This is a genomic window from Cellulosimicrobium sp. NPDC030954 (genome assembly GCF_055571305.1).
The window spans coordinates 71903-127545 of record NZ_JBVIFN010000009.1 but is presented as its reverse complement, the minus strand read 5'-3'; the positions used below and the strand labels follow the sequence as shown (position 1 = coordinate 127545).

Sequence of the window (55643 nt, the reverse complement as noted above, 5' to 3'; positions counted from 1 at the left end):
ACGCGCTCGGCGCAGACTGGACGGGACAGGACGACGCGCACGAGGAGGCGACCCGACGGTGAGCACCGAGCCGACGACGTCCCGCACCTCCCCCGGGGCCGTCCCCGAGGGGGTGGACGCGATCGTCGTCGGCGCGGGGGTCGCGGGCCTCACCGCGGCCCGGACCCTGCGCGAGCGGGGGTTGCGCGTCGCCGTGCTCGAGGCCGCGGACGTCCCCGGCGGGCCGGTCCGCGGCGGCGACCTGCCCGGCCTCGACGGTGTCCGCGTCGACCTCGGCGCCGAGTCCTTCGCGGCCCGCGGCACGGCCGTCGGCGACCTGGTCGCCGCGCTCGGTCTCGACGTCGTCGAGCCGTCGGGGGACGGCGCCTGGGGCTACGCCGCGGGCCGCGCCTACCCGCTGCCCCGCGCGGGCGTGCTCGGGATCCCCGCCCACCCGTGGTCCCGCGACGTCCGCCGCGCGGTCGGCGTCGGCGGGGCGCTGCGCGCGAGCCTCGACCGCGTCCTGCCCCGCCGCCTCACCGACCTGCGCACGCTCGAGACGTTCGCGCGCTCGCGCATGGGGACGCGCGTCACGGAGCGGCTCGTCGCGCCCGTCGCGGCCGGGGTGCACTCGGCCCCGCTCGACCGGCTGGACGTCGCCGCCGTCGCGCCGGGGCTGCGCGAGGCGTTCGAGCGCGAGGGCTCGCTCGCGCGCGCCGTCGCGTCGCTGCGCGCGCTCGCCCCGGCCGGCTCGGCCGTGCGCGGGATCGACGGCGGCATGCACCGGCTGGTCGAGGAGCTCGCCGTCGGGACCGACGTCCGCGTGCGCCACGAGGTCACGGACGTCGTCCGCCGGGACGCGAGCCGTCCCGACGCGGGTCCGACCCCCCGCCCCGGCACCTGGGTCGTGCGGGCGCAGTCGCCGGACGGGCCGGTCGAGCTCGCGGCGCCGCGCCTCGTCGTGACGACCCCGGCGCTCGTGGACGCGCTCGGCCCGCTCGTGGGCACCGCCGCCGACCTGCTGCCGGACCCGGAGCCCGGCGCGGACGTCCGGCTCGTGACGCTCCTGCTGCGCGCGCCCGAGCTCGACGACGCGCCGCGCGGCACCGGCCTGCTCGTCGCGCCACCGCACCGCGACGCCGGGCGGGCCGCACCGCCGTCGGACGTCGAGGCGAAGGCCCTGACGCACTCGACGGCGAAGTGGCCGTGGCTGCGCGAGCGCGTGCGCGCCGCCGTCGGACCGGGCCACCACGTGGTGCGGCTCAGCTACGGACGCATCGGCGCGACGACGGAGCCCGACCTCGACCGCGTCGTCGCCGACGCCTCGCGGCTGTTCGGCGTGGACCTGCACGGCCGTGTGCTCGGGCACGTCGTGACGCGCTGGAACGGCGCGCTGCCCCCGCCCACCCCCGCGTTCCGGCGCGAGGTGGCGGCGTTCGTCGCCCGGGTCGACGCCGTCCCCGGGCTCGGCGTGACGGGTGGCTGGATCGCCGGCACGGGCCTCGCGGCGATCGTCGGGCACGCCCAGGAATGCGCCCGGGGCCTCGCCGTCCTCGACTGAGGCAATCCTTACCGGAATCCCGAGAAATGCGGCGTCAAATGCGCTCGCGAATTGTCCTGACATCGTGTCCGGAAGTTCCTGACCCCGCGTCAGGACCACGTCACTCCCGCGCGCATTCCCAGCACCGTGACGTGCGCATTTCCGTGGAATGCCGAAGTGGGGAGAGACTGGGACCGTGAGCCCTGCAGGTACCCCTCCCCTCCGCGTGGGCACGCGCGGCAGCGCCCTCGCCACCACCCAGTCCGGCCACGTCGCCCGCCGCCTCGAGGAGCTGACCGGCCGCGACGTCGAGCTCGTCCGCGTCCGCACCGACGGCGACGTCCTCACCGGCTCGCTCGCCCAGATGGGCGGCACCGGCGTGTTCGTCACCGCGCTGCGCGAGGCGCTGCTCGACGGGCGCTGCGACGTCGCCGTCCACTCCCTCAAGGACCTCCCGACCGAGCCCGCCCCCCGGCTGACCGTGGTCACGCCGGAGCGCGAGAACCCGCGCGACGTCCTGTGCGCCCGCGACGGCCTCACCATCACGACGCTCCCGCGCGGCGCGCGCGTCGGCACCGGGTCGCCACGCCGCGCCGCGCAGCTCCGCTCCGTGCGGCCGGACCTCGACGTCGTCGACATCCGCGGCAACGTCGACACGCGCCTCGCCCGGGCGCTCGGCCCCGACGCCGACCTCGACGCCGTCGTGCTCGCCTACGCGGGGCTCGCGCGGCTCGGCCGGCTCGACGCGGTGTCCGAGGTCGTCGACACCGCGATCATGGCGCCCGCCGCCGGGCAGGGCGCGCTCGCGGTGGAGGTGCGCACGGCGTCGCTCGACGACCCCGTGCTCGCCCGCGCGCTGCACGACCTCGACCACGAGCCGACGCGCCTCGCCGTGCTCGCCGAGCGCTCGCTGCTCGCGCGCCTCGAGGCCGGCTGCGCGGCCCCGGTCGGTGCGCACGCCGTGGTGGAGGACGGCGAGGTCGTGCTGACCGCCGTCGTCGCCCGGGTCGACGGCGCCGAGCAGCTCACGCACTCGGGCCGCACCACCGTGCCGGTCGGCGCGTCGTCCCCGGACGCGCGGGACGACGCCGCCCGCGCGCTGGGCGTCCGCGTCGCCGACGCGCTCCTCGCCGACGGCGCCGCCCGCCTCGCCCCGCTCCGCGAGACCGGCTCCGGGCCCGGAGCCAGGGCTGGGTCCGACTCCGGGACCGTGACCGGGACGGCCCAGGCGACGACGCGACAGGCCACGGACGCCGACGCCGTCCCGTCGCCCGACCGCGCCGTCGAGACCGCGCGCGAGCAGCTCCGCGACGGCGGCTACCGCGGCGAGGCGGAATGAGCCCGGGCCCCCTGCGCGACCCGTCGCGCGGCCCCGCGCCCGTCGTCCCGCCCCCGCCGGAGCGGACCCCGCAGCCGACCCCGCCGGAGCGGCCGACCCCGCGCGGCGGCACCGAGACCGCCGGACCGGCGACGGTCCCGCACGCCACGGGCGCACCGCTCGCCGGACGGACGGTCCTCGTCCCGCGCGCGCCCGAGCGCGCCGCCGGGCTCGCGGGGACGCTCCGCGACGCCGGTGCGCGCGTCCTCGTCAGCCCCGCGATCGAGCGCGCCCGGGTCGAGGACACCGCCCCCGTGGACGGCGCCGTCGCTCGCCTCGCGCACGGCGACTTCGCCTGGGTCGTCGTGACGAGCGTCAACGCGATCGACGAGCTCCGGGCGTCCGTCGCCCGCCAGGGCCTCGACCTGGCCGACGCCGCCCGCCGGTCCCGGTGGGCCGCCGTCGGCCCCGCGACCCGCCGCGCCCTCGAAGCCGTCGGCGTCCAGGTCGACCTCGAGCCGTCGGAGAACTCGGCCCGCGGCCTCGTCGCCTCCTTCGCGTCCCTCGCCTCGACCGACCACGCCTCTACCCCGGCAGACCAAACCTCTACCTCGGCCGACCAGGGCTCTACCTCGCCTGCCCAGGGCTCTACCTCGCGAGGTAGAGGCCTGGTGCTGCTCCCGCAGGGAGACCTCGCGGCGCCGACGATGCACGACGGCCTGCACGACCTCGGGTACGTCCCGCACGTCGTCACCGTCTACCGCACCGTGACGCACGTGCTCGCGCCGGAGGTCGTGGCGGCGTGGCGCGGGGGCGAGGTGGACGCCGTCGTGCTGACGTCGGGGAGCGTCGTACGCGAGGTCGCGCGGCAGCTCGGCCCGCGCGAGGACGTGGCGGGCGTCGCGATCGGCGACCCGACCGCCCGGGCGGCGCGCGCCGTCGGGCTGCGGCTCGACGTCGTGGCGGAGCGCCCGACCGACGCCGCGCTCGCCGCCGCCGTCGACGCGGCCCTGACCACCGTCCCGTCGGACGGCCCGGCCGCTCCCCCGGCCCCCGACGACCCCGACGCGACCGACGCGACCGGCGCGACCGACCAAGGAGACCCCTCGTGACACACCTGCCTGCCGGGCACCACCGGCCGCGCCGCCTGCGCACGAGCCCGCGCGTGCGGCGGCTCGTCACCGAGACGCGCGTGCACGCGTCGGACCTCGTGCTGCCGCTGTTCGTCAAGGAGGGCCTCGACGCGCCGCGCCCGATCTCGTCGATGCCGGGCGTCGTGCAGCACACGGAGGCGACGCTCGCGGACGCCGTGCGCGACGCGGCCCGTGCCGGCGTCGGCGGCGTCATGCTGTTCGGCATCCCCGCCGAGCGCGACGCGACCGGGACGCAGGCGGACGCCGAGGACGGGATCCTGCAGTGCGGCATCCGGGTCGCGGTCGAGGCGGCGCGCGAGCACGCCGGCGGCGGGCCGGTCGTCATGGCCGACACGTGCCTGGACGAGTTCACCGACCACGGGCACTGCGGCGTGCTCACCACCGGCCGCGACGGGTCCGTGGTCGTGGACAACGACGCGACGCTCGACCGCTACGCCTCCATGGCCGTCGCGCAGGCGCGGGCGGGCGCGGACGTCGTCGCGCCGTCGGGCATGATGGACGGCCAGGTCGGCGTGATCCGGGAGGCGCTGGACGCCGCGGGGTTCGACGACGTCGGCATCCTCGCGTACTCCGCGAAGTACGCGAGCGCGTTCTACGGGCCGTTCCGCGAGGCCGTGGACTCGGCGCTCCAGGGCGACCGCCGCACGTACCAGATGGACGCGGGCAACGCCCGGGAGGGCCTCCGCGAGGCCGACCTCGACCTCGCCGAGGGCGCGGACATGGTCATGGTGAAGCCCGCCGGGTCCTACCTCGACGTGCTCGCGGCGGTCGCCGAGATGTCGGCGGTGCCCGTCGCGGCGTACCAGGTGTCGGGCGAGTACGCGATGATCGAGGCCGCTGCCGCGAACGGGTGGATCGACCGGCGCGGCGCGATCACGGAGTCGGTGCTCGGCATCAAGCGCGCCGGCGCAGACGTGATCCTCACCTACTGGGCGACGGAGCTCGCGGGCTGGCTCGACGAGAACGACGGAAGGACGCGGGCATGACGGACACCGGAGGCTTCGGGACGGCGGAGGCCGTGCAGGCGGAGAACGCGGCGCTGTTCGGCGCCCCGGGCGCAGGCGGGGCGGACAACCACGCCGCGTTCGTGCGCGCGCAGGGCGTGCTCCCGGGCGGCGTGAGCTCGCCGGTCCGCGCCTACGGGTCGGTGGGCGGCGACCCGCGGTTCCTCGCCTCGGCCCGGGGGCCGTACGTCACCGACGTCGCGGGGCGCGAGTACGTCGACCTCGTGTGCTCGTGGGGCCCCGCGCTGCTGGGGCACGCGCAGCCCGACGTCGTCGCGGCGGTCCAGGAGGCGGCGGCCCGCGGGCTGTCGTTCGGCGCGCCGACGCTCGGCGAGGTCGAGCTCGCGGAGGAGATCCGCCGTCGGGTGCCCGCCGCGGAGCGCGTGCGCCTCGTGTCGACCGGCACCGAGGCGACGATGACCGCGATCCGGCTCGCGCGCGGCGTGACCGGGCGCGACGTCGTCGTGAAGTTCGCCGGCTGCTACCACGGGCACGTGGACGCGCTGCTCGCGGAGGCGGGCTCCGGCGTCGCGACGCTCGCCCTGCCCGGCTCGGCCGGGGTCACCGAGGCGACCGCGGCCGAGACGCTCGTCCTGCCGTACAACGACCTCGCCGCGGTCGAGGCGGCGTTCGCGGAGCGCGGGTCGGAGATCGCTGCGGTCATCACGGAGGCGTCGCCCGCGAACATGGGCGTCGTCCCACCCGCGGAGGGCTTCAACGAGGGCCTGCGCCGCATCACCGCCGCGCACGGTGCGCTGCTGGTCCTCGACGAGGTGCTCACGGGCTTCCGCGTCGGGCCGAGCGGGTGGTGGGGGCTCGAGAACGCCGTCCTGCGCGGCCAGGGCGCCGACGGGTACACGCCCGACCTGTTCACGTTCGGCAAGGTCGTGGGCGGCGGGATGCCCGTCGCCGCGGTCGGCGGTCCGGCGACGGTCATGGACCGGCTCGCGCCGCTCGGGCCCGTCTACCAGGCGGGCACGCTGTCCGGGAACCCGGTCGCCGTCGCGGCGGGTCTCGCGACGCTGCGTCTCGCCGACGACGCGGTGTACGCGCGCGTGGACGAGGTCGCGGGCGTGCTGTCGTCGGCCGTGGGCGCGGCGCTCGACGCCGCGGGGGTCCCGCACCGCGTGCAGCGCGCGGGGTCCCTGTTCTCCGTGTTCTTCGGCGAGCTCGCCGCGAGCGCCGGGGTGCGCGACTACGCGCAGGCCCAGGCGCAGGAGACCTTCCGGTACCGCGCGTTCTTCCACGCGATGCTCGACGCCGGCGTGAGCCTCCCGCCGTCGGTGTTCGAGGCGTGGTTCGTCTCCGCCGCCCACGACGACGCCGCCGTCTCCCGCATCCTCGACGCCTTCCCCGCCGCGGCCCGAGCCGCCGCGGAGTCAACCCCAGCCTGACCCCCTGACCCTCTCGCCCCCGGGCGCCGCCCGGGCAGGCGTCGAACACGACGTTGGTGTCGTTATCCGGCGGATAACGACACCGACGTCGTGTTCGACGGCGCGGGATCGCGTGCTCGGCAGCGCGGGGCCGCGCGGGGGCGCGCGGGACAGGGCGCGTCAGTATGTCGCGGCCTGGCCGGCTCGTCGGCCGAGCGAGCGGACCTGGATGCCGAAGGCGATGAGCATGACGCCCCAGAGGATCGCGAAGATCGCGAGGATCCAGACGATCGACACCAGCCCGGCGTCGACGTTGAACAGCACGAGCAGACCGAAGACGAGGCCCAGGAGACCGGCGAAGACGCCCCAGCCCCACCCGCTGCCGGGGACCTTGCGCAGGTCGAGGCTCGCGACGGTCTGGAACAGGCCGTAGACGACGGCCCAGAAGCCGACGATCCACGTGAGGACGATCGCGGTCTTGCCCGGCCAGACGAGCAGCACGATGCCGACGGCCAGGCTGAGAACGCCCATGGTCACGAGGAACGCGGTGCCGCTGCCGGTGCCGCGGCGCCGGATGCCCTCGATGATCTCGACGATCCCGTCGACGACCGCGAAGATGCCGATCACCCAGATGATCACGGCCGCGGTCTTGTCCGGCCACGCCAGGGCGACGATGCCGAAGAGGATGGCGAGCACCCCGCGGAGCACTGGCCAGTACCAGACCTGCTTCGCGGTGCTGGAGAATGCGGTGAGGATCGGGTCCTGCGTCGTCATGGTCACTCCCCGTGCTAGGTGACGGGCCGGCTCACCGGCGGACTGGGGCCTGTGTCGCCTCCCGCTTCGCCTCCATGGAACACCCAGAAATCCCGCGTGTCGCGGCGAAGCGCGCGTTTCGCCCGCTCGGGCCGGACGGTCAGGCCCGCGCGGGCCGCGGTGCGAGGGCCGGCGCGGGTGCGCGCCGGCGTCGGCCCGACCAGACCACGAGGGCGGCCAGCGTCAGCACCGCCGTGAACGCGAGGACGGGGCCCGCGAAGAACGGGCCGATCCGCTTGTCGGCCACGACGGCGTACGTCGTCGCGTACGCGACGTCGGCCCCGGCCGGCTCGAAGGTGAAGTCCGAGACGATCTCGGTCCCCGGGTCGCGGAAGACCTGCTCGTGCGACGTGACGAAGCTGCCGGCGGCGAGGAGCGCGGCGAGCTCGTCGGAGCCCACCGTCGCCGGGTCGACCCGGCCCGCGAACCGCAGCGTGGGCTCGAGCGCGGCGGCGGTCGCGTCGGTGCGGTCGACCCGGTGGTCGGCCAGGACGTAGGTGCGCGTGCTCTGGGTGTCGTCGGCGACGACGGACATGCGCATGGGATAGACGAGCGAGCCGCTCGCGAACGTGACGCGCAGGGGCTGCAGGGTCCCGTCGAACGCGGCCGCCTCCTCCGGCGCGAGCCGGGCCGCGACGAACGACCAGCCTTCGCTCACGTAGGGCGCGAGAGCGGTCTGGACCGACTCGGGGAGCTGGAACCCCCGTTCGGTGAGCCACGACCCGAGCGCGCCGGGGTCGGTCGCGCCGAGCGTCGTGACGTCGAGCGGGCCGAGCCGCACCTCGTCGAGCACCGCGACCCCTGCCGGCGCGCCGGCGCCGTCGCTGCCGACGGCTCCGAACCCGAGCTCGGGCCACCACCGGTAGTCGGAGACGACGGCGCGCGGCCGGGTGAGGTCGTCGAGCTCGCGGAAGACCTGCGGGTCGGCGAGCGCGACCTCCGCCGGCGCCGGGGTCGGCAGCAGCAGCCCGACCTCCGGGGCGTTCGACAGCGCGTCGAGCTCCAGCAGCATCGTCTCGGTCGTCCCGTCCCACTGGAGCACGGCCGTCTCCTGCGAGACCGACGTGTCGTACGCGGGCCCGTCGACGAGGCCGCCGCACGCGCACGCGCTCGCCGGGGGCGCCGCGACGACGCTCGCCCCCGCGAGCGCGAGCGCGATCGACACCGCGCGGACCGCCCGTCCCGCTCCTGCTCCCCTGCCCATGCTTGGGAGGGTATGTGGTGCGTCAGGGGCCTCGCGCGACGAGCGCCGCAATCGTGATGAGGCCGTGACAGCAGCGTGACCCGCGGCCCGTGACCGGCCGGCGGGCCGCCGTCGGGCGGGAGCCGGGATCCGCGTCAGGCGACCGCCGCGCTGACGCCGAGGTGCACGAGCGTGCCCAGCACGACCGCCCATGCCGTGACCGCGACGACCCCCCAGGCGAAGACGCGGGCCCGCGGCGCCCCGAATCCCACCATGGCGGCCGCGGTCACGTGGCTCGGCAGCAGCAGGGGCCCGAGGAGGCTGACCCCGGGCACGCCGTAGCGGTCGAACACCTGCCGCATCCGCTGCCGCTGGGGCGACCGCTCGGCGGTGCGCCCCCGCGTGACGCCCGACCGTGCGGCGCCGATGAGCCAGACGACGAGGGCGAGCGCGATCGCGTTGCCCACCACGGCGGCGACGATCGCGACGACGGGGTTCACCCCGGCGACGACCCCGAGGATCGCCGCCCCCTCGGCCTCGACGTAGGGGATCGCGCCGGCGAGCAGGACCCCGACCCAGCGCAGCAGGGGCGGAAGACCCTGGGTGAGCTCCTGGAGCCCGGTGATGATGTCGGTCATGGTGCGCCTCTCGTCGGGGTGTGCCTCCAGCCTCCCGGCGGCACCGGCGCGTCGACAGTGCGCCCTCTCACCGCAGGAGGTGGACCCGTCACCGCCCGGGCATGACACGTGTCAGGCCGTCGTCGTCGGACGGCCCGGGGCGCGCGTACCCTTAGGGGGTATGGATCGGTTACCCTGGTGGGGTATAGGACGACGATCGACCCGCCGCGGTCGCGGCACCGCGCCCTGGACGAGGAGGAGAGCATGACCGACACCACCGAGGCCCCGGCCGTCGAGCACGAGCACGCGGCCCACACCGGTCCGCACGGCTACGCGTCCGACAAGGAGGCGTACCTCAAGCGCATGCGCCGCATCGAGGGCCAGGTGCGCGGCATCGCGCGCATGATCGACGAGGACGTCTACTGCATCGACATCCTCACGCAGGTCTCCGCCGTCACGAAGGCGCTGCAGGCCGTGAGCATCGGCCTCGTCGAGGACCACCTCGGCCACTGCGTCGTCGACGCAGCGCGCCAGTCCGAGGAGGAGGGCGCGGCCAAGGTCAAGGAGGCCGCCGACGCCATCGCCCGCCTCGTCCGCAGCTGACCCACCCCACCACCGAGGAGCACCATGAGCACCGTCACCACCCTGGCCGTCACCGGCATGACCTGCGGCAACTGCGTCGCGCACGTCACCAAGGACCTCGAGGCCGTCGCCGGCGTCGAGAACGTGAGCGTCGAGCTGCGCGTCGGCGGCGCGTCCGAGGTCACGGTCTTCTCCGACGCCCCGCTCGACGAGGCCGCGCTCCGCGAGGCCGTGGACGAGGCCGGCTACGAGGTCGCGTCGCTCGAGGTCCAGGAGGACGCGCTGGCCGCCCAGTACGCCGAGCAGGCGGCGGAGAAGCAGGAGGCGCACGCGTGCGCGTGCGGCTGCGGCACCGCCCCGAGCACGTCCACGGACGCCGCGGCCCCGGTGACGAAGACCTACGACCTCCAGGTCCCGCCCCGCTCCTAACCCGCGCGCGACCTGTCAGCACCCGGTCGCGGCACGACGCGACCTCCTGCTGACAGCGCCATCCCCGGGTGACCTGTCGGCAGGTCGTCGCCGTATCGCGCGAGCGGTCGCTGACAGGTCGCACCGCCACGGTGCCCGACGCCGGAGCGTGCCTCGCGCGCACGAGGCCGCCTCCGCCGTCGGGCACCACCCCACGGGCCGACCGTCGCCACCGCGACGCGCACCCACGCCGCCCGTCCGCACCGGCACGGGCCGCACGCCGCGACGTCCGCCACCCGGACCGCCGTCGGTGACCTCCACCCGAGCACCCGTCGAGGAGTCACCCGCATGACCGCCCAGCCCACGCCCACCCCGACGACCGCCACCCCGCCGGGCGGCGCCGCCGACGGTCGACCGTCCGCCGAGGTCGACCTCGCGATCGGGGGCATGACGTGCGCGTCCTGCGTCGCGCGCGTCGAGAAGCGGCTCAACCGCGTCGACGGCGTCACCGCCACCGTCAACCTCCCGCTCGAGAGCGCGCACGTCGTCCTCGCCGCCGACGTCACCGACGCCGACCTCGTCGCCGCCGTCGAGAAGGCCGGCTACACCGCCCGCGTCACCACCCGGCGTGATCTCACCCCCGTGGACGAGGGTGCTGTCTCACGGCACCACGGTTCACCTCCGGCGGACCAGGGCTCTACCTCGGCGGACCGCGGGGAGGCCGGCGCAGAGGCGACCGAGCGGCGGGACGACGCGAACGGCGTGGCGGGTCTGACCGAGCGAGACTCCGGGGCGAGCGTGGGAACGCAGGGGGATCGCGACCGAGAGCCGGGAGGTGCCCGAGGAACGAGGGCTCCGGACGGTGGCCCGAGCACCTCCAGCCGCGTCGCCACCGGACCCGACCGGGGCGCCGTGCTGCTGCAGCGTCTGCGCGTCGCGGCGGTGCTCACCGTGCCGGTCGTCGCGCTGTCGATGGTCCCGGCGCTGCAGTTCACGGGCTGGCAGTGGGTCGTCGCGGCGCTCGCGCTGCCGGTCGTCACGTGGGGCGCGTGGCCGTTCCACACGGCGGCGTTCCGGGCGGCACGGCACGGCGCGTCGACGATGGACACGCTGGTCTCGCTCGGCGTGGTCGCGGCGACGCTGTGGTCGCTGTGGGCGCTCCTGCTCGGCGGCGCGGGCGAGCAGGGGATGCGGATGCAGCCGACGCTGATCCCGTCCCGGGACGCGATGGGCACGCCCGAGCTGTACTTCGAGGTCGCGGCCGTCGTCACGACGTTCCTGCTCGCCGGCCGGTACGCGGAGCACCGGTCCAAGCGCCGTGCGGGGGACGCGCTGCGGTCGCTGCTGGAGCTGGGCGCGAAGGACGCCGAGCGGGTGCTCCTCGGGTCGGACGGTTCCCCTCGCACGGGTGCCGACGGCGCACGGGTCACCGAGCGCGTCCCGGTCGCGGACCTCGCGGTGGATGACGTGTTCGTCGTGCGGCCGGGCGAGAAGGTCGCGACGGACGGCGTGGTGCTGGAGGGGTCGAGCGCGGTCGACACCTCGCTGCTCACGGGTGAGCCGGTGCCCGTGGACGTGGGCCCGGGCGACGACGTCACGGGCGCGACGGTCAACGCGGCGGGTGCGCTGCTGGTCCGGGCGACGCGCGTGGGCGAGGAGACGACGCTCGCGCAGATCGGACGGCTCGTGACGCAGGCGCAGACGGGCAAGGCGCCGGTGCAGCGGCTCGCGGACCGGATCTCCGCGGTGTTCGTGCCGGTCGTGCTGGTGCTCGCGGTCGCGACGCTGGTGGGCTGGCTGATCGCCGGTGCGGGCACGCAGTTCGCGTTCACCGCCGCCGTCGCGGTGCTCATCATCGCGTGCCCGTGCGCGCTGGGTCTGGCGACGCCGACGGCCCTGCTCGTCGGCACCGGACGCGGCGCGCAGCTCGGCGTGCTCATCAAGGGGCCGGAGATCCTCGAGTCGACGCGGCGCGTGGACACCGTCGTGCTCGACAAGACGGGGACCGTCACCCAGGGCGCGATGGCGCTCGAGGCGGTCGTGACGCCGTCGGGCAGCGTGCCGCTGGAAACGTTGTCCGCGCACGGTCGCGCTCCGGCGCGACGAGACGCTGACAGGTCGCGCCGGGAGGTCGACGACGCGCGCGACGCCCTGCGGCACGCAGGTGCGGTCGAGGCGCTGAGCGAGCACCCGATCGCCCGGGCGGTCACCGAGGCCGCGCGCCGCGTGGCCGCACCGGCATCGCGCGGCGGGGACGCACCGGTGGGGGCCGACGGCGTCGTGATCGGCTCGCTGCAGGCGTTCGACTTCCGCAGCGCCCCGGGCGGCGGGGTCGAGGCCGTCGTCCGCACCGCGCACTCCGGGCTCTCCCTGGGCGACGGCGGCGGGCTCACCGCGCGGCGCGTGCTCGTCGGGCAGCCGTCGTGGCTCGCGCGCGAGGGCGTGTCGCCCGACCCGGCGCTCGACGACGCGTTCGCGGCCGCCGAGGCGACAGGGGCGAGCGCCGTCGTCGTCGCGTGGGACGGCCGGGCGCGCGCGGTGCTCGTGCTGCGCGACCCGGTGAAGCCGACGTCGGCCGAGGCGGTGCGCGAGCTGCGCGACCTCGGCCTGCGGCCCTACCTGCTGACGGGCGACGGCGAGGGCGCGGCCCGCGAGGCGGCGCGCGCCGTCGGGATCGCGGAGTCCGACGTGGTCGCGCGCGTGCTCCCCGACCAGAAGGTCGACGTCGTCGCGCGGCTCCGAGGCGAGGGGCGCGTCGTCGCGATGGTCGGGGACGGCGTGAACGACGCCGCCGCGCTCGCGACGGCGGACCTCGGGCTCGCGATGGGCACGGGGACGGACGTCGCGATCGAGGCGAGTGACCTGACGCTCGTGCGTGGCGACCTCCGCAGCGCGGCCACCGCTATCCGGCTCTCGCGCCGGACCCTGCGGATCATCCAGCAGAACCTGTTCTGGGCGTTCGCCTACAACGTCGCGGCGATCCCCCTCGCGGCGGCGGGCCTGCTCAACCCCATGATCGCGGGGGCGGCGATGGCCGCGAGCTCGGTGCTCGTCGTCGGGAACTCGCTGCGCCTGCGCCGCGCCGCCTGACCCCAGGGCCCACCCCACGCGACCCGGCCTTGCCGGGCGCCGAGCCCGACACCACCCGCTGCCGAACACGACCTGAGGGTCGTTATCCCGGGGATAACGACCCTCATGTCGTGTTCGGCGCCGGGGGGAGTCAGCGGAAGCGGCGGCCCTCGTCGCGGCGGTAGGCGCCGACCGCGAGGGCGGCGAAGACCACCGTCCAGCCGAGAAGCACGGGCCACGCGAGACCGTACGCCGGCTCGCCCGTGAGCGCCTGGACGAGCAGGTCGCGACCCGCGCGCGTCGGCGTGGCCATGGAGATGGCGTCCAGCCACGGGGGGAAGAGGAACGGCGGGAGGAACAGGCCGCCGGCGAACGCGAGCGGGAAGAGGATCACCTGGACCACCGGCAGCGCCGCCTTCGCGGACAGCGAGTAGCCGATCGCCATGCCGAGCAGCACGAACGGCACGGACACGAGCAGCACCGTCCCGACGCCCGCGAGGAGCTGGCTCCACGTGACGCTCGCGTCGGTGAAGAGCCAGCCGATGAGGATGAGCGGCACGAGCCCGAACAGCGAGAAGATGCCGCCGTTGAGCACGCGCGCCGCCATGCGCGGCGTCGGGCCGGCGGGCAGCGAGCGCACGAACGGGTCGAACGGGAGCTGCCGGTCCTCCGCGACGCCGAGCCCGTAGGTGAACAGGCTCGCCGAGCAGATCGCGAACAGGCCGAGCGACGCGACGGCCGTGGTCGCGGCCACCGGGTTCTGCGCGACCTCCTTCTGCGGCACGACGAAGAAGAACATCGCGAGCGCGGGGAACAGCAGGTTGCCCAGCACGGCGACCGGCACGCGCACGGTCTCGAGGAACTGGTACTTGAGGTGCAGCCAGGTGAGGCGCAGCGGCCCGGGGAGGGTCGCGGCGGTGGCGCCGCCGGGGATGGTCGTGGTGGTCATCGTGCCCGTGCCTCCGTGGTCGGGGCCGCGTCGCGCGCGACCATCTGCTCGAACGCCTCCTCGAGGCTCGCGCCCCGGATCTCGAGGTCGTGGAAGTCGACGCCCGAGGTGACGAGCCCGCGCACGAGGGCGTCGGCGTCGGGCGTGTAGAGCTCCTGGCGGCCGTCGCCGAGGCGGTCGGACCGCACGACGCCGGGCCGGTCGGCGAGGTCCGAGGGCGACCCGACCACGACCCGCCGCAGCGACACGCGGCGCAGGATCGCGTCGAGCGAGTCGTCGGCCTTGACCACGCCCTGGTCGATGACGACGACGCGCTGCGCGAGCGCCTGCACCTCCTCCAGGTAGTGGCTGGTCAGGAGGACCGTCCCCCCGTCGGCGTGGTACGCGCGGATCGCGTCCCACAGCGCCTGGCGGGCGCTCACGTCGAGGCCCGTCGTCGGCTCGTCGAGCAGGACGACGCGCGGGCGGCCGACGAGCGAGAGCGCCACGGCGAGGCGGCGCTTCTGCCCGCCGGACATCGCGCCCGTCTGGCGGCCCGCGAGCTCGGTGAGGCCGAACTGGTCGAGCAGCTCCACGGTCGGGACGGGGTCCGGGTAGTGACCGGCGACGAAGTCGACGACCTCGCGCACCTTGAGCGTCGCGGGCAGGCCCGTCTCCTGCGGGGTGAGGCCCAGGCCGACGCGGCTCCGCGCGTCGCGCGGGTCGCCGCCGAGCAGGCGGACCGTCCCGGCGTCGGGCCGGCGCTGCCCGCTGACCAGGGACAGCAGCGTCGACTTGCCGGCGCCGTTGGGGCCGAGCAGGCCGACGAGCTCGCCCGCCCCGACGCTCAGGGACACGTCGTCGAGCGCGACGACCGTGCCGAAGCGGCGCGTGACGTGGTCGACGGCGACGACCGGTCGAGCGGGGTCGGTGGCCGACGCCGCGGGGTCGGTCCGGGCGGCCCGGGAGGCCCCGCTGCGCGGGGCGTGGTCGGTGCTCATCCTGCGGCTCCCTTCAGGAGGGTGTTCAGGGCGGTCGTGTAGTCCTCGAAGGCGACACGGCCGCGGGCGGTGAGAGCGAGGTAGGTGGCCGGGGTGCGGCCCTCGTGGGTCTTGGTGACGGACACGTAACCGGCGTCCTCGAGCTTGCGCAGGTGGGTGGAGAGGTTCCCGGCGGTCATGTCGAGGAGCTTCTGCAGCTTGGGGAAGGACAGCTCGTCCCCGGTCGGGAGGGTGGCGAGCGTCGCGACGACGCGCAGCCGCGCCGGGGCGTGGATGACGGGGTCGAGCTCGGCGTCAGGCATCGGCCGCGCCCTCCGCCGACGCCCCGGCGGGCGCTGCTCGGGTGGCGAGGCGCCGCCGTCGGACGCGCAGGACGTGCTCGATCGCGGCCATGACGAGGAACCCGCCACCGCCCGCGAGCGCCATGACGAGGTAGGTGAGCGGAAGCCCCGCGAACGTCGCGACGGCGGCCGTGAGCAGGATCCACACCCCGAGCACGAACAGACCGCGGTCGCCGAACGCCGCGGCACCGCCGAGGTACAGCAGGCCAACGACGACGCACGCGAACGCGTTGCTCGCGAGCGACATGACCTCCTCCGACGCTCCCGCGCGGGCGAGCCCGCCGAGCACGAACCCGTAGCAGACGAAGCCGAGCATCCACGACCACCCGTACATGGCCCCGGTGCGGGCGCTGACGCCACGCGTCCCCGCGGTGCGCGTGACGCTGTGGACGATCGTGAACGCGACGGCGGCCGCGATGAGGCTGAAGAAGACCCAGAACGCCCACGGCTCGGGCTGCGCGCCCACGACCTGACCCATGCGGGTCGTGATGCGGACGGTCGCGGTCCCGTCGACGACGCGGACCGCGCTCGCCCACAGGCACAGGTACCCGACGAGCCAGGCGACGCCCCACGCGAGGAACAGCAGCCGCGAGTCGGGCTCGGTCGCCCGGCGCGCGCGGTCCTGCTGCTCGCGGATGAGGCGCAGCGTCTCGGCGACGTCGAGCGCCGGCTCGCCCGGCTCGGCGGTCCCGTCGCGGCGGTCGTCGCCCTGGTCCGTGGTCATGGTGCCCTCTCGGGAGGTGGGAAAACTACTTTGCGCTGCAAACCTGTTTGTAGCCTGGCACGCCCGACACCGATCGCGCAACCCCCTCCCACCCCTCCCCGCACCCGCACCCGCACCCGCACCCGCACCCGCACCCGCCGAACACGACATGAGGGTTGTTATCCGCCCGATAACGGCCCTCATGTCGTGCTCGACAGGGGGCGGGGGCGGGGGCGGGGGTCGCTCGATGGACCGCCGCCGAGGTCGCGGCGCGCGTCGTCGTGGCGGGCGTCGAGGTCATCGAGGCCCGCATCTCCAACCTCGCCTACGCCCCGGAGATCGCCCAGGCGATGCTCCAGCGCCAGCAGGCCGGCGCGATCATCGCGGCGCGGTCGCGCATCGTCGAGGGCGCGGTGTCCATGGTCGAGGACGCCCTGTCGCGCCTCGAGGCCGAGGACGTCGTGACGCTCGACGACGAGCGCCGCGCGACCATGGTCTCCAACCTCCTCGTCGTGCTGTGCGGCGACAGCCGCGTGACGCCCGTCGTCAACACGGGGTCCCTGTACCAGTGACGCCCGTCGGGCCCACGCCGCCCGAGAAGCGCGACGCGCCCGACGACGGCGACCAGCCGTCGTCGGGCCGCGGCGTCCCCGCAGGCGGGGAGCCGGCCACGCCGGAGGGCGACGCGCCCCCGCAGGCCGAGCAGCCGGCGTCGGGCACGGGCGAGGGCCCCGCGCAGCGGCCGCAGCGCAAGTCGGTGCTCCTGCGCCTGGACCCCGCCGTGCACGACGCGCTCGCGCGCTGGGCCGGCGACGACCTGCGCAGCGTCAACGCGCAGATCGAGATGCTGCTGCGCCGCGCGCTCGACGACGCCGGCCGCCTCCCCCGCGACGTCCGCCCGCCCCGCGGCCCGGGCCGCCCGCGCAACCCCTGACCCGCCGAGCGATCAACCCGGACCCGCCGAGCACGAGGTTGCTGTCGTTCTGGGGCCGAGAACGACAAGAACCTCGTGGTCGACGCGGAGCAGGCTCGTGCTCGGCGGACAGCGCACGCTCAGGCGGCGTCGAGCCCGCGCCCGGGGACCGGTGCTATAACCGGACGGTGCCCGACCTGACCGCGTCCACCCCCGCGACCGCGCCCGAGCCGCCGCCCGCGCCCGGCCCGACGGCGGCACCCCGCGCGGCCGACGCCGTCACCGCCGACGCGCACGACCGCCCGGACCGCGCGACGCGACGACGCATCGGCGCGGAGATCTGGATCGTCCTCGGGCTGAGCCTCGGCAAGTCGGCGGTCTACGCGATCATCAACATCGTCGCGCGCCTCACCGCCGGGACCCCGCTGCGCGACCAGTCGGCGAGCCTCAACGTCAGCCAGTCCGCGCGCCCCTACCTCGACCTCACCTACCAGCTCGTCGGAATCTTCTTCGCGGTGCTGCCCGTCGCGCTCGCGCTGTACCTGCTCAGCGCGCGCGGCCGCTCGGCCGTCCGGGCGATCGGGCTCGACGGCGCCCGGCCGCTGCGCGACGTCGGGTGGGGGTTCGCGCTGGCCGCGGCCATCGGCATCCCTGGGCTGGGCTTCTACGCGCTCGGCCGCCTCCTCGGCATCACGGTCGAGGTGCAGGCGTCGGCGCTCAACGCCGCGTGGTGGACCGTGCCCGTGCTGATCCTCTCGGCGCTGCAGAACGGCCTGCTCGAGGAGGTCATCGCCGTCGGCTACCTGTTCGAGCGCACGCGCGACCTCGGCTGGGGCCGCGTGAAGTTCGTCGTGTGGAGCTCGCTCCTGCGCGGGTCGTACCACCTGTACCAGGGGTTCGGCCCGTTCGTCGGGAACGTCGTCATGGGCGTCGTCTTCTCGTGGTTCTACACGTCGCGCTGGGGCAGGCACCGCGTCATGCCGCTCGTGATCGCCCACACGCTGCTCGACGTCGTCGCGTTCGTCGGGTACGCGCTCCTCCCCCTGGAGTGGAAGCAGTCCCTGGGCCTCGCGTGACGGCTGCGGCGCCGCTTCGCGACTCCTGGGACGCCGCGGTCAGGCGATCCCGAACGCGCCGGTCTCCAGGTCGACCAGGTGGGTCTCGCGGTTGCCGTAGTCGACGCCCCAGGTCGGCGTGGACAGCTCCAGGTAGTGCGGCGTGAAGTCGCCCTCCAGCGAGTCGACCATCGCCTCGGACGTCCCGCCGAGGTGGTCGTCCACCCAGGGGCGCTCCTCCTCCGGCAGCCCGGTCCAGTCCTCGTCCCAGGGCGAGACCCAGCCGTCCTCCTCCCGGCCCGGGGCGAGACCCGCGTTCGGGTCGTCGACCCTCGGGACGAGGTAGGCCCACCGGGTGACCGTCACGTCCTCGCCGCGACGCGTGCCGAGCGGCGGGTCCCACGCGTTCTGCCCCTCGTCCGTCGCGACGTGCTCCCCGGGACGGCGGGTGTCGGGCGGTGCGGCGGTGGGACCGGCGGCGAGCTCCTGCTCGGTCAGCCAGACCAGGGCGAAGCTCTGGCCGATGATGTCGCTGAGCACGAGCGCCTGCGGGTGCTGCCGGGCCGCGCGCAGGTCCACGACGAACGGGTCCTCCGGGTCGCTCGCGTCGTGCTCGGTGGCGAACTGCCCCCCGCCGAGGAAGTACGCCACGCCCGGGAACCCGGGGCCCCGACGCTGGTACTCGGCCGCCAGCCGCAGCGTGACGGCGTGCCGCATCGGCAGCCCGGTGCTCGGGCTCCGCGGCCACGTCCGCGGCTCGATCCCCGGCCCCGCGTCGCCGATCCACCCCCAGGCGGCCTCGCCCCAGGGCGCGACGGGCGGCTGCAGCAGAGCCGTCGTCCCGACCGGTGACCCGTCCACCGCGTCCTGCGGGGTCAGGCCGAACAGGATGTCGTACGCAGTGACCACCGGTGCTCCTCGTTCTCGACGGACAGCGGTCACATGCTAGGGCAGCCGTCCCGCTCCCCCGGGCTCGCCCGGCTCCGACTCCCGCGACGGCCCGGGCGCCGACTCCGGCCCCGGCGAGGGCGACGGGGCCGGCGAGGGCGACGGGGCCGGCGAGGGCGACGGCGACGGGGCCGCGCTCGGGTCGCGCGGCGTCGCCCCGCCCGTGGCCGACGGCGGCTCGACGCCCGGGTGGGCGGCGGGCGCGCCGAGCACGGACCCGCCCGTCACGACGACGCCCGCCGCGACGGCCTGTGCACGCAGGTCCGCGAGCTCGCGCGCGACGGCGCGGACGGCGAAGCCCGACACCACGTGGATCGCCCCGGTCACGAACGCGTAGAGGGCGAACACGACGGCGACGAGCCGCAGCACGTCGAAGGAGTCGAGCGGCCTCGTGACGAGCAGGACCCCGAACAGCACCGAGACGATCCCGACCGCGAGCATCCAGGCCCACCCCAGGTCGCGGTTGCGGACGAGCGCGGCGGCCCCGGCGATCGTCGTGATGCCCAGCACGAGCACCCACACCGCGAGCACGTAGTAGAGCGCGGTCGCGGTGAGGTCGGGCCAGAGCGCCACGACGACGCCGAACACGACGTTGACGCCCGCCTGCGCGAGCCACCACGCCGACCCGACCTGCCGGCGGTGCACGAACCCCTGCACGGCGACGAGCACGCCGTCCGCCACGAGGAACGCGCCGAGCACCACGCGCAGCGTCCCGAGCTGCTCCAGCGGCTCGATCATGAGGAGGAGGCCGAGGACGACGAGGAGGGTCCCCCGGACCACGGGCAGCCACCACACCTTGCGGAAGGGGTTGCGCTCCTGCCCGTTCGCGTCGGGCGTCGCGGGGCGGTCCGGACGGTCGGACCCGTCCGCGGTGCCGCGCTCCGTCGTCGTGCCACGTGCCATGCCGACCTCCCGGGTCCGGTCTTCCGCCCATGCTAGGGAGGCCTTGCTCACACCCGCCCGCCGAGCGGGGGCCGCGAGCCGTCCAGCATGCGGGCGAACGGGGCGAATCACCCGGAGGAATCGGCCAAATACCGCGCCTCCCCGAGGGCCCCGACCTAGACTCGCTCGCATGGCCTCCCCCGCCCCCGAGCCGAGAGAGCGCGCCGCTCCCCACGTCGGCGCGGTCGTCGAGGTCGGCTCGCTGGCCCGGCCCGAGCAGGCGGAGCCCCGCCCCCAGACGGGCGCGCTCGAGGCCCTGCTCGCGCGTCGGGCGCACGACGACGCGGGGACGGTTCGCGTCGTCGACACGGCCGAGCAGCGCGTCCGGCACCCGATCGACCTCGTCAATCTCGTGCTGTGCACGGTGGGCGTCGTCGTCGTCCTGCTCATGTCGGTGTACGCGCACGGCACCACGGCCGGCGTCGCGGAGGACGTCCGCAGCTTCTCGGACCTCCTGTACAACATCCTGTTCATCCCGGTCGCGGTGCTCGAGGGTCTCATCACGCTGTTCGTGCCGATCGCGGTCCTCACCGAGCTCGGCGTCCGCCGGCTGGGGCGCCAGGTCGTCGAGTCGATCGTCGCGGCCGCGCTCGGCCTGCTCCTGGGCGTGCTGGCCGTGCTGGCGCTGCGTGCGTGGGGCTCGGACGACCTCGTCCGCGGGCTCTCCGTGTACTCGCGGGGCGAGTGGCGCCTGACGATCCCGGGCTACGTCGCCGCGATCGGCGGGCTGCTCACGGCCGCGGGCACCCGTACCCGGCGACGCACCGTCAAGTGGTCGTGGAACCTGCTGTTCATCGCGATCGGCGTCGTGCTCATCACCGGCCAGGTGTCGCTCCCGGGCATCATCATCACGCTGCTCCTCGGGCGCATCGCCGGGCTCGCCGTGCGGTACGTCTCGGGCGTGCGCAGCGAGCGCGCGTACGGGCCCGAGCTCGTGGCCGGCGTCCGGCGCGCCGGGTTCTCCCCCACGGCCCTCGTGCGCGTCCGCGACGTCACCGACGACGAGGAGCTCGCCGAGGCCGCGGACGACCCCATCACCGAGGTGGACGCCGAGGGACGCATCACCGCGGAGGTGCACGTCGGCGTCCTGCGCGCACCGGGGGCCGCGGACGACGCCGGGACGGTCCTCACCGCGGACGCCGCGCTCGCCGCGCAGCACCTCGGGTCGGCCACGCCCGACGAGACCCCGGCGTCCGACGGGGCCGACGCGGCGGACGGGCGCTCCGCCGCGGCGGAGGCCCAGGACGCGCCGTCCGACTCGGCCGCCATCGCGCTGACCCGTGCGGGCGACAACCGCGTCTACGCGATGCTCGCGGAGGACGGCGTGCGGCGCGACCTCGTCGTGCTCGACGGCGACCGGCAGGTCGTCGGCTTCCTCGCCCGGTTCTGGCGGTCGCTGCGGCTGCGCGGCAGCGAGGGACGAGCCGCGATCTCGCTGCGCGCGGCGGCCGAGCGCACCGCGCTGCTGTCGTACGCCGCGCGCGCTGCGGGCGTCCGCACCCCGCGGCTGCTCGGCGTCGCCGAGTCCGCCGACTCCATGGTCCTGGTCCAGGAGCACGCGACCGGCGCCGTCTCGCTGCGCGACCTCCCCGTGGAGGACCTCACGGGCTCGGTGCTCAACGAGGCGTGGCGCCAGCTCCGGCTCGCGCACGCGGCGGGCATCGCGCACCGCGCGCTGACCTCCGACGTCATGCTCGTCTCGCGCGAGCCCGCGACCGGCGCCCCGCAGGTCTGGCTCACCGGGTGGGAGCAGGGCGACATCGCGTCGTCCGAGCTCGCGCGCCGCATGGACCTGGCGCAGATGGTCGCGCTCCTCGCGCTGCGCGTCGGGGCGCGCCGGGCCGTCGAGTCCGCGGTGAGCGTCCTGCCCGACGACGACATCGCCGCGATCGGCCCGCTGCTCCAGCCCGTCGCGCTGCCGCCGAGCACGCGCGAGGAGATCCGGCAGAACAAGGAGCTGCTCAAGGAGCTGCGCGCCGCCCTGGTGGAGCGGCTGCCCGAGGCGAGCATCGAGCCGCAGCGCATCACCCGGTTCGGCGCGCGGACGATCCTCACGCTGACCCTGACGATCGTCGCGGTGACGGTCGTCGTCACGACGATCAACTTCGACCAGATCACCGAGGCCGTCTCCTCGGCGAACCCGTGGTGGGCGGCCGTCTCGTTCCTGCTCGGGATCGTCACGTGGTTCGGCGCCGCGCTCACGCTCGTCGCGTTCGCGTCGAAGCGGCTGCCGCTCTGGCGCGTCACGCTCACCCAGGCGGCGGGATCGTTCGTCGCGCTCGCCGCGCCCGCCGGCATCGGCCCGGCGGCGCTCAACCTCCGGCTCCTGACCCGGCGCGGGATCTCGACCCCGGTGGCCGTCGCGACGGTCGCGCTCGTCCAGGTGTCGCAGTTCGTCGTGACGATCCTGCTCCTCGTCGTGCTGTCCGTGGCGACCGGCGACGGCGGGCTCGTCCAGCTCCCCTCGACGACCGTGCTCCTCGCGATCGGCGGCGTCGCGCTCGCCGTCCTCGCGACGCTCCTCGTCCCGGCCGTGCGGGCCTGGGTGCTCGCCAAGATCCGCCCGACGATCCAGCAGGTGTGGCCCCGGCTGTCCGAGATGCTGGGTCAGCCCGGGCGGCTCGCGCTGGGCATCGCGGGGAACGTCGTCATGACGCTCGGCTACGTGCTCGCGTTCGACGCCGCGCTCGCCGCGTTCGGGCAGGAGCTCTCGCTCGTCGAGGTCGCGGTCATCTACCTCGTCGGGAACGCCGCGGGTGCGGCCGTCCCGACACCGGGCGGCCTCGGGGCGATCGAGGCCGCCCTCATCTTCGGCCTGACCACCGCGGGCGTCCCCGCCGCGCTCGCGACGTCCGCGACGGTGCTCTTCCGCGTCGCGACCTACTGGGCCCGCATCCCGATCGGCTGGGCCGCGATGCGGTACCTGCAGAGGAAGGGCGACCTGTAGCCGACCGTCGGTCCGCCGTCGTCAGCCCTGCGGGGCGTCGGCGACCTTGACGTCGACGTGGTACTTCGTCCCGTCGACGTCGGACAGCGTGACGGTCGTGTCGTAGACGTTCCCGGACGCCGGGTCGGTGAGCTCGCACTCGACGACCTCGCCGTCCACGAGGTCGACGTTCTCCTCGCCGCAGTCGACGTCCGCCTCGCCGATCTCGGCCAGCGCGCCCTCGGCGTCCTGCGCGATCTTCGAGGCCGGCACGGTGAGGTTCGCGTTGACCGAGCACGCGGCGAGCGCGACGGCGCACAGCGCGACGGCGGGCGCGAGGACGGCGGTACGGACGGTGGTGCGGCGCATGGTTCCCCCTGAGGTCGGTGCGGATGGCGCCCCGATCCTCGCGGACCCGGCGCCCGGGACGCCACCTCGCGCGATGGTGAGAACTCCCCGCCGGTCCCCTCCACGGTCGCGACGCGCGCCGGCCGGGTCGAGGCGCGCCCGCCCGGGGACGTTGGACCCGGGACGACGACGGCGGCCCCCGATAGGCTCACCGCGCACCCGCCGTCGTCTCCGGTCGCGCGGGCGCCCACGACGCTCGACGAGGTGAGGAGCCCGCACGTGAGGATCGGTGTCCCCCGCGAGGTGAGGGACGGGGAGCGGCTCGTCGCCGCGACTCCGCGCACGGTCAAGCGCCTGCGGGCGCTCGGGTACGAGGTGGTCGTCGAGCACGACGCCGGTGCGGGGGCCACGTTCTCCGACGCCGCGTACGAGTCGGCCGGGGCGGGCGTGGTGGACGCCGCGACCGCGTGGGGCGCCGACGTCGTCACGGCGGTGAACGCGCCCACCGACGCGCAGGTCGCCCTCCTGCGCCCGGGCGCGACGCTCGTCGCGATGCTCGGCCCCGCGAACGGCCCCGACCTCGTGCAGCGCCTCGCCACCCGCGGCGTCACCGCGCTCGCGCTCGACGCCGTGCCCCGCATCTCGCGCGCGCAGGCCCTCGACGTGCTCAGCACGCTGTCCAACGTCGCGGGGTACCGCGCGGTCGTCGAGGCGGCGGGCGAGTACGGCGGCATGTTCGCCGGGCAGGTCACGGCCGCGGGCAAGACGCCGCCCGCGAAGGTCTTCGTCATCGGCGGCGGGGTCGCGGGCCTCGCCGCGGTCGGCGCGGCGGCGAGCCTGGGCGCGCAGGTGCGCGCGTTCGACGTGCGCTCCGAGGCGGCCGAGCAGATCGAGTCCATGGGCGGCACCGCCGTGCGCGAGCCTGCCGCGCAGCAGGGCATGTCGGCCGACGGCTACGCGAAGCCGCTCACGCCCGAGCAGGAGGCGGCGGCCCTCGCGGTGTACGCGCGCGAGGCCGCCGAGGCCGACGTCGTCATCACGACGGCGCTCGTGCGCGGCCGTGCCCCGCGGACCCTCACGGCCGAGGCGGTCGCCGGGATGCGACCCGGGAGCGTCGTCGTCGACCTCGCGGCCTCGGGCGGCGGGAACTGCGCGCTCACGGTGCCGGGCGAGCGCGTCGTGACGGAGAACGGTGTCGTGGTCGTCGGCTGGACCGACCTCGCCGGGCGTCTGCCCCAGCACACGTCGCAGCTCCTCGGGACGAACGTCGTGCACCTGCTGGAGCTGCTCACGCCGGGCAAGGACGGCACGCTCGCGCTCGACCTCGACGACCCCGTGCAGCGCGGCATGACCGTCGCGCGCGACGGCGAGGTGCTGTGGCCGCCGCCGCCCGTCGCGGTGAGCGCGACCCCGGCCCCGGGGTCGACCGCGCCACCACCCGACCCCGCGCTGGAGGCCGCCGCGCGCGAGCGGGCCGCCGCGGAGGCGGCGTCGGCCGCGAGCCTGCGCCGCCGTCGCCGGACCGTGGGCGCCGCGCTCGCCGCGGTGCTCGTGACACTCGCGCTGTCGTTCGCGCCGCCGTCGCTCGTCGGGCACGTCACGGTGTTCACGCTCGCGGTGATCGTCGGGTACTACGTGATCTCGAACGTCACGCACTCGCTGCACACGCCGCTCATGGCCCAGACCAACGCGATCTCCGGCATCATCCTCGTCGGCGCGCTCCTGCAGATCGGGTCCGACGACTGGGTCGTGACGACGCTCGCGCTGCTCGCCGCGACCGTCGCGAGCATCAACATCTTCGGTGGCTTCCTCGTGGCGAACCGGATGCTCCGGATGTTCCGCAAGGACGTCCCGGCGCGCGCGCAGGGGGTGGCCCGATGACCGCGACGTCCGTCGCCCAGGCGGTCTACGTCCTCGCCGCCGTCCTGTTCGTCCTCAGCCTCGCGGGGCTGTCGAAGCAGGAGTCCGCACGCCGCGGCAACGTGCTCGGCATGGTCGGCATGGTCCTCGCGCTGGCCGCGACGATCGTGCTCGCGCTCGGCACGAGCGCCCGGCCCGTGCTCGTCACCGCGCTGCTCATCGCGCTCGTGCTCCTCGTGGGCGCGGCGGTCGGGACGTGGCGCGCGCGCCGCGTCGAGATGACGCAGATGCCGGAGCTCATCGCGATCCTGCACAGCTTCGTCGGGGCCGCGGCCGTGCTCGTGGGCTTCAACTCCTTTCTCACGGCCCACGCCGCCGGGGCCGACGACGTCGCCCACCTCGTCGAGGTCTCCCTCGGCGTGCTCGTGGGCGCGGTGACGTTCACCGGATCCGTCGTCGCGTTCCTCAAGCTGTCCGGGCGCACGCGATCGGCCCCGCTCCAGCTCCCGGGCCGCAACCTGCTCAACCTCGCGGCGCTCGTCGTGAGCCTCGGGCTCGTGGTGTGGTTCGTCGTCGCGCCGTCGATCTGGCCCCTGCTCCTGCTCACGGTCGTGTCGCTCGCGCTCGGTTGGCACCTCGTCGCGTCGATCGGCGGCGGCGACATGCCCGTCGTCGTGTCGATGCTCAACTCGTACTCCGGCTGGGCCGCCGCCGCGGCGGGCTTCATGCTCGGCAACGACCTGCTCATCGTCACCGGAGCGCTCGTCGGGTCCTCCGGTGCGATCCTCAGCTACATCATGTGCCAGGCCATGAACCGGTCGTTCGTGTCCGTCATCCTCGGCGGGTTCGGGGCCGAGGAGGGCGCCGCGCCCGCCGGGGGCGGCGACGGCCCGCAGGGCGAGCACCGCGAGGTGAGCGCCGACGAGGTCGCGGCCCTCCTGCGCGACGCCCGCAGCGTCGTCATCACGCCGGGCTACGGCATGGCTGTCGCCAAGGCCCAGTACCCCGTCGCGGAGCTCGTCGAGCTCCTGCGCGACGGCGGTGCCGAGGTCCGGTTCGGGGTGCACCCGGTCGCGGGTCGCCTGCCCGGGCACATGAACGTCCTGCTCGCCGAGGCGCGCGTCCCGTACGACATCGTGCTGGAGATGGACGAGATCAACGACGACCTGGCGGACACGGACGTCGTGCTCGTTATCGGCGCCAACGACACCGTGAACCCCGCCGCGCTCGACGACCCCGGCTCCCCCATCGCGGGCATGCCGGTGCTGCACGTGTGGGAGGCCGGTCAGGTCGTCGTCTTCAAGCGCTCGATGGCGGCCGGCTACGCCGGGGTGCAGAACCCGCTGTTCTTCCGCGAGAACACGGGGATGCTCTTCGGCGACGCGAAGCAGCGGGTCGAGGACATCGTGGCGGCGCTGCGCGTCGGCTGACCGGCCGACGCCCTCGACCCCGGGGCCCGTGCTGCGCGCTCGCGTCGCGCTCCGGGCGCCCCGGCTGCCTAGAGCACCCGCTCGAGCGCACCCGTCAGCGCGACGGGTGTGACCTCGAGGCGATCGAGGCGCCAACCGTCCTCGGTGCGTCGCGCGCCGTAGCGGTGGACCGAGGCGGCGATCGACTCGGTCGCGTCGTCGAGGACGAACACGGCGAGGTCGTGCGCGCGCACCGTCGCGGAGTCGCCGTCGATCTCGACGACGAGGTTCCCCTTGTGGTGCAGGGTGCGGACGTAGCCGTCGTGGCCGCGTCGGACGAGCGCGACGAGCGCGTCGAAGCCCCGCGCCTCGCCGCGCAGCGAGCTGACGACGACGTCGTCGGTGAAGAGCCGGTCGGTCTCGTCGTACCGGCGCTCGTCGATCCACAGGCTGTGGCGGGCGACGAGGTCGGCCAGCTCGGCACGGTCGGCCAGCTCCCGGACGAGGGACTCGGTCGTGGTCATGCGCTCGGTCGTGGTCATGTCTCCTCCTTGGATCGTGAGAGCAACTAACGTTTGCTCGTCTCACGAAATCTAGATCGTTAGTTCGACTAACACAAGGGGTACGATCGAGACGTGGACACCGAGGACGACCTCCGCTTCGACCGTGGCGACGAGACACCGGCGCGGCTCCGCGGACAGCTCTCCCGCCTCGTGGGCATGACCGCGGCGCAGACCCGACGCGTCGCCGGCGACGCCCTGCGGGCCGTCGGTGCGCACAAGGACCACTTCGTCGTGCTCGCCGCGCTCGCGGAGCTCGGCCCCGCCAGCCAGTCGACCCTGTCGGACCGCACGCGGGTCTACCGCAGCGACCTGGTCTCCGTGCTCAACGAGCTCACCGACGGGGGCTGGGTCCGCCGCGCACCGGACGCCACCGACAAGCGCCGCAACGTCGTGTCGATCACCCCCGCGGGCGAGCGACGCCTCGACGAGCTCGACGCGATCCTCGAGGAGGTCAACGACCAGGTCATGGCGCCGCTCTCCCCCGACGACCGCACGGAGCTCTTCCGGCTCCTGGAGCGGGTCAACGCCCACCTCGCGGCCGGGGCCGACAGCGCTTGAGGGCCCCGGAGCGTCAGTGCTCAGCCGAGCACGCGCTCGCGTGCGTGGCTGAACGTCAGGGACGGGAGCGTCGCGAGCGTCCCGTGGGCCGCGACGTAGTCCTTGAGGTCGCCCCGGTAGACGACGCGGCCCGGCAGGTCGAGCAGCGTCTGCGGACGCACCTGCCACCGCTCGACGCCGAGGTCGCACACCCCGGCGCCGTGCAGCACGTGGTAGACGAACTCGGAGCAGAAGAACCGGTCTTCGGCCTCGTGACCGCGGCCGAAGCGGGCTCCGACGAGACCGCGCACGTTGTAGGAGAACGCGTGCGAGTCCAGCAGGAACTCGGTGATCCGCACGCGGATCGCCTCGTGCTGCTCGGGCGTCACGGGGACCTCGAGCACGACCCCGGGCACGACGTCCATGCCGCGGTACAGACCGTCGTCGAACCGCTCGCGCCGGAAGCACCCGACGAACGGGTTCCCGGCCCGACGGCGCCCGAAGCTGAACATGAGGTCGAGCCCCGGGTCGAGCGCGAGGGAGGAGTGCGTGAACTCGTCGCGCGTCGCCAGCGCGATGGTCCGGGACAGGACCGTACGGCTGCGGGACAGGACGACGTAGACGTTCACGCGAGTGACCATACGTTGCCCGGGCCCGCAAGCGGAACGGCCCAGACGGGTCTTTTGTCCGGTCAGGCCTCCGCGAGCGCCCCGAGCACCTGCTCGGCGAGCCGCGGAGGGAACTGCGCTGCGGCGTCGCGCACGTCGAACCCGAGATCCTCGGCGAGCGCGAACGCCCGGCCGGCACGGGCCGGGTCGGGCAGCGAACCGTCCCCGGTGAGCATCATGACGCCCGCGGTGAACGCCGCACGACCGTTGCCCCGGTCGCCCGCCGCGAGGTAGAGCTCCAGGGCGCGCGCGGAGTCGCGCGGGCGACCCCGGCCCGTCGCGTGCTCCGCCGCGAGGTTGTAGAGCGCGCGGGGGTGGCCCGCGTCGGCGGCCTGCTCGAGGAACGCACGCGAGCGCACCTCGTCCACCGGCGTGCCCTGGCCGGTCGCGGTGAGGACGGACAGCTCGAACAGCGCGTCGGCGTTCCCCCGCCGCGCCGCCTCCTCGTGGTCCGCGACGGCCGCCCCGGCGTCCTGCGCGAACCCGTAGCCGTTGTAGCGCATCCACCCGCGCAGCACGTGCGCCCCGCCGTCGGGGTCGTCCTCCGCGAGCCGGTCGACCCGCTCGGCGGCCTCCGCGGCGAGCGGCAGCCGGCGGAAGTACGCCTCGCGCACCCACGACGTCGCCGCCTCGCGCGACACCGCGTCCGCCCCGCCCGCGTCGGCCCTGCGGTACGTGTCGACGAGCACCTGCTCCGCGTCGCCCGGCAGCAGGCCGATCACGTGCTCGTTGCGGACGAACGCGTCGCGCAGCCCGTGCGCCGCGGCCAGGGCCCGCTCCCGGCTCACGGCGCGGTCGTCGAGCACGTCGCGCGCCGCCTCGTAGGCGACGCTGCCGCGCGGGCGCGGCGTGCCCGACGTCGGAGCCCCCTCCGCGGTCGCGCTCGCCGACGCGTCACCCGCCTCCGCCGCCTTCGCCGCGTCCCGCGCGTCGGCGTCCCAGACGAGCTCGCCGTCCGGGTTCCAGATCTGGTTCGTCCGGTCCTTCGCCCACACCGCCCGGAAGCCCTCGGGGAGCGAGAGGTAGCGCACGAGGTGCGGCGCCCGGCGGTACAGCTCGTGCGCGGGCACGGGGAGGAGCCCGCCGCGCGGCTGCGCCGCGATCGACTTCACGACCCACCCCGACGCGCCGTCGCCCACCGGCCGGGTTCGCTCGACGAACATCTCCGGAGCGTCGTACACGTCGTTGTAGACGAGCACGGTCTCCGTGAAGCGCGTGCTCTTCGAGCCGACCTTGCAGAAGGCGACCATCTCGCGCTGCTGCCGGTAGGTGTCGAGCATCGGGTCGACGTCCCACGTGAGCGTCGAGATCCCGTCCTTCGTGAGGTCCGTGACGGCGACGCGCAGGTCGTCGCCCGACTCCGAGAGCACGACCCACCAGAAGCCGTGCCAGACCTGGTAGCCCTTCACGACCTTCTCCGCGGGCAGGGTCGCGACCCAGTCCAGGAACGACTGCGCCGTCGGGGCGAGGAACGGCGTCGTCTGCGTCCACACGCGGCGACCCGTGGCCGACCGGACGTCGAGCACGACCCGCGCGGGCGCCGTCGTCGGTGTCCCGTCCGCCCACCAGCGCACCGCGTCCGCCGCGGGCGGCGGCCAGGCGGTGCGGCCGTTGGCGATCGGGTCGAGCGCGAGCACGTGCTCGCCGTCGAAGTACGCGACGTACCAGTGGCCCGGCCCGTGCGCGCGGTCCACGCCCACGACGACGAACGCGCCCTTGCCGCGGGCACGCAGCCGCGCGGCGATCTCGTCCGGCGTCGTCTGCTCGAACGCGCCGCCGACGAGCTCGGCGAGCTCGGCCTCGCTCGGGCCGGTGGGGGTCGCGGGCTGCGCCGGCTCGCCGCGCAGGATGCCGACCATCGAGGCCACCGCCGACGCCGCGTGGTTCACCGGGAGGGTCGCGGCGTTCGCGTCGTTGCGGTGACCGGCGTGGAACGCCTCCACCAGCTGGGCCTGCGTGAAGCACGACTCCCGCACGTAGGCCGACCCGTCGAACCCGACGATCGCCTGCGCGCCGCCGCGGCCCGGGGTCCACACGTGGAAGCCGCCCGGGACCACCTTGTTGTGGCGCGCGACCGTCGCGACGTCGACGCCGAGCAGGGTCGCGGCCCGGTCGGCGAGGTGCGGGAAGCCCTCGGTCCAGTGCTGGTTCTGCGGGTCCGGGGCGTTCGCGTCGGTCACGGGGAGAGGGTATGCGCGGCCGCCGACGCACCGCACCGCCCCGGCATGGGGACCGGTCCCCATCGGACGACCGGTCAGGCACCCGCCCGGCGCAGCACCGCCTCCGCGTGGCGCAGCACGGGGCCGTCGACCATGCGGCCGTCGAACGTGAAGACCGCGTCCGGTCCGCCGGGGTTGGCGGCCGCCGCGTCGAGCAGCGCCCGCGCCGCGGCCACCTCGTCGGGCGTCGGGGCGTAGGCCGCGCGGATCACGGGGACGTGGCTCGGGTGGATGCACGCGGTCGCGGCGAACCCCGACGCGGCGGCGTCCTCGGCCTCGGCCCGCAGCCCGTCGAGGTCGCCGACGTCGACGTGCACGGCGTCGACCGCGGCCTTGCCCGCGGCACCGGCGGCGAGGAGCACCGCGGACCGCGCGTGCCGCGCGACGCCGCGGTACGACCCGTCCGGGCGCCGGCTCGACGTCCCGCCGAGCGACGCGACGAGGTCCTCCGCACCCCACATGAGCGCGACGACCTCGGGCCGCCGGGCGAGCTCCGGCGCCGCGAGGACGCCCGCCGCCGTCTCGCACAGCGCGAGGACCCGGACGCCCGGGAGGGTGCTCGCGAGCGCGCCGAGCGACCCCAGCAGCTCCGGCCCGGCCTTGGCGACCATGACCGTGCGCAGCCGCGTGTCCGCGAGCGCCGCGACGTCGAGCGCGTGCTCGGGCGTCCCCACCGCGTTGACCCGCACGACCGTCCGCGCCGGGTCCAGCGTCGCGGACGCCTCGACGACCGCGCGACGGGCGGCGTCCTTCGAGGCTGCGGCGACGGCGTCCTCCAGGTCGAGGATGACGGCGTCGGCGCGGTCGGCGGCCTTGCCGAACCGGTCCGGCCGGTCGCCGGGGCAGAACAGCAGCGCCGGCCCGAGCCGGAACCCGTCGCTCACCACGCGCTCTCCTCGTCGCCGCGCTCGAGAACGGGCTCGTGAGACCCGCTCTCGCCGCCGAGCCCTGGATCCCTCCCCACGCGGGCGCCGGGCTGGGGAGCGATCCCGGGTTCGGCAGCACCGGGGTGCCCGGCCCCGGGTGCGGCGGACGCCCCGGGCGACCGGACGCCGTCGGGCACCGCTGCGGATGCCGCCTCGTGGGCGGCGCGGGTCCAGAAGAGCGCGGTGCGGACGGCGCGCGCGACGAGGACGCCGTCCTGGTTGAGACCGCGGTGCTCCAGCGTGACGACGCCCTGGCCCGGGCGCGACGCCGACAGCCGCTTCTCGACGACCTCCGTCTCCGCGTAGAGCGTGTCGCCGTGGAACAGCGGCTTCGGGAACTCGACCTCGCGGAACCCGAGGTTCGCGACGATCGTGCCCTGCGTGACCTGCCCGACCGACAGCCCCACGAGCGTGGACAGCGTCATCATCGAGTTGACGAGCCGCTGCCCGAACGGCTGCGTCGCGGCCCACGCGGCGTCGAGGTGCAACGCCTGGTGGTTCATCGTGAGCGTGGAGAAGACGACGTCGTCCGCCTCCGTGAGCGTGCGGCCGGGCCGGTGGCGGTACACCACGCCCGTCTCGAGCTCGTCGTAGTACAGACCCCGCTGGACCACCTCGCGCATCACTGCTCCCTCCTCACCTCGGCCTCGGCGACGTCCGCCGAGAACGACCTCACCCACCGCCGAGCACGACATGAAGGACGGAAAGAGGCGGATAACGTCCTTCATGTCGTGCTCGGCGTCGGTCGTGGCCTAGCCGTCCAGTCCCAGGCTCCTCGCGATGACCATCAGCTGCACCTCGGTGGTGCCCTCGCCGACCTCCAGGACCTTCGCGTCGCGGTAGTGGCGCGCGACCGGGTTCTCGTTGAGGAAGCCGTAGCCGCCGAAGATCTGCGACGCGTCGCGCGCGTTCGCCATCGCCGCCTCGCCGCCCACGAGCTTCGCGACCGACGCCTCCGCCTTGAACGGCTTGCCCGCGACGAGCTTGTGGGCGGCGTCGAGCCACGCGAGCCGGGCCGTGTGGACACGAGCCTGCATGCGCGCGAGCGTGAACGCGACGTGCTGGTTCTCCCCGATCGACCGCCCGAACACGACCCGCTCCTTCGCGTACCGCAGCGCCTCCTCGAGGCAGCCCTGCGCGGCGCCGGTCGCCAGCGCGGCGAACGCGATGCGCCCCTCGTCGAGCGCGCGCAGGAAGTTCGCGTACCCCCGGCCGCGCTCACCGAGGAGGTTGCCCTCCGGGACCCGGACGTCGGTGAGCGTGAGGGGGTGCGTGTCCGACGTGTGCCACCCGACCTTGTCGTACGACGGCCCTACCTCCAGCCCGGGCGTCCCCGCCGGCACGATGATGCTCGACAGCTCCTTGCGCACCTCGCCGTCCTGGCTGACGTGCTCGCCCGTCACCGCCGTGATGGTCACGAGGCTCGTGATCGGCGCCCCCGAGTTGGTGATGAACTGCTTGGAGCCGTCGATCACCCACTCGTCGCCGTCGAGCCGTGCGGTCGTGCGGGTACCGCCCGCGTCGGAGCCGGCGTCGGCCTCCGTGAGCCCGAACGCCGCGAGCGCCCGTCCGGTGAGGAGGTCGGGCAGCCAGCGCTCCTGCTGCTCGCGCGACCCGTGCCGGAAGATCGGCACGATCCCCAGCCCGACGCCGGCCTCGAGCGTCACCGCGATGGACTGGTCGACGCGCGCGAGCGCCTCCACGGCGAGGCACAACGACACGTAGTCCTTGCCCTGGCCACCGATCTCGCGCGGGAACGGGAGCCCGAACAGCCCCAGCTCCCCCATCTGCGCGATGATCTCCATCGGCAGGCGGCGCTCGGTGTCGTACCGGTAGGCGGCGGGCGCGACGACGCTGTCCGCGAAGTCGCGCACCACCTGGCTGAGCTTGGTCTGCTCGTCGTCGAGCAGGGTGTCGATCATGATGCTCCCTGGGTGTCGGAGTGGTGCCGAGATAGCGACGTCCGGTCGAGGTAGCGACCGGCGACCGCTATCTCGGCGGCTGGTCGCTATCTCGGTGGTGCGGGTTCGGGGTCGGGTGCGGGGTGGACGACGGCGACCACCTGGTCCCGGCGCACGAGGTCGCCGGGGCGCACGCGCACGTCGGCGACGCCGCCGTGCGGGGCGAGCAGCGGGTGCTCCATCTTCATGGCCTCGACCGTGACGAGGACGGCCCCGGCGGCGACCGGCTCGCCGTCGGTGGCAGCCGTCACGACCGTGCCCGGCATCGCGGCGCGGACCTCGGGGTCCGTCGCGCCGGGCGCGTCGCCCCGGGCCCGACGGCGCTCGTCCCGCGCCCGCGCGGCGCGCTGCTCCCGGCTCGGGGCGGCCAGGGCGACGGTCCGCCCGTCGCGCCACAGCCAGACCGTCACGGGCTCGCCGCCGGCGGACGGCACGTCGAGCGCGAGCCGCACCCGCTCCCGCACCCCGTCCACGGTGAGCCACCACGCGCCGTCGCCCCCAGCGTCGCGCTCGATCGACGCCCGCACCTCACGCGGTCGCACGGCGCCGGGCCCCCACCCGTCGGCGATGTCGCGCGTCGGCGGACACTGCACGACGGCGTCCCCCGCCGACCCGGAGACCCGCACCTCGTGCCCACCCCCGGCGCCATCGACCAGCACGACCAACCGCGGAGCGGCGGCCGCGTTGAGCCGCCACCCGTCCCTGACCCGCCACGGATCGTCGTCGCCCGTCCCCGCCGCCCCGCCGAACCCGGGGTTGTCGCGCACATCGTCAGGGAACCTGTCGTCAACTCCGGATTCGGCACGGCGCGTGGTTGTCGCGAACAGCGCCGCGGCCACGAGATCGACCCACGCGACGCCGTCGGACGACGAGCCGACCTCCGGGGTGAGGGCCCGGGGGGCGTGCGCTCCGTCGTGCTCGACGGGCGAGCCAACCTCCGAGGCGAGGGGACGGGGGATGTGCGCACCCCCCGACCCCTCGCCGGACCCGACCACAGACCCCGACGACGAACCGGAAGACACGAGCCGGTCGATCAGCCCGGTGTCGAGCCGTCCCGCCCGTACGTCACCGTCCGCCAGCAGAGACCGCAGGAACGCCGTGTTCGTCTCGACCCCCAGCACGACCGTCCGCGCGAGCAGCCCGTCGAGCCGGTCGACGGCCTCGTCGCGGGACTCGCCCCATGCGACGGCCTTCGCGAGCATCGGGTCGTAGTGACCCCCGACGACCGCACCGGCGGAGATCCCGGAGTCGAGGCGCAGCGGCGAGGCGCCGGGCCCGGCGGGGACGCCGTCGTCGTCGTAGACCAGGACCGAGCCGGTCGCGGGGAGGAACCCGCGCTCGGGCGACTCGGCGTAGAGGCGCGCCTCGACGGCGTGGCCGCGCAGCACGACGTCGTCCTGGGCGACCCCGAGCGGCGCGCCGGCCGCGACGCGGAGCTGGAGCTCGACGAGGTCGAGGCCGGTGACCATCTCGGTGACGGGGTGCTCGACCTGCAGGCGCGTGTTCATCTCGATGAAGAAGAACGCGTCGGGGTCCGCGGCCGGGACGAGGAACTCGACCGTCCCGGCGCCGACGTACCCGACGGACCGCGCGACCTCGCACGCGGCCTCACCCATCCGGGCACGCTGCGTGGGAGTGAGGAGCGGCGACGGCGCTTCCTCGACGACCTTCTGGTGGCGGCGCTGGAGCGAGCACTCGCGCTCGCCGAGGTGGATCACGGTCCCGTGGGTGTCGGCGAGCACCTGCACCTCGATGTGGCGCGGTGCCTCGACGAGCCGTTCGAGCAGCAGCGTGTCGTCGCCGAACGACGACGCGGCGACGCGACGCGCGGACGCGAGCGCGCCCGGCAGGTCCTCGGCGGTCCGCACGACGACCATGCCCTTTCCGCCACCTCCGGCGGACGGCTTGACGAGCAGCGGGAACCCGACGCCGCGCGCGGCGGCCAGCAGGTCGTCGTCGGGCATCCCGGGCTCGCCCGCACCGGGCACGACCGGCACGCCCCGGTGGGCGACGATGCGCTTGGCGGCGAGCTTGTCCGCCATCGCCTCCAGCGCGTCGACCCCCGGCCCGACGAACGCGATGCCGGCGCGCTCGCACGCGCGGGCGAGCGCCGGGTTCTCGGACAGGAACCCGTAGCCGGGGTGGACCGCCTCGGCGCCGGTCCCGACCGCCGCCGCGACCACGGCGTCGACGTCCAGGTAGCTCTGGGCGGCGGGTGCGCGGCCGAGCCGGACCGCGACGTCGGCCTCGCGCACGTGGCGCGCGTCGACGTCGGCGTCGGAGAAGACGGCGACCGACCGCACGCCGAGGCGCCGGAGCGTCCCGATGACGCGGCACGCGATCTCGCCGCGGTTCGCGACGAGGACCGTGCGGAACCCGGGACCGCCGCCAGGGTGGTCCGTGGGCCGGTACGCCGGGCGCGCGGACAGCGGGTCCGCCGGCCGGGCGGGCGCCTCGTGGGGGGTGTCGGAGGTCATCGGCTCACATCCGGAAGAGACCGAACCGGTCACCGGTCCAGGTCTCGGCGAGGGGCGTGCGCGCGCACACGCCGAGGGCGAGGCCGAGCACGCGGCGCGTGTCGGCGGGGTCGATCACGCCGTCGTCCCACAGGCGCGCGGTCGCGTAGTAGGGGCTGCCGTGCTCGTCGTAGTCGGCGCGGATGCCGGCGGAGAACGCGGCCTCCTCGTCGGGGTCCCACGTCTCGCCGCGCGCGGCGAGCTGGTCGCGCTTGACGGTCGACAGCACGGACGCGGCCTGCGGGCCGCCCATGACGGAGATGCGGCTCGCGGGCCACGACCACAGGAAGCGCGGCGAGTACGCGCGCCCGCACATCGAGTAGTTCCCCGCGCCGAACGACCCGCCGACGATCACGGTGAGCTTCGGGACGCGCGTCGTCGCGACGGCCGTGACCATCTTGGCGCCGTCCTTCGCGATGCCGCCCGCCTCGGCGTCGGTGCCGACCATGAACCCGGAGATGTTCTGCAGGAACAGCAGGGGGATGCCGCGCTGGTCGCACAGCTCGACGAAGTGCGCCCCCTTGAGCGCCGACGCACCGAACAGCACGCCCTGGTTCGCGAGGATGCCCACCGGGTGCCCGTGGATCCGCGCGAACCCGGTGACGAGCGTGTCGCCGTACTCGCGCTTGAACTCGTCGAACCGGCTCCCGTCGACCAGGCGCGCGATGATCTCGCGCGGGTCGTACGGCGCTTGTACATCGGTCGGGACGGCACTGTACAAGCCTTCGCTCGTCGTTTCCTGGCCGGGCGCGCGGGCGTCGTCGTGCCCGACGGCGGGCGGCACGCTCGCCACGACGTCCCACGCGGGTGCGGGGTCGGGCGGGAGCGTCGCGACGATGCGGCGCACGGTGTCGAGCGCGTCCTCGTCGTCGTCGGCGAGGTGGTCGACGACGCCGCTGCGGCGCGCGTGCAGCTCACCGCCGCCGAGCTCCTCCGCGGTCACGACCTCTCCGATCGCGGCCTTCACGAGCGGCGGGCCGCCGAGGAAGATCGTGCCCTGCCCGCGCACGATGACCGTCTCGTCGCTCATCGCGGGCACGTACGCGCCGCCCGCCGTGCACGACCCGAGCACCGCCGAGATCTGCGGGATCCCCGCCGCCGAGAGGCGCGCCTGGTGGTAGAAGATCCGGCCGAAGTGGTCGCGGTCCGGGAACACCTCGGCCTGCCGGGGCAGGAACGCGCCGCCCGAGTCGACGAGGTAGACGCACGGGAGCCGGTTCTCGAGCGCGATCTCCTGCGCCCGCAGGTGCTTCTTCACCGTGAGCGGGTGGTACGTCCCGCCCTTCACGGTCGCGTCGTTGCACACGACCATGACCTGCCGCCCGCTGACGACCCCGATCCCGGCGACGACCCCCGCGGCCGGCCACGCGCCGTCGTCCACGCCGTACCCGGCGAGGGGCGCGATCTCGAGGAACGGGCTGCCCTCGTCGAGCAGGCGGTCGACGCGGTCGCGCGGCAGCAGCTTGCCGCGCGTGACGTGCCGGTCGCGCGCCGACGCCGGCCCCCCGCGCGCGACGGTCGACGTGCGCTCCCGCAGCTCGCCGGCGAGCGCCCGCTGCGCGGCGTCGTTCGCCCGGGCCGTCTCCGACCCGGGCTGGACGCCGCTCGTCAGCACGGTCATCCGGTCACCCCTCCCTGCCGAACCCGGGGCTGCGGGTCACCGACGGCGCTCGATGGCGCAGAACCCCGGGTTCGGCCGCGTGTCACGCCACCGCCGGGGGGCGGACCGCTCGCCAGGAGGGCCAGGGCAGGGTCCTCGAGCAGCGCTCCGAGGTCGGCGAGGAAGCGCGCGCCCTGCTCGCCGTCGACCACGCGATGGTCGAACGACAGGCTCAGGGTGACGACGTCGCGCAGCGCGACCGCGCCGTCGTGCTCCCAGGGCCGACGCCGCACCGCGCCCAGGCCGAGGATCGCCGCCTCGCCGGGCACGAGGATGGGCGTGCCCGCGTCGACGCCGAACACCCCGACGTTGGTGATCGAGACCGTCCCGCCGGTGAGTCGCTCCGGCGTCGTGCGACCCTCGCGCGCCGTGACCGTGAGGTCGGTGAGCGCGGCGGCGAGGTCGGGCAGGTCGAGGTCCTGCGCGTCGGGGACGTGCGGCACGACCAGCCCCCGGTCCGTCGCGACCGCGATGCCCAGGTGCACGCGGCGGTGCCGCACGATCTCCGCGGTGCCGTCCGGGAGGTCGTGCCACGCGCTGTTGAGCGCGGGGTGGCGGGGCAGCGCGAGGCACAGCGCGCGGGCCGCGAGCGCCAGCACGGTGATCCGCGCGCCGCGCGCGAGCCGGTGGGTGCGCAGGCGTTCCAGGAGCTCGACGCAGCGCGTCACGTCGACCGTGAGGAACACCGTCGCGTGCGGCGCGGTGAACGCGCTCGCCACCATCGCCGCCGCGGTGTGCTTGCGCACCCCCCGCACCGGCACGACCTCGGGCTCAAGCCCGGCCCGCGCGTCGGCACCGACGGCCGCCGAGACGGGAGACGTGGCCCCTCGATCGGGCCCTCGCGGGGCCATTACTCCCCTCTCGTCCGCGGGCGCCGTCGGGGTGGCGGGCATCGCGGTCGGGGCGGCCGGCGCGGTCGACGCGGAGAGCGTGCCGTGCACGTCGCGCGGCTGCCGCACGACGTCGCGGTGGCAGCTCACCGCCGCGAGGACGTCCTCCCGCGTGATGAGGCCGTCCCGACCCGTCCCCACGACGCGGTCGACCCGCACGCCCAGCTTCTTCGCGAGCGCCCGCACCGGCGGTGTCGACCGCGGCCGCTCGCCGACCCGGCCGGACGTCCCGCCGGTGTCGACCCCCGCACCGAGCCCGGGATCCGTCCCCACGATCGGGACCGCCTGAGGAGCGACCCCGGGTTCGGCCGGCTCGGGCCGGCCCCCGCCGCGCCCGGCAGCAGCCGCGGGAGCCCGACGGCGGCGCGTAGGCCTGCCCGCACGCTCCGGCGCGGCCCCGTACCCGACGAGGTTCGGCTCTGGCCCGTCGTCGTCCCCCGGCTCGCCGAGTCCGGGGTCTCTCCTCACGGGAGCAGCCGTCTGAGGAGCGACCCCGGGTTCGGCAGCCTGGGGTGTCGGGTGAGGGGCACTGTCCGGGGCCGGGGCGGCGGGGGTGCCGTCGTCGATCTCGAACGTCACCAAGGGGGCGCCGACCGTGACGGTCTGACCCTCCTCCGCGTGCAGGGACGCGACCACGCCGGCGTACGGGGACGGGAGGTCGACGAGGGCCTTGGCCGTCTCGACCTCGGCGATGACCTGGTTGAGCTCGACGTGGTCGCCCGCGTGGACGTGCCAGCTGACGATGTCGGACTCGGTGAGGCCTTCCCCGAGGTCAGGGAGGCGGAACTCGCGCATCGTCATCATCGGGCCACCGCCTCGACGGTGCGGGTCGCGCCGGACGACCCGGGAGCCCCGACCGGCGCCGCAGCGTCGGGCACCGACGACGGCGCGAACGGCTCGACCCGCCCCAGGACGCGGTCGACGCCGTCGAGGATGCGGTCGAGGTCGGGCAGGTAGTGGCCCTCGAGCTTGGCGGGCGGGTACGGCATGCCGTGGCCGGTGACGCGGACGGGCGCGGCCTCGAGGTACTCGAAGCAGCGGTCGGTCACGGTCGCGGCGATCTCCGCGCCGACCCCGGCCTGCCGCGGCGCCTCGTGCGTCACGACGACCCGCCCGGTCTTCCGGACCGACGCCGCGACGGTGTCGTGGTCGATCGGCGAGAGCGAGCGCAGGTCGATCACCTCGACCGACACGCCGTCGTCGGACGCGGCGACGGCGGCGTCGAGCGCGGTCCCGACGAGGCCGCCCCACGTGACGAGCGTGACGTCGTGGCCCTCCCGCACGACGCGCGCCCGGTCCATGGGGAGCGGGTCGACCGGGTCGAGGTCGACCTCGCCCTTGAGGTGGTAGCGCCGCTTGGGCTCGAAGAAGATCACCGGGTCGTCGCACGCGACGGCCTGGCGGAGCGCGGTGTACGCGTCCTGCGGGTTCGCGACCGACACCACGCGGAGGCCCGCGACGTGCGCGAACAGGGCCTCGGGCGACTCGGAGTGGTGCTCGGCCGCGCCGATGCCGCCGCCGACGGGGATGCGGATCGTGATCGGCAGGCGCACCTTCCCGCCGGTGCGTGCGTGCATCTTGGCGAGCTGCGACAGGATCTGGTCGAACGCGACGAACACGAAGCCGTCGAACTGGATCTCGCACACCGGCCGGTAGCCGCGGTACGCGAGCCCGACCGCCGTCCCGATGATCCCGGACTCCGCGAGCGGGGTGTCGAGCACGCGCCGCGGCCCGAACTCCGCCTGGAGCCCGTCGGTCACGCGGTAGACGCCGCCGAGCCGGCCGACGTCCTCGCCCATGACGACCACGCGGTCGTCGTCCGTCATCGCGCGGCGCAGCCCCGCGCCGAGCGCCTTCGCCACGGTGAGGGTGCTCATCGCGCCACCCCCGCCGCGGCCGTCCCCGTGCCCGACGCCGCCCGGTCGCCCGCGCCGTCGTCCCCGGCCGCACCGTCGTCGAACGACGCGAGGTAGTGCGCGTACTCCGCGCGCTCGCGCTCCAGCGCGTGGTGCGGCTCGGCGTAGACGTGGTCGAAGAGGGACAGCGGCGGCGGGTCGGTGAGCGCGACGCACCCGGCGCGCAGCTCGGCGGCCGCCGCGTCGGCGACGCCCTGCACCCGGGCCGCCCCCGCGTCGTCGAGCACGCCGACGGACCGGAGGTATGCCTCGAACCGCGCGATCGGGTCGCGTCCGGTCCACTCCTCGACCTCGGCGGCGTCGCGGTACCGCTTCGGGTCGTCGGCCGTGGTGTGCGGGCCCATGCGGTAGGTGACGGCCTCGACCAGCGTCGGGCCGCCGTCGTTCCGCGCGCGGTCGAGCGCGGCGCGCGTCACGGCGAGCACGGCGAGGACGTCGTTGCCGTCCACCCGCACGCCGGGCATGCCGAACCCGCGGGCGCGGTCGGCGAGCGGCACGCGCGACTGCAGCGCGACCGGCTCGGAGATCGCCCACTGGTTGTTCTGGCAGAAGAAGAGGACCGGCGAGCGGTACGTGGACGCGAAGACGAACGCCTCGTTGACGTCGCCCTGGCTCATCGCGCCGTCGCCGAGGTACGCGACCCCCACCGGGAGCCCGGCGGCGGGGTCGATCCGGCCGGCGTCGACGTCGTTCTGGACGCCCATCGCCCAGCCGGTCGCGTGGAGCGTCTGCGCGCCGATGATGACCTGCGGCGACGCCATGCCGATCGCGTACGGGTCCCAGCCGGAGACCGCGACGCCGCGCCACACGCGCACGAGGTCGACGAGCTCGGCGCCGCGCACCCGCGCGACCGCGTGCTCGCGGTACGAGGAGAAGACGAAGTCGTCGTCGCGCAGCGCGCGCGCCGACCCGACCTGGGCCGCCTCCTGCCCGAGGAGCGGGGGCCAGAGCGCGAGCTCGCCCTGGCGCTGGAGGGCCGTCGCCTCGGCGTCGATGCGCCGCGCGACGACCATGTCCTCGTAGAGCCGCAGGAGCGTCGTCCGGGCGGCCTCGCGCGCGTCGTCGTCGGGTGCCGCGGGGTCGAGGTCCGCGAGCCACCGGTCGAGCTCGGGGTCCGGGAGCCGCGTGCCGTCCTCGGTCAGCAAGCGCAGGGTCGGGGTCGTGCCCGACGGCGTGCCCCCGGCGTCGGGGGGAGCGTCACCGGCGCGGGGCGGCCTGCCCGGAGCACCCGCGCGCCGGGCGGCGGGCTTGTCCGGGCGCACGTCGTGCGCCATGGTCTTCCGGTCTGCTCGTGCGTCGCGCGGGGTTGCCGCCCGGTGACCGTTCTGCGCCTTCGGCGGGGTCGCCGCCGTCGGTCCGGTCCGCACCGCAGGTTCGCTGGGCATCGTCGCCACCTCACCTCGGGGAGCCGGTCCTCTCCGTCGAGGACCGAGGTAGGGCGAACGTAACCCCTGACGCGCACATGGCTCCACCGACCTCCGACACGCTGCGCAGTGTGACCGCCGTCACTCGACTAGGGTGAGCAGCATGCACAGCGCCGACGCTGTCGACCTCGACCTCCTGCTCGCCCTCGCCGACGACCCGCGGGCGACGATCGTCGCGCTCGCCGACCGCCTGCGGATCTCCCGCAACACCGTCGCCGCGCGCCTCGCGCGGCTGGAGGCCGAGGGCGCGTTCCTCGCGCTCGACCGGCGGATCGACCCGCACGTGCTCGGGCACCCGCTCACGGCGTTCGTCGAGGTCCAGGTGCGGCAGAAGGAGCTCGCGCGGATCGTCGACGACGTCGCGCGCATCCCCGAGGTCGTGCAGGCGTTCGGGCGCAGCGGGACGGCCGACCTGCGGGTCACCGTCGCGTGCCGCGACACCGACCACCTGTTCCGCATCGATGCGGCGATCCTCGCGATCGACGGCGTCGAGCGCACGGAGACCTCGCTCTCGATGGGCGAGCTCATCCCCTACCGCCTGCGCCCGCTCATCGAGCAGCAACGGCGCACCCGATAGCGTCGGACGTCGAGATCGGGGGCGAGCGTGCGGGACCTGATTCTTCGCTGCCAGGAGGAGGACCTCCGAGAAGCTTGCGGCCGTGTGCGACATCGACCCCCGCAAGACACCTTGGACGGTACGGGATCGACGCTGCTCCACGCGGCGCTGAGCGGGACGAGTCGGGGAGCTCCGGGTGACGACGCCGTACGGCACGGTGCGTGAGTGTGACGTCGACTCGATCAGCCAGGGTTGTTCGATCCGGAGCCCGTGCGGCTGGACGGGTTGGACGCAGACGTTGTGCGTGAGGCGGAGCCCAAGCGTCCATGACGGTGCCCCGAGGCTCGGCTCCCCGTGGCTCACCCCGCCCGCCCCCCGGAGCCGACGCCCGTACGCTCGCCCGGTCGAGCCGTTGTCGGACGCCTCGTTCGGGGCGGTGGCTACCTGAGGTCTCGCACGTACGCCGCGGCGCCGTCGTACGCGGCGATCCGGCGCTCGTAGTACGTCGCGATGATGAGCAGCAGGCCGCCGGCCGCGGCGAGCGTGAGCATCCAGGGTCCGGCGGAGATGCGCGTGCCGAGCTGGGACACGAATACGACGAGGATCTCGACCGGCAGCATCGCGACACCCAGCAGGAACGGCGCCGCGAGGTGCGTGCGCGTCCCGACGAGCACCGCGGCCAGCGCGAGCACGACGACGAGCACGGCCCGCCAGGTGCGCGCGTCGGTGTACGTGGCGAGGACCGACGGCCCGAGGAGCGCGAGCAGGCCGGGGGCGAGGGTCCGCCAGGACCCGAGGAACCCGACGGGCCACCCGCCGAGCGACGGCGTCGCGCTCGCCCGCGCCCTGGCCTGGCGGGCCGGGCCTCCCGGAGCACCGGGGTCGTCGCCCGCCGTGCCGCCCGAGGTGCCGGGCACCGCCGTCGTGCCGGCCGCGAGCGCGAGGTACCCCGCGACGAGCAGGCCCGCGCCGAGCGGGAGCGAGAAGACCTCGACGCGGAGCTCGCGCGGCGACCACGCGCCGATCGCGGCCACGAGCGCGAGCGACCACGTGAACCAGGCGGGCGGGAGGTCGAGCCGACCGCGGACCGCACGCCGCACCCCGACCACGAGGAGCGCGAGCAGCGCCACCTCGACGAGCCAGACGGTCGCGATGACGCCCCACACCGGCCGGACGTTCGCGACGGTCCCGACCACGGCGAGGGCGGCGGCGGGCGCCACGGCCCAGCGGCGCGCGACGGCGGCCCCCCGGCCCCGGCCGCGCGGCACCACCCGGGCGCCGACGAGGCCCGCCCCGAGCGCGACCCCGCCCGCGGCGAGCGCCCAGACGAACCCGAGCACGAACACCGCGCCCCCGCCGGGCGCGTGCGCGACGTGGAGCGACTCGACGGTCCCGCCGGTCGCCGCGAGCACTCCCGCGCCCGCGAGCCGCAGGGCCGCGGCGCGTCGCCAGCCACCCTCGCCCGCGCCGGTCCCACGGCCCAGCAGCACCGCGGCGAGGACGCACCCGGCCCCGGCCACGACGAGGAGCGGTGCCCGGACGTCGCCCGCGCCCGGCGCCGCACCCAGGGCGAGAACGGACGGCACGACGAGCAGCACCAGGCCCGCGCTCGCCAGCTCCCACCACCGGCGCCCACGGCGCGCGAGCAGCGCCCCCGTGACGAGCGCGGCGAGGGCGGGCGGCGCGGTGTACGCCTCGACGAGCCCGACCTCCGCGGCGGCGAGCGCCGTCCACAGCGCGGCGGTCCCGAGCGCGGCGGCGAGCCACCACTCGGCGCGCCGGTCGCGGTCGCGCGCGGCGAGCCCCGCGCCCACGGCGAGCAGGAGCAGCACCGCGACCGCGACCGTCGGCCCGGCGGCGGGCCGCCCGAACGCCAGCCCGACGGCGATCGCCCCCGTGAGCGCGGCGCTCACCTCGACGGCGACGCGGCCGGCGGCCAGGTGGATCCGGGCCGTGACCGGCCGGGCGGCGGCGAGCGCCGTCGCCACGAGCAGGGCGACGACCGGCAGCACGACGGGCGACCCGCTGCCCGGCAGGAGGAGGGCGCCCGCGCTGACCACGGCGACGGCCGCCGTCGGCAGGACGAGCGCCGCGGCGAGCACGCGCAGCGCGGTGACCGACCCGGGCCGCCGCGAGCCGACGAGCACGACCTCGAGCGCGAGCATCGCGACGCACGCGGCGACGGACCACCAGCTGCGCTCGTCGACGACCGTGAGGACGCCGAGGCCGAAGGGCACCGCGGTCACGCCGAGCACGGCCCACCACGACTCGCGGTCGACGCGCGGGACGAGCGTCACCGCGAGCGCGGCGACCGAGGCGACCCCGGAGACCGCGCACAGGACCGCGACGGTCCCGGCGCCGCTCCACGCGAGCGTCACGCCGAGCACGAGCAGCGCGTACCCGTAGGCGGTGCCGACGAGCGGGGCGTGCAGACCCCGCGGCGCGGCGGCCCGGGCCGCGAGCAGGAGCCCGCCGACGACGACCGCGCCGGCCGTCGCGGTGGGGCGTGCGACCCACGAGCCGGCGACGAGGAGCAGGACGGCCGCGATCGCGCCCGCGACGGCGGCCGCGTGCCAGACCCGCGTCTCGGCCCGAGCGACCGGGACGACACCGTGCCGCAGGACGGCGCGCGGAGCGGGGATCACCCCGGCGACCGGGCGCAGGGCACGACCGAACCCTCGTCGGACGGCGCGGACGATCGCGCCCGGCGCGGCGCCGCCGGCGACGACCCCCGGGTCGCCGGCCCCGGCCGTCAGGCCCGCCCGGTGCCCGTCAGGTCGAGCAGTCGTGACGGGCCGGGCGGTCACGACGACGAGCAGGGCCGCGAGCAGCGCGAGCAGCACGAGCGAGGTGACGCCCGCGAGCCGCGGGTCCAGCACGAGCGCGACGACGAGCGCGAGGAGCATCCACGGACCGAGCGCGCGCCCGGTCCGCACGACCGGGGCGGCGCCGAGCCGTCGTACCCCGGCGAGGCGCGGCAAGGGCACGGGGACGGGCGTGCGCAGCGGGAGCCGGGCGGCGACGAGGAGGACGACCAGGGCGGACAGGAGGCCGAGGAGCGTCCCGTCGAGCAGCGCCGCGCCGACGGTGCCGCCGCGGACGCCCTCCCCCCACAGCCCGGCGGAGAGGACACCGACGCCGAGCGGCTCGTCGTCGAGCGTCGCGGCGGTCCCGGCGGTGCCGGTCACGAGGACCTCGGCCGCGCGGACCCCCGCGACGGCCAGCGCGGGCCCGGCCCCGACGAGGGCGACGACCGCGCCGCCGAGGAGGGCGTCCGACCGTCCGACGGCCGGGACCGGAGAGCCGAGCACCCCCGCCGCCACGCGCGACGAGGTGAGCGCGAGGACGAGGAGCCACGTGCCGGCGGCGAGCGCGGGGACGAGGCCCAGCCAGGCGACGTCGCCCCCGGTCCCGAGCAGCGCCCCCGCGAGGACGGCCGACGCGCCGCCGACCGCGTACCAGCGCCGCTCGCGGGTCGCGACGCGCAGCAGCACGGCCGCGAGCGCGGCGCCGAGCGCGACGAGCGCGGCCCCGGCGCCGGTCGGGAGACCCGGCGGGGCGGTGACGGTGAGCCCGACGACCACGGCGAGGGGCACCGCGACCGTGCGCACGACGCCGAGCAGCGCCCGCTCACCTCGCAGAGCGCTGCCGACCCGCGCGCCGGAGCGCGCCGCCACGGGCGCGGCGAGCGCCGTGAGGCACGCCGTCGCGAGGAGGGCGGCCGCCCTGCCCCACGGCGCCTGCGCGGCCGGCGCCGCCACGAGCGGCACGAGCGGCCCGAGCACGACGGCGCTCGTCACCCACGCCCGGACGCGCGCCCGGTCCCCGACGGCACCGAGGCCCGCGACGACCGCGGCGAGCAGCGACGCGCGCGCCGCCGCGGTGCCGACGAGGTCGAGCCCCCACGCGCTCAGCGCGAGCTCGACGTCCACGACCGCGAGCACGACGGCGAGCGCCGCGACGGCCTCGGCGGACGAGCGCAGGCCGCGCGACCGCAGGAGCACCGCGGCCCCGACCGTGAGCACCGTGACGACCCCGGTCACGAGGGCACGCAGGGCGAGGTCGTCGGCGAAGGTGAAGAACACGAAGACGACCGTCGCGACGGCGAGGAGCCCCGCCCCCGCCCCGGCGAGGACCGGCTGGAGGCCGACCGAGCGCGACGGCGCCGCGCCCGGCACGACGACGGCGCGCGACCCCGCGGGTGCGGGCCGGACCGCCCCGGTCGTCGCGGGCGACCCGGACAGCCCGGGCGACCCCGGCGCCGAGGGGTGGACCGGCACCGGACGGCGTGGCCCGAGCGCGGGCACGTTGCCGGCCACAGACCCAGCCACCGGCGCGACGGCGGGCGGGCGCGGGCCCGCCTGGCCGCGGCCGGTCGGGTCGAGCGGGCGCATCGCGCCGGGCGGGCCAGCGGGCACCGCGCGCGCACCGGGCGGCGCCGCGACGGCGGCGCGGGCGGCCCACGCGGCCGCCTCGGGCTGGGCCGCACGCAGGGCGTCGAGGGCGACCTGGCGTCGCGAGAGCGCGTCGGCCGCCTCGCTCGACGCCGCGGCGACCTCGAACGCGAGCGGACCGGTGAGGTCGAGCAGGCACCGGTCGCAGCGGGACGACCGCAGCGTCGCGGCGCACGCGGGGCAGGAACGCGTCTCGGGCAGCCGCGCCAGCGCGACGTCGACCCACGGCTCTCTCATGACGGACATCCTGGCGAACCTGTGAGGCGCCTGGGGACGCGTCCACAGGGGGTCGCGTGGCGGTCCGGTGAAGGCTCCCGGCGGGCGCCGGGCCGGGGCGTCCGCCCGTCAGCCGCCGAGGCCGGCGACGAGCGCGCGGGTGAGCGGCGCGCCCATGCCCGCGCGGTCGGCGGCACGGACGATCGCGCCGCCGATGGCGTCCACCTCGAGCGGCAGGCCGGCCTCGGCGTCGCGCAGCATGGAGGACTTGGCCTCCGGCGCGAAGCGCCCGTAGCGGGCGAGCGTGCGCTCGGGGTCCGACGGCGCGCCGCTCGCCGCGGCGACGGCCGCGACCTCGCGCACGAGCGCCTCGAGCTCGGCGCCGTGCGCGGTCCGCACGTCCCCGATCGGGGCGCGGTACGTCGTCGTGAGCAGGGCGAACGGGGCGAGGAACGAGAGCTTGGCCCACATCAGCGCGGTCTCGTCCGCGTGGACCCTCGTCTCGATCCCGGCCCGCTCGAGAAGCCCCCGCACGGCCTCCACGCGCTCCGGGTCGACGGCGCCGGGCGCGAGCCCCACGTCGACGAACGCGCTCGTGTGCTCGATCTCCCCCGGGGCGACGCGCGCCGACTCGACGCTGATCGTCGCGGGCAGCACCCGCTCGGCCCCGTACCGCGCGCGCAGCACGTCGAGGTGGTCGAGCCCGTTGAGGAACGGGACGACGACGCCGTCGCCGAGCGCCTCGGGCGGCACCCGGTCGAGCGCGTCGTCGAGCGCGGTCTGCTTGACCGCGACGAGCACGACGTCGACCGGCCGGTCGAGCCGCGTGACCGCCCGCGCGGGGACGTGGAACTCGCCGACCTGACGGCTGCGCACGTGCACGCCGTGCTCGGTCAGCGCCGCCGCGGTGCGCTCCCCCGCGAGGAACGTCACCTCGGCCCCCGACCGCGCGAGCAGCGCGCCCACCAGCCCGCCGACCCCGCCCGGCCCCAGCACCGCTGCGCCTCGGCCGTCCCGGCCGTCTCGGCCGTCCCTGCCGCTCGTCGTCCCCGTCACCGTCGTCCCCTCGTCGTCCCGCCGGACCGTCCCGGCCGTCCCTCCGCGCCCGTCGTCAGACCGCGGGGACCTCGACCCTACCCACGGGGACGGACCCCACCGACGCGGAGCCGGGCACGGTGAGCGCCGCGATGGCCGTGGTGATCGGGATCGCGAGGACGAGGCCGATCGAGCCGACGAGGGTGCGCACGACCTCCTCCGCGATCTCGCCCGAGGTGAGGCTCGTGGCGAGGTTCTGGTCGGACAGGTAGACCGCCATGAGCAACGGCAGGGCCGCGCCGACGTAGGCGAACGCGATCGTGTAGACGGTCGAGGCGATGTGGTCGCGCCCGATGCGCATCGCGCGCGCGAAGAGCTCGCGCCGGGTCGCGAGCGGTGCGACCGCCCGCAGCTCCCACACGGCCGACGCCTGGGTGATGGTCACGTCGTTGAGCACGCCCATGCCGGCGAGCACGATGCCGCACAGCACGACGCCCTGGATGTCGAGCGAGGGCGCGTACTGCGGGATCCACAGGGACTCCTCCGAGGTGAGCCCCGTGATGTTCGACGCGCCCGAGCCCCACCACCCCAGCAGCGCCGTGATGGCGAGCCCGACGAGCGTGCCGAGCAGCGCCGTCGACGTGCGCGCGGTGAACCCGTGCGCGACGTAGAGCACGACGAACATGACGAGCGACGACGTCACGAGCGCGACGCCCAGCGCGTTCTGCCCCGTGAGCAGCGCGGGCAGCGTGAACCACGTGATGACGACGAACGCGCCCGCGAGCCCGGCGAGCGCGGCGAGGCCGCGCCAGCGCGCGACGGCCAGCACCACGACGGCGTACGCGATCGCGAGGACCCCGATGGGCAGCCCGCGCTCGAAGTCCATGAACACGTACGGGCTCACTCCCGCCCCGACCGCCTCGGCGATGTAGAGGACGCGGAGCCGGTCACCCTCGTCGAACCCGTAGGCGACGTACTCCGGCGGTGCGCCGACGGTGATCGCGTCGCCGCCCACGTCCTCGCCGCCCGCGCGCGACCCCTCGTCGAGGCGGGCGGGGACCTCGCTCGTCTCCGGGTCGATCGGCCCGGTGACCGTGGCGCGCAGGACCGAGCTGCCCTCGGCCGCGACGGGGATGCGGTCCGGGACGTCGGCGGACGCGGGCCACAGGGCGACCAGCCCGGCCAGCGTGACGAGCAGGGCCGGGACGAGCAGCGCCGCGAGCGTGAGGCGCACGCGCCGCGTCGCGGGCGCCGCGCGCCCGTGCGCGTGACCGTGCCCGTGCCCGTGCGGGTCGGCGTGCGACCGCCCGGGCTGCTCGCGGCGCTCCCGGCGCCCCGGGACGGGGCCGGACGTCAGGTCGGGGCTCGGCTCGCTCACCCCAGGATGCTGCCACGGCGGGCCGACGGCGCGTGGTGGCACGCGCCGTCGGGCGCTACGGGGCGAGGCGGTGCAGGTCCCGGGGGAAGAGCGCGACCTCACGGACGTTGGGCGCCTCCACGAGGCGGGCGACCCAGCGCTCGAGGCCGATGGCGAAGCCGCCGTGCGGGGGCATCCCGTGGGCGAACGCCTCGAGGTAGGTCTCGTACGGCTCTGCCGCCTCGCCCCGCGCCGCCAGCGCGGCGACGTAGTCCTGGTAGCGGTGCAGCCGCTGCCCGCCGGTCACCAGCTCCAGGCCGCGGAAGAGCAGGTCGAAGCTGTTGCTCCAGCGCGGGTCGTCGGGTTGCGGGTGCGTGTAGAAGGGCCGCTTCCGCATCGGGTAGCCCTCGACCGCGAGGAAGTCGGAGCCGTGGGTCGACATCGCCCAGGTACCCAGGGACCGCTCGTGCTCGGGGGCGAGGTCCGGCTCGTCGTCGGCCGCACCCACGAGGGCGAGCGCGTCGCGGAAGTGGATCACGGGGATCTCGGACGGCACGACCGGCAGCGCAAGCCCGAGCCGCTCGACGGCGTCGCCCGCCCCGTCCCGGAGCGCCTCGACCATGCCGGCGAGCACGTCGCGCAGCACCGCCAGGACGTCCCGGTGGTCGCGCACGAAGCCGAGCTCGACGTCCAGGGAGACGTACTCCGCGAGGTGGCGTGCCGTGTCGTGGGGCTCCGCCCGGAAGACCGGCCCGACCTCGTACACGCGCTCGAACACGCCGACCATCTGCTGCTTGAAGAACTGCGGGCTCTGGGCGAGGTAGGCGGTGCGGCCGAAGTAGTCGACGGGGAACACGCTCGCGCCGGACTCCGTGGCGGACGCGACGAGCTTGGGGGTCTGGATCTCGGTGAAGCCCGCCGCGTCGAGCGTGGCGCGGAACCCGCGCAGGCTCGCGGCGGCGAGCTCCCAGCGGGCCCGCCGCGCCGGGTGCCGCCACGTCACGGCCGCGTGGTCGAGGAGCGTGGGCAGCGCGACGTCGAGGTCCGGGCGCCACAGCTCGACCGGCGGGCGGGTCGCGGGCGCGCCGAGCAGCGTGATCGTCGGCGCGGTGATCTCGACGCCGCCCGGTGCCTGCGCGTTCGCGGTGGCCGTCCCCGTGACCTGGACGGCGGTCTCCTCCGGCGGCAGCCCCTCCGCGGGGACCTCGTGCGGACGCAGGACGACCTGGGCGAGGTCCGTGCGGTCGCGCAGGACCAGGAAGGACACCGTCGCCAGCTCGCGGCGGCGGTGCACGTGCCCGCTCAGGGTCACCACACGTCCGGGTGGTGCGGCGGCGACGTCGGCGGCCAGGGTGCGAGCGGGGGCGGGCGGGGCGGGTGGTCTCATGACTCCTCCTGGGAAGGGCAGGCCCTGGAGGTGCGGGCGGGGGCTAGGTCGCGGTGCCACCACACCTTCGTCGACGTCTCGTCGACCTCTCGTCGGTACGCCGGCACGCGCGGGGAGCCGCCGCCGGCGTCGCCACCGGCCGAGGGTCGTCACGCCTCGCAGCCACCGCGAGCGACGATACCGACCGACCCGCGCGCGGACCACCGCATTGCGGTGGTCCGCGGCCACGGGTCAGTCGGGCAGCGTCACGTAGCCGCGGCGCACGCCCGCGACGAGGCGGCGCGGGAGGGTGACCTCGCGCCCGTCGACGACGACGGTCACGAGCTCCGGCACCTGCGCCTTCCACTGGGAGCGGCGGGCGCGCGTGTGGGAGCGGGAGAGCTTGCGCTTGGGCACGGCCATGAGGGGTCCTTCCGGTGGGTGGAGCGCCCAGCCTAGCGTTTCATGAGAATGGTTCTCAAGACGCGTCGAGAATGGGCCCTCGGACGGCGGTAGCATCCCGAGGGCTGCCCGCCCGTGTGGCGGCACCGCCGCCGTCACACCCCGCCACAGCCAGCCACCGCACACCACGAGGAGCCACCATGGCCACGGTCGACTACTTCCTGTCCGGCGACCCCGAGGTCGCCAAGCAGCACCTGCACGCCGCGCTCCAGGAGCAGGGCTTCACCGTCACCACGCGCCCGACGGGCCAGTGGGCCGCCGAGCGCGGGAGCAAGCAGAAGACGTTCTGGCTCGGCGCGTTCGCCGGCAAGGCGCAGCACCTCGTCTTCACGGTCGACTTCATGCTCCACGGCGACCAGCTCGTCGCCCGCATCGACCGCCCGACGGGGCACGGTGCCATGGCCGGCGCGGTCGGCGTGGCTCGCTCGAACAAGGCGTTCTCCGAGGTCGACCAGGCCATCGGCACGCGCCTGACGAACCACGGCATCCTCGCGAACGTCGTCCACGCCTGACCACCCCCACCCCTCGCGCCGAACACGCCTCCACCCCGCGTCGAGAACGACCTGAGGGTCGTTATCTGCCGCAAAACGACCCTCATGTCGTGTTCGGCGCTGGGGCGGGGGACGGGGACGACGAAGGCCCGGAGCCCCTCGCGGGGTTCCGGGCCTTCGTGCTGCTGACCGGACCGGCAGCGGCCGGTCAGCGAGACGTCACTTGGCGACGGCCTTCTTGAGCAGGCTGCCGGCGCTGATCTTCACGCCGAAGCCGGCCGGGATCGAGATCTCCTCGCCCGTACGGGGGTTGCGGCCCGTGCGGGCGGCACGCTCGACGCGCTCGACGGACAGGAGGCCCGTGACCTTGACGGCCTCGCCCTTGCCGAGCGACTCGATGAGCACCTCCTGGAAGGCGTTGAGGGCCTTCTCGGCGTCCGACTTCGAAAGACCGTCGGCCTTGCTGGCGATAGCCGAGATGAGCTCGGACTTGTTGAGCGACATGCGAATCCCTTCTTCGGTTCACGACGCGCGGTGGTCACCACCCGTCGTCACGGTCTCAGTGTGCCAGCCGCGAGGCCGTGCACCGGGGACAACACTAGGGAACACGCGGAGTTTCGCGCGACTTCTCGCGCCCTCCGGTCGTCGCGTGTCGGCGCTCAGCCCTCCTCGTGGTCGTGGTCGTGGCTCTCGTGACCGTCCTCGGCGTGCTCCTCGTGGGCGTGCTCGCCCTCCTCGTGGGCGTGCTCGTGGTCGTCGTGCGCGCCGGTCGCCGCCGGCTTCCCCGTGACGCCGGCGAGCTCGTTGGGGACGACGTCGAGCGCGGCGCTCTTCCACACCTCGCCGCCGACGTAGTCGACCGCGTGGATCGCGCGGCCGGCCGGGTCGGTGACGTACGCGATGCCGTCCTGGACGAGCAGCGCGGGGCGCGGCTCCTGCCACTCCTCGGGCTCCTCCCACGCGTCGACGACCGGGATGGAGCGCACGACGGTGCCCGCCTCTGGGTCGATGACGTGCAGCGACCCGTCCGTGCCGAGCACGAGCGCCTCGCCCGCGTCGCCGCGGCCGAGCGAGCGGAACGTGTAGCTCGCGGGCAGGTCGACGAGGCGCAGGCTCGCGTCGCGCGTGTCGACGAGCGAGACGCGGGTCGGCCGCTCCAGCTCGGCGTCGGGGTCGGACTTGTAGTCGCCCAGGACGAACGGCGACGCCTCGCTGCCCGCCTGGTTCCCGATGCGCCCGTAGGCGTCCGGGGCCGCGACCTTGCTGATCGCGCCGCCCGCGACGACGACCGCACCGTCCTCGCAGCCGATCACGACGGCCTCGCCCGCGGCGACGGCCTCGCCGTGCACGCCGGGGCACTGGTCCGTCGCCGCGACCTTGGTGCCCGCGGGGTCGAGCAGGCGGACGCCCGTGCGCGCGTCCTCGGTGCCCTCGGAGACGACGAGCGAGCCGTCGGACAGCTCGACCGCGACGCCGTGGTGGGCCTCGGGGGTCGTCAGGGTGCGCGCGTCGTCGATGCCGTGCGGGTCGGCCACGGCGGCGGAGTCGAGCACGGTGATCTCGCCCGTGCCGTCGTCGAAGAGCGCGGTGCGGCCCTCGTGCACGACGACGTGGCCCGGCTTCTCGGCCGCGTACGTCACGTCCGTGAGGACGGGGTCCGCGGTGTAGTAGTGCGCATGGTCGCCGTGCGGCTCGGCCCAGGTGCCGGCGTCGAGCACCTGGAAGCCGCCCGACGTCGAGACGAGCAGGTGCCGCCCGTCGCCCGCGGGGTTGAGGCGGTTGAAGCCGGGGAGCTGGAGGTCGTCGACGACCTCGAGCGTCGTCGCGTCGAGGACCTGGACGCCGCCGCCGTAGGTGATCGCGAGGCGCGGCGTGAGGGCCGCCGCCTCGCTGACGTCGGACGTGGCCGACGGCGCGGGGTCGGCGCCGTCGCCCTGCTCGCCCTCGGAGCCCGCCCCCTGCGCGCACGCCGCGACGAGCGCGAGCGGGAGGGCGAGGCCGAGAGCGAGGGCGAGCGGGCGCCGTCGGGCCCGTGCCCCGGGAGGGGCGTCACCGGAGGGGGGACTCGCCCCGGCGGGATCGGCGTGGGCGTCGGTCGGGTCGGGTGCGGTGTGGTGCATGCGTGGTCGGCCGCCCGGGGACCCGGGCGGCCGCTCCTCTCCGGTGGTGGTGGGTGCGCGGGTCAGCCCTGACGGGCCTTCCAGCGCGGGTTGGCCTTGTTGATGACGAAGGTCTTGCCGTGCCGGCGCACGACCTTCGCCCCGGGCTTGTCCTTGAGCGAGCGGAGCGAGGCGCGGACCTTCATCGCGCGCCCCCGCCCTGCGCGCCGCTGCGGGCGCCGTAGCGCTGGCGGAACTTCTCGACCCGGCCGGCGGTGTCCACGACGCGCTGCGTGCCCGTGTAGAACGGGTGGCTCGCGCTCGAGATCTCGACGTCGACGACGGGATAGGTGTTGCCGTCCGTCCACGTCACGGTCTCGCGCGGGACGCCCGGGCCCTGCGGGTGGTCGCCCGCGAGGGTCGAGCGGGTCAGGAACGAGAAGTCGGCGGACTTGTCGCGGTAGACGACAGGCCCGTAGGCGGGGTGGATGTCCTTCTTCATGGTGGTCTCCTTGCTGGGCCGGTGACGGACCGAGAGGTGCCGCGCGAGGCGGCGCCCGTCACCAGCTCGACTTCGTGACTCCGGGCAGCTCGCCGCGGTGCGCCTGCTGGCGCAGGCGGACGCGGGAGAGCCCGAACTTCCTCAGGTAGCCGCGCGGGCGGCCGTCGACGACGTCGCGGTTGCGCACGCGCGTGGCGCTCGCGTCGCGGGGCTGGCGCTGGAGCTCGCGCACCGCGGCCGCCCTCTCCTCGGACGAGGAGGACGGCGACGCGACGACTCGCTTGAGCTCCGCGCGGCGCTCGGCGTAGCGGGCGACGACGGCCGCCCGCTGCTCGTTGCGCACGATCTTCGAGCGCTTCGCCATCAGCGCTCCTCGCGGAAGTCGACGTGGCGGCGGACGACGGGGTCGAACTTGCGCAGGACCATCCGGTCGGGGTCGTTGCGGCGGTTCTTGCGGGTCACGTAGGTGAACCCGGTCCCGGCGGTGGAACGGAGCTTGATCACGGGACGGAGGTCGGTGCGGGTAGCCATCAGAGCTTCTCCCCTCGGGCGAGGATCCGCGCCACGACGGCGTCGATCCCCTGTCGGTCGATGGTCTTGATGCCCCGGGCGCTGACGCGCAGGGTCACGTGGCGACCCAGCGACGGCACCCAGTAGCGCTTCTTCTGGATGTTCGGGTCGAAGCGACGCTTGGTCCGCACGTGGGAGTGCGAGATCGCGTGGCCGAACCCGGGAGCGGTGCCGAGCACCTGGCAGACGGCGGACATGGCGGTTCCTCTCGGGGTCGGGTGAGGCGACGGGAGACGACACTAGATAGTGAGAATCATTCCCGTCAAGACGCTATGCTGACCCGCTGTCGAGAACAGTTCTCAGGAGCGGGTTGTTCCCGGCGTCGACCACGAGGTCACGCGGGGCGCCCCAGACCACGGATCGGAGCGCTTCATGCCCTTCTCGTCACCCCCTGCGTCGGGGGCCACGCCCGACGTTCCCTCCGACGCCGGGGACCCGCGCGTCGCGCTGAGCGTCCTGGCGACGATCGACCCCGTGCTGCGGGACAGCGCCGTGTTCGGGCTCGTCGTCGGGGCGCCGCGCGTCGTCGCGCTCCGGCACGACATCCGGGCCGCCGAGGGCGCGCTACGGCGGGTCGTCGTGGACGCGACCGGCGTGATCGAGGACGAGGTCGTGCCGCTCGAGCACGCGTGCCTGTCGTGCGCGGTGCGGGAGGACGCCGTCCCGACGCTGCGCCGGCTCGCCGACGACGGCCGCTGGGACCACGTGGTCCTCGCGCTGCCCGTGGCTGCGGAGTCGCTGCCGGTCGTGCGGGCGCTCGCCGCGCAGGCCGTGCCCGGCAACGTGCTCGAGCGCCTTCGCCTCGCGACCGTCCTCGCCGTCGCCGACGTCGACACGCTCG

Annotated in this window: 50 protein-coding genes and 2 pseudogenes (2 of these 52 running past the window's edge); 19 read left to right on the top strand and 33 right to left on the bottom strand. The window is 75.5% G+C overall.

Annotation, left to right across the window (positions count from 1 at the left end; translation table 11 throughout):
* The 6 genes from hemE to hemL all read left to right on the top strand — a co-directional run.
* Positions 1-62 carry the 3' portion of a uroporphyrinogen decarboxylase gene (gene hemE / locus ACZ402_RS16630; RefSeq protein ID WP_375824133.1) on the top strand. It extends 973 nt beyond the left edge of the window, so 62 of the gene's 1035 nt are visible here — the last part of the coding sequence; its start codon lies off the left edge, out of view; its stop codon occupies positions 60-62.
* On the top strand, positions 59-1540 hold the full coding sequence (locus ACZ402_RS16625; RefSeq protein WP_375824002.1) for a protoporphyrinogen/coproporphyrinogen oxidase: 1482 nt from the start codon (positions 59-61) through the stop codon (positions 1538-1540). Before hemE ends, ACZ402_RS16625 begins: the two co-directional genes overlap by 4 nt.
* A gap of 148 nt (positions 1541-1688) precedes the next feature.
* Positions 1689-2858, top strand: coding sequence for a hydroxymethylbilane synthase (gene hemC / locus ACZ402_RS16620; RefSeq protein WP_375824003.1), 1170 nt, complete (start codon positions 1689-1691; stop codon positions 2856-2858).
* A complete protein-coding gene (locus ACZ402_RS16615) occupies positions 2855-3949 on the top strand; it encodes a uroporphyrinogen-III synthase (RefSeq protein ID WP_375824004.1) in 1095 nt (364 codons plus the stop codon). Before hemC ends, ACZ402_RS16615 begins: the two co-directional genes overlap by 4 nt.
* Positions 3946-4977 (top strand): porphobilinogen synthase, encoded by a 1032-nt coding sequence (gene hemB, locus ACZ402_RS16610; RefSeq protein WP_375824005.1) that lies wholly within the window; start codon positions 3946-3948, stop codon positions 4975-4977. Before ACZ402_RS16615 ends, hemB begins: the two co-directional genes overlap by 4 nt.
* Complete coding sequence (gene hemL, locus ACZ402_RS16605; RefSeq protein ID WP_375824006.1) at positions 4974-6389, top strand: glutamate-1-semialdehyde 2,1-aminomutase; 1416 nt, start codon at positions 4974-4976, stop codon at positions 6387-6389. The genes hemB and hemL overlap by 4 nt, the downstream gene beginning before the upstream one ends.
* A 159-nt stretch (positions 6390-6548) precedes the next feature.
* Here the strand turns inward: hemL and ACZ402_RS16600 are convergent, their stop codons facing one another.
* The 3 genes from ACZ402_RS16600 to ACZ402_RS16590 form a co-directional block, all read right to left on the bottom strand.
* Entirely contained in the window at positions 6549-7142 is a 594-nt protein-coding gene (locus ACZ402_RS16600; RefSeq protein WP_375824007.1) for an HdeD family acid-resistance protein, read from the bottom strand.
* 139 nt (positions 7143-7281) lie between these two features.
* On the bottom strand, positions 7282-8385 hold the full coding sequence (locus ACZ402_RS16595; protein ID WP_375824008.1) for a DUF2330 domain-containing protein: 1104 nt from the start codon (positions 8383-8385) through the stop codon (positions 7282-7284).
* 134 nt (positions 8386-8519) lie between these two features.
* Positions 8520-9002, bottom strand: a complete 483-nt coding sequence (locus tag ACZ402_RS16590; protein WP_375824009.1) for a hypothetical protein — start codon at positions 9000-9002, stop codon at positions 8520-8522.
* A 243-nt stretch (positions 9003-9245) separates the two neighbouring features.
* Here ACZ402_RS16590 and ACZ402_RS16585 point away from each other — a divergent pair, with 243 nt between their 5' ends.
* The 3 genes from ACZ402_RS16585 (at position 9246) to ACZ402_RS16575 (ending at position 13061) form a co-directional block, all read left to right on the top strand.
* Positions 9246-9584, top strand: coding sequence for a metal-sensitive transcriptional regulator (locus ACZ402_RS16585; RefSeq protein WP_375824010.1), 339 nt, complete (start codon positions 9246-9248; stop codon positions 9582-9584).
* Positions 9585-9608: 24 nt separating this feature from the next.
* Complete coding sequence (locus ACZ402_RS16580; protein ID WP_375824011.1) at positions 9609-9992, top strand: heavy-metal-associated domain-containing protein; 384 nt, start codon at positions 9609-9611, stop codon at positions 9990-9992.
* Positions 9993-10319: 327 nt separating this feature from the next.
* A complete protein-coding gene (locus ACZ402_RS16575) occupies positions 10320-13061 on the top strand; it encodes a heavy metal translocating P-type ATPase (protein WP_375824012.1) in 2742 nt (913 codons plus the stop codon).
* A 130-nt stretch (positions 13062-13191) separates the two neighbouring features.
* Here the strand turns inward: ACZ402_RS16575 and ACZ402_RS16570 are convergent, their stop codons facing one another.
* Genes ACZ402_RS16570 through ACZ402_RS16555 form a run of 4 tightly spaced genes read right to left on the bottom strand, consistent with a single transcriptional unit; the run spans position 13192 to position 16034 of the window.
* Positions 13192-13989 (bottom strand): ABC transporter permease, encoded by a 798-nt coding sequence (locus tag ACZ402_RS16570; protein WP_375824013.1) that lies wholly within the window; start codon positions 13987-13989, stop codon positions 13192-13194.
* Positions 13986-14969 carry an ABC transporter ATP-binding protein gene (locus tag ACZ402_RS16565; RefSeq protein ID WP_375824014.1) on the bottom strand — a complete coding sequence of 328 codons (984 nt, stop codon included), beginning with the start codon at positions 14967-14969 and terminating at the stop codon, positions 13986-13988. Before ACZ402_RS16565 ends, ACZ402_RS16570 begins: the two co-directional genes overlap by 4 nt.
* Positions 14966-15271, bottom strand: coding sequence for a transcriptional regulator (locus tag ACZ402_RS16560; protein WP_375824016.1), 306 nt, complete (start codon positions 15269-15271; stop codon positions 14966-14968). Before ACZ402_RS16560 ends, ACZ402_RS16565 begins: the two co-directional genes overlap by 4 nt.
* Positions 15264-16034: a hypothetical protein gene (locus tag ACZ402_RS16555; protein WP_375824017.1), complete on the bottom strand. Its 771-nt coding sequence runs from the start codon at positions 16032-16034 to the stop codon at positions 15264-15266. Before ACZ402_RS16555 ends, ACZ402_RS16560 begins: the two co-directional genes overlap by 8 nt.
* Positions 16035-16267: 233 nt before the next feature.
* On the opposite strand from ACZ402_RS16555, the pseudogene ACZ402_RS16550 reads away from it, so the two are divergent.
* From ACZ402_RS16550 to ACZ402_RS16540, 3 genes and pseudogenes are all read left to right on the top strand, one after another.
* A pseudogene (locus tag ACZ402_RS16550) lies at positions 16268-16585 on the top strand (SPFH domain-containing protein); the annotation flags it as partial.
* Positions 16582-16947, top strand: a complete 366-nt coding sequence (locus ACZ402_RS16545) for a type II toxin-antitoxin system antitoxin (RefSeq protein WP_375824018.1) — start codon at positions 16582-16584, stop codon at positions 16945-16947. The pseudogene ACZ402_RS16550 and the gene ACZ402_RS16545, both read left to right, overlap by 4 nt.
* 167 nt (positions 16948-17114) lie before the next feature.
* The gene (locus tag ACZ402_RS16540) at positions 17115-18002 is read left to right on the top strand and encodes a CPBP family intramembrane glutamic endopeptidase (protein ID WP_375824019.1); all 888 of its coding nucleotides are present in this window, start codon (positions 17115-17117) and stop codon (positions 18000-18002) included.
* A 39-nt stretch (positions 18003-18041) separates the two neighbouring features.
* On the opposite strand, the gene ACZ402_RS16535 is transcribed toward ACZ402_RS16540, so the two are convergent.
* Both ACZ402_RS16535 and ACZ402_RS16530 read right to left on the bottom strand, forming a co-directional pair.
* Positions 18042-18890: a hypothetical protein gene (locus tag ACZ402_RS16535; protein ID WP_375824020.1), complete on the bottom strand. Its 849-nt coding sequence runs from the start codon at positions 18888-18890 to the stop codon at positions 18042-18044.
* Between the two features lie 36 nt (positions 18891-18926).
* Positions 18927-19832, bottom strand: coding sequence for an HdeD family acid-resistance protein (locus tag ACZ402_RS16530; protein ID WP_375824021.1), 906 nt, complete (start codon positions 19830-19832; stop codon positions 18927-18929).
* A 169-nt stretch (positions 19833-20001) separates the two neighbouring features.
* Here ACZ402_RS16530 and ACZ402_RS16525 point away from each other — a divergent pair, with 169 nt between their 5' ends.
* Positions 20002-22818: a flippase-like domain-containing protein gene (locus tag ACZ402_RS16525; RefSeq protein ID WP_375824023.1), complete on the top strand. Its 2817-nt coding sequence runs from the start codon at positions 20002-20004 to the stop codon at positions 22816-22818.
* Between the two features lie 21 nt (positions 22819-22839).
* Here the strand turns inward: ACZ402_RS16525 and ACZ402_RS16520 are convergent, their stop codons facing one another.
* A complete protein-coding gene (locus ACZ402_RS16520) occupies positions 22840-23166 on the bottom strand; it encodes a hypothetical protein (RefSeq protein ID WP_375824024.1) in 327 nt (108 codons plus the stop codon).
* A 258-nt stretch (positions 23167-23424) separates the two neighbouring features.
* Between ACZ402_RS16520 and ACZ402_RS16515 the strand changes: the two genes are divergently transcribed.
* Together ACZ402_RS16515 and pntB are read left to right on the top strand one after the other, a co-directional pair.
* Positions 23425-25026 carry a Re/Si-specific NAD(P)(+) transhydrogenase subunit alpha gene (locus tag ACZ402_RS16515; protein WP_375824027.1) on the top strand — a complete coding sequence of 534 codons (1602 nt, stop codon included), beginning with the start codon at positions 23425-23427 and terminating at the stop codon, positions 25024-25026.
* On the top strand, positions 25023-26435 hold the full coding sequence (pntB, locus tag ACZ402_RS16510; RefSeq protein ID WP_375824029.1) for a Re/Si-specific NAD(P)(+) transhydrogenase subunit beta: 1413 nt from the start codon (positions 25023-25025) through the stop codon (positions 26433-26435). Before ACZ402_RS16515 ends, pntB begins: the two co-directional genes overlap by 4 nt.
* A 68-nt stretch (positions 26436-26503) precedes the next feature.
* Here the strand turns inward: pntB and ACZ402_RS16505 are convergent, their stop codons facing one another.
* Entirely contained in the window at positions 26504-26956 is a 453-nt protein-coding gene (locus ACZ402_RS16505; RefSeq protein ID WP_375824030.1) for a nuclear transport factor 2 family protein, read from the bottom strand.
* Positions 26957-27049: 93 nt separating this feature from the next.
* On the opposite strand from ACZ402_RS16505, the gene ACZ402_RS16500 reads away from it, so the two are divergent.
* Positions 27050-27535, top strand: a complete 486-nt coding sequence (locus ACZ402_RS16500; RefSeq protein ID WP_375824031.1) for a MarR family winged helix-turn-helix transcriptional regulator — start codon at positions 27050-27052, stop codon at positions 27533-27535.
* 20 nt (positions 27536-27555) lie between these two features.
* Here the strand turns inward: ACZ402_RS16500 and ACZ402_RS16495 are convergent, their stop codons facing one another.
* The 10 genes and pseudogenes from ACZ402_RS16495 to ACZ402_RS16450 all read right to left on the bottom strand — a co-directional run bounded on the left by ACZ402_RS16495 (position 27556) and on the right by ACZ402_RS16450 (position 41655).
* On the bottom strand, positions 27556-28143 hold the full coding sequence (locus ACZ402_RS16495; protein WP_375824032.1) for a hypothetical protein: 588 nt from the start codon (positions 28141-28143) through the stop codon (positions 27556-27558).
* 62 nt (positions 28144-28205) lie between these two features.
* Positions 28206-30362, bottom strand: coding sequence for a tetratricopeptide repeat protein (locus tag ACZ402_RS16490; RefSeq protein ID WP_375824033.1), 2157 nt, complete (start codon positions 30360-30362; stop codon positions 28206-28208).
* Between the two features lie 74 nt (positions 30363-30436).
* A complete protein-coding gene (locus ACZ402_RS16485) occupies positions 30437-31285 on the bottom strand; it encodes an HpcH/HpaI aldolase/citrate lyase family protein (RefSeq protein WP_375824034.1) in 849 nt (282 codons plus the stop codon).
* Between the two features lie 191 nt (positions 31286-31476).
* Positions 31477-31950 (bottom strand): annotated as a pseudogene (locus ACZ402_RS16480) (MaoC family dehydratase); the annotation flags it as partial.
* 129 nt (positions 31951-32079) lie between these two features.
* Positions 32080-33249 (bottom strand): acyl-CoA dehydrogenase family protein, encoded by a 1170-nt coding sequence (locus ACZ402_RS16475; protein ID WP_375824036.1) that lies wholly within the window; start codon positions 33247-33249, stop codon positions 32080-32082.
* A gap of 86 nt (positions 33250-33335) precedes the next feature.
* On the bottom strand, positions 33336-35765 hold the full coding sequence (locus ACZ402_RS16470) for an acetyl/propionyl/methylcrotonyl-CoA carboxylase subunit alpha (protein ID WP_375824037.1): 2430 nt from the start codon (positions 35763-35765) through the stop codon (positions 33336-33338).
* Between the two features lie 4 nt (positions 35766-35769).
* Positions 35770-37425, bottom strand: coding sequence for a carboxyl transferase domain-containing protein (locus ACZ402_RS16465; protein ID WP_375824038.1), 1656 nt, complete (start codon positions 37423-37425; stop codon positions 35770-35772).
* Entirely contained in the window at positions 37422-39155 is a 1734-nt protein-coding gene (locus ACZ402_RS16460) for a dihydrolipoamide acetyltransferase family protein (RefSeq protein ID WP_465272296.1), read from the bottom strand. Before ACZ402_RS16460 ends, ACZ402_RS16465 begins: the two co-directional genes overlap by 4 nt.
* Entirely contained in the window at positions 39155-40231 is a 1077-nt protein-coding gene (locus ACZ402_RS16455; RefSeq protein WP_375824041.1) for an alpha-ketoacid dehydrogenase subunit beta, read from the bottom strand. Before ACZ402_RS16455 ends, ACZ402_RS16460 begins: the two co-directional genes overlap by 1 nt.
* Positions 40228-41655 (bottom strand): thiamine pyrophosphate-dependent enzyme, encoded by a 1428-nt coding sequence (locus tag ACZ402_RS16450; protein WP_375824042.1) that lies wholly within the window; start codon positions 41653-41655, stop codon positions 40228-40230. The genes ACZ402_RS16455 and ACZ402_RS16450 overlap by 4 nt, the downstream gene beginning before the upstream one ends.
* Before the next feature lie 142 nt (positions 41656-41797).
* Here ACZ402_RS16450 and ACZ402_RS16445 point away from each other — a divergent pair, with 142 nt between their 5' ends.
* Positions 41798-42271 (top strand): Lrp/AsnC family transcriptional regulator, encoded by a 474-nt coding sequence (locus tag ACZ402_RS16445; protein WP_375824044.1) that lies wholly within the window; start codon positions 41798-41800, stop codon positions 42269-42271.
* 419 nt (positions 42272-42690) lie between these two features.
* On the opposite strand, the gene ACZ402_RS16440 is transcribed toward ACZ402_RS16445, so the two are convergent.
* The 5 genes from ACZ402_RS16440 to rpmF form a co-directional block, all read right to left on the bottom strand.
* Positions 42691-46941: an SCO7613 C-terminal domain-containing membrane protein gene (locus ACZ402_RS16440; protein ID WP_375824046.1), complete on the bottom strand. Its 4251-nt coding sequence runs from the start codon at positions 46939-46941 to the stop codon at positions 42691-42693.
* A 108-nt stretch (positions 46942-47049) separates the two neighbouring features.
* Entirely contained in the window at positions 47050-47916 is an 867-nt protein-coding gene (locus ACZ402_RS16435) for a ketopantoate reductase family protein (RefSeq protein WP_375824047.1), read from the bottom strand.
* Positions 47917-48031: 115 nt separating this feature from the next.
* A complete protein-coding gene (locus ACZ402_RS16430; RefSeq protein WP_375824049.1) occupies positions 48032-49333 on the bottom strand; it encodes a YibE/F family protein in 1302 nt (433 codons plus the stop codon).
* A 55-nt stretch (positions 49334-49388) separates the two neighbouring features.
* Entirely contained in the window at positions 49389-50699 is a 1311-nt protein-coding gene (aspS, locus tag ACZ402_RS16425; protein WP_375824050.1) for an aspartate--tRNA(Asn) ligase, read from the bottom strand.
* Positions 50700-50930: 231 nt separating this feature from the next.
* Positions 50931-51101: a 50S ribosomal protein L32 gene (gene rpmF / locus ACZ402_RS16420; protein ID WP_375824052.1), complete on the bottom strand. Its 171-nt coding sequence runs from the start codon at positions 51099-51101 to the stop codon at positions 50931-50933.
* Positions 51102-51280: 179 nt separating this feature from the next.
* Here rpmF and ACZ402_RS16415 point away from each other — a divergent pair, with 179 nt between their 5' ends.
* The gene (locus ACZ402_RS16415) at positions 51281-51652 is read left to right on the top strand and encodes a hypothetical protein (RefSeq protein ID WP_087470694.1); all 372 of its coding nucleotides are present in this window, start codon (positions 51281-51283) and stop codon (positions 51650-51652) included.
* Positions 51653-51850: 198 nt separating this feature from the next.
* Here ACZ402_RS16415 and ACZ402_RS16410 read toward each other — a convergent pair whose 3' ends face one another.
* The 7 genes from ACZ402_RS16410 to rpmB form a co-directional block, all read right to left on the bottom strand.
* Entirely contained in the window at positions 51851-52135 is a 285-nt protein-coding gene (locus ACZ402_RS16410; RefSeq protein WP_375824053.1) for an HU family DNA-binding protein, read from the bottom strand.
* 155 nt (positions 52136-52290) lie between these two features.
* Positions 52291-53751: a zinc metallochaperone AztD gene (gene aztD / locus ACZ402_RS16405; protein WP_375824055.1), complete on the bottom strand. Its 1461-nt coding sequence runs from the start codon at positions 53749-53751 to the stop codon at positions 52291-52293.
* A 62-nt stretch (positions 53752-53813) separates the two neighbouring features.
* Positions 53814-53936: a type B 50S ribosomal protein L36 gene (gene ykgO, locus ACZ402_RS16400; protein ID WP_047231790.1), complete on the bottom strand. Its 123-nt coding sequence runs from the start codon at positions 53934-53936 to the stop codon at positions 53814-53816.
* Entirely contained in the window at positions 53933-54232 is a 300-nt protein-coding gene (locus ACZ402_RS16395; protein WP_375824056.1) for a type B 50S ribosomal protein L31, read from the bottom strand. The genes ykgO and ACZ402_RS16395 overlap by 4 nt, the downstream gene beginning before the upstream one ends.
* Positions 54233-54290: 58 nt before the next feature.
* Entirely contained in the window at positions 54291-54596 is a 306-nt protein-coding gene (rpsN, locus tag ACZ402_RS16390) for a 30S ribosomal protein S14 (RefSeq protein WP_375824057.1), read from the bottom strand.
* Positions 54596-54763 (bottom strand): 50S ribosomal protein L33, encoded by a 168-nt coding sequence (gene rpmG / locus ACZ402_RS16385; RefSeq protein ID WP_021483268.1) that lies wholly within the window; start codon positions 54761-54763, stop codon positions 54596-54598. Before rpmG ends, rpsN begins: the two co-directional genes overlap by 1 nt.
* A complete protein-coding gene (gene rpmB, locus ACZ402_RS16380; RefSeq protein WP_021483267.1) occupies positions 54763-54999 on the bottom strand; it encodes a 50S ribosomal protein L28 in 237 nt (78 codons plus the stop codon). The genes rpmG and rpmB overlap by 1 nt, the downstream gene beginning before the upstream one ends.
* Before the next feature lie 175 nt (positions 55000-55174).
* On the opposite strand from rpmB, the gene ACZ402_RS16375 reads away from it, so the two are divergent.
* A protein-coding gene (locus ACZ402_RS16375) for a CobW family GTP-binding protein (protein WP_375824059.1) crosses the window boundary here: on the top strand, positions 55175-55643 show its beginning. 746 nt of this gene lie beyond the right edge of the window; the window shows 469 of its 1215 coding nt (coding positions 1-469); its start codon is at positions 55175-55177; its stop codon lies beyond the right edge, outside the window.

What these genes read in the sequence shown, in the direction of transcription:
- ACZ402_RS16590 (WP_375824009.1), bottom strand. Translation starts at nt 9,002, where the DNA reads ATGACCGACATCATCACCGGGCTCCAGGAGCTCACCCAGGGTCTTCCG.
- ACZ402_RS16525 (WP_375824023.1), top strand. Translation starts at nt 20,002, where the DNA reads ATGGCCTCCCCCGCCCCCGAGCCGAGAGAGCGCGCCGCTCCCCACGTC.
- ACZ402_RS16415 (WP_087470694.1), top strand. Translation starts at nt 51,281, where the DNA reads ATGGCCACGGTCGACTACTTCCTGTCCGGCGACCCCGAGGTCGCCAAG.
- ACZ402_RS16470 (WP_375824037.1), bottom strand. Translation starts at nt 35,765, where the DNA reads ATGACCTCCGACACCCCCCACGAGGCGCCCGCCCGGCCGGCGGACCCG.
- ACZ402_RS16555 (WP_375824017.1), bottom strand. Translation starts at nt 16,034, where the DNA reads ATGACCACGGACCAGGGCGACGACCGCCGCGACGGGACCGCCGAGCCG.
- aspS (WP_375824050.1), bottom strand. Translation starts at nt 50,699, where the DNA reads ATGAGACCACCCGCCCCGCCCGCCCCCGCTCGCACCCTGGCCGCCGAC.
- ACZ402_RS16530 (WP_375824021.1), bottom strand. Translation starts at nt 19,832, where the DNA reads ATGGCACGTGGCACGACGACGGAGCGCGGCACCGCGGACGGGTCCGAC.
- ACZ402_RS16445 (WP_375824044.1), top strand. Translation starts at nt 41,798, where the DNA reads ATGCACAGCGCCGACGCTGTCGACCTCGACCTCCTGCTCGCCCTCGCC.
- ACZ402_RS16560 (WP_375824016.1), bottom strand. Translation starts at nt 15,271, where the DNA reads ATGCCTGACGCCGAGCTCGACCCCGTCATCCACGCCCCGGCGCGGCTG.
- ACZ402_RS16475 (WP_375824036.1), bottom strand. Translation starts at nt 33,249, where the DNA reads ATGATCGACACCCTGCTCGACGACGAGCAGACCAAGCTCAGCCAGGTG.
- ACZ402_RS16600 (WP_375824007.1), bottom strand. Translation starts at nt 7,142, where the DNA reads ATGACGACGCAGGACCCGATCCTCACCGCATTCTCCAGCACCGCGAAG.
- ACZ402_RS16460 (WP_465272296.1), bottom strand. Translation starts at nt 39,155, where the DNA reads ATGACGATGCGCGAGTTCCGCCTCCCTGACCTCGGGGAAGGCCTCACC.
- ACZ402_RS16455 (WP_375824041.1), bottom strand. Translation starts at nt 40,231, where the DNA reads ATGAGCACCCTCACCGTGGCGAAGGCGCTCGGCGCGGGGCTGCGCCGC.
- ACZ402_RS16570 (WP_375824013.1), bottom strand. Translation starts at nt 13,989, where the DNA reads ATGACCACCACGACCATCCCCGGCGGCGCCACCGCCGCGACCCTCCCC.
- ACZ402_RS16505 (WP_375824030.1), bottom strand. Translation starts at nt 26,956, where the DNA reads ATGACCACGACCGAGCGCATGACCACGACCGAGTCCCTCGTCCGGGAG.
- rpmB (WP_021483267.1), bottom strand. Translation starts at nt 54,999, where the DNA reads ATGTCCGCCGTCTGCCAGGTGCTCGGCACCGCTCCCGGGTTCGGCCAC.
- ACZ402_RS16585 (WP_375824010.1), top strand. Translation starts at nt 9,246, where the DNA reads ATGACCGACACCACCGAGGCCCCGGCCGTCGAGCACGAGCACGCGGCC.
- ACZ402_RS16450 (WP_375824042.1), bottom strand. Translation starts at nt 41,655, where the DNA reads ATGCCCAGCGAACCTGCGGTGCGGACCGGACCGACGGCGGCGACCCCG.
- rpmF (WP_375824052.1), bottom strand. Translation starts at nt 51,101, where the DNA reads ATGGCCGTGCCCAAGCGCAAGCTCTCCCGCTCCCACACGCGCGCCCGC.
- pntB (WP_375824029.1), top strand. Translation starts at nt 25,023, where the DNA reads ATGACCGCGACGTCCGTCGCCCAGGCGGTCTACGTCCTCGCCGCCGTC.
- ACZ402_RS16565 (WP_375824014.1), bottom strand. Translation starts at nt 14,969, where the DNA reads ATGAGCACCGACCACGCCCCGCGCAGCGGGGCCTCCCGGGCCGCCCGG.
- ACZ402_RS16520 (WP_375824024.1), bottom strand. Translation starts at nt 23,166, where the DNA reads ATGCGCCGCACCACCGTCCGTACCGCCGTCCTCGCGCCCGCCGTCGCG.
- ACZ402_RS16395 (WP_375824056.1), bottom strand. Translation starts at nt 54,232, where the DNA reads ATGAAGAAGGACATCCACCCCGCCTACGGGCCTGTCGTCTACCGCGAC.
- ACZ402_RS16595 (WP_375824008.1), bottom strand. Translation starts at nt 8,385, where the DNA reads ATGGGCAGGGGAGCAGGAGCGGGACGGGCGGTCCGCGCGGTGTCGATC.
- ykgO (WP_047231790.1), bottom strand. Translation starts at nt 53,936, where the DNA reads ATGAAGGTCCGCGCCTCGCTCCGCTCGCTCAAGGACAAGCCCGGGGCG.
- hemC (WP_375824003.1), top strand. Translation starts at nt 1,689, where the DNA reads ATGCCGAAGTGGGGAGAGACTGGGACCGTGAGCCCTGCAGGTACCCCT.
- rpmG (WP_021483268.1), bottom strand. Translation starts at nt 54,763, where the DNA reads ATGGCTACCCGCACCGACCTCCGTCCCGTGATCAAGCTCCGTTCCACC.
- aztD (WP_375824055.1), bottom strand. Translation starts at nt 53,751, where the DNA reads ATGCACCACACCGCACCCGACCCGACCGACGCCCACGCCGATCCCGCC.
- ACZ402_RS16575 (WP_375824012.1), top strand. Translation starts at nt 10,320, where the DNA reads ATGACCGCCCAGCCCACGCCCACCCCGACGACCGCCACCCCGCCGGGC.
- ACZ402_RS16410 (WP_375824053.1), bottom strand. Translation starts at nt 52,135, where the DNA reads ATGTCGCTCAACAAGTCCGAGCTCATCTCGGCTATCGCCAGCAAGGCC.
- rpsN (WP_375824057.1), bottom strand. Translation starts at nt 54,596, where the DNA reads ATGGCGAAGCGCTCGAAGATCGTGCGCAACGAGCAGCGGGCGGCCGTC.
- ACZ402_RS16465 (WP_375824038.1), bottom strand. Translation starts at nt 37,425, where the DNA reads ATGACCGTGCTGACGAGCGGCGTCCAGCCCGGGTCGGAGACGGCCCGG.
- ACZ402_RS16440 (WP_375824046.1), bottom strand. Translation starts at nt 46,941, where the DNA reads ATGAGAGAGCCGTGGGTCGACGTCGCGCTGGCGCGGCTGCCCGAGACG.
- ACZ402_RS16615 (WP_375824004.1), top strand. Translation starts at nt 2,855, where the DNA reads ATGAGCCCGGGCCCCCTGCGCGACCCGTCGCGCGGCCCCGCGCCCGTC.
- ACZ402_RS16580 (WP_375824011.1), top strand. Translation starts at nt 9,609, where the DNA reads ATGAGCACCGTCACCACCCTGGCCGTCACCGGCATGACCTGCGGCAAC.
- hemL (WP_375824006.1), top strand. Translation starts at nt 4,974, where the DNA reads ATGACGGACACCGGAGGCTTCGGGACGGCGGAGGCCGTGCAGGCGGAG.